The 56,086-nt window shown below is 50.5% G+C and carries 62 protein-coding genes and 1 riboswitch (2 of these 63 cut by a window edge); of the genes, 43 read left to right on the plus strand and 19 right to left on the minus strand.

Annotated elements, in window-relative coordinates; translation table 11 throughout:
• From BBI15_RS03165 to BBI15_RS03175, 3 genes are all read right to left on the minus strand, one after another.
• Positions 1–1,454: the 5' portion of a phytoene desaturase family protein gene (locus BBI15_RS03165; protein WP_068872154.1), read on the minus strand. Its footprint begins 28 nt before the window's first position; 1,454 of the gene's 1,482 nt are visible here — the first part of the coding sequence; its start codon is at positions 1,452–1,454; its stop codon lies beyond the left edge, outside the window.
• Positions 1,455–1,513: 59 nt separating this feature from the next.
• Positions 1,514–1,843, minus strand: coding sequence for a four-helix bundle copper-binding protein (locus BBI15_RS03170; protein ID WP_068872155.1), 330 nt, complete (start codon positions 1,841–1,843; stop codon positions 1,514–1,516).
• 88 nt (positions 1,844–1,931) lie between these two features.
• Positions 1,932–2,153, minus strand: coding sequence for an SHOCT domain-containing protein (locus BBI15_RS03175; RefSeq protein WP_068872156.1), 222 nt, complete (start codon positions 2,151–2,153; stop codon positions 1,932–1,934).
• Between the two features lie 143 nt (positions 2,154–2,296).
• Between BBI15_RS03175 and BBI15_RS03180 the strand changes: the two genes are divergently transcribed.
• The 5 genes from BBI15_RS03180 to BBI15_RS03200 all read left to right on the plus strand — a co-directional run bounded on the left by BBI15_RS03180 (position 2,297) and on the right by BBI15_RS03200 (position 5,880).
• Positions 2,297–2,851: a GNAT family N-acetyltransferase gene (locus BBI15_RS03180; protein ID WP_068872158.1), complete on the plus strand. Its 555-nt coding sequence runs from the start codon at positions 2,297–2,299 to the stop codon at positions 2,849–2,851.
• Between the two features lie 93 nt (positions 2,852–2,944).
• On the plus strand, positions 2,945–3,235 hold the full coding sequence (locus BBI15_RS03185; protein WP_068872159.1) for a DUF5316 family protein: 291 nt from the start codon (positions 2,945–2,947) through the stop codon (positions 3,233–3,235).
• Positions 3,236–3,254: 19 nt separating this feature from the next.
• A complete protein-coding gene (locus BBI15_RS03190) occupies positions 3,255–4,013 on the plus strand; it encodes a class I SAM-dependent methyltransferase (protein WP_068872161.1) in 759 nt (252 codons plus the stop codon).
• Between the two features lie 239 nt (positions 4,014–4,252).
• The gene (locus BBI15_RS03195) at positions 4,253–5,191 is read left to right on the plus strand and encodes a magnesium transporter CorA family protein (protein ID WP_068872162.1); all 939 of its coding nucleotides are present in this window, start codon (positions 4,253–4,255) and stop codon (positions 5,189–5,191) included.
• 194 nt (positions 5,192–5,385) lie between these two features.
• Complete coding sequence (locus BBI15_RS03200; protein WP_068872163.1) at positions 5,386–5,880, plus strand: spore germination protein GerW family protein; 495 nt, start codon at positions 5,386–5,388, stop codon at positions 5,878–5,880.
• 64 nt (positions 5,881–5,944) lie between these two features.
• Here the strand turns inward: BBI15_RS03200 and BBI15_RS03205 are convergent, their stop codons facing one another.
• Complete coding sequence (locus BBI15_RS03205) at positions 5,945–6,364, minus strand: hypothetical protein (RefSeq protein WP_068872164.1); 420 nt, start codon at positions 6,362–6,364, stop codon at positions 5,945–5,947.
• Between the two features lie 38 nt (positions 6,365–6,402).
• A complete protein-coding gene (locus tag BBI15_RS03210) occupies positions 6,403–6,918 on the minus strand; it encodes a helix-turn-helix domain-containing protein (protein WP_068872165.1) in 516 nt (171 codons plus the stop codon).
• A 184-nt stretch (positions 6,919–7,102) separates the two neighbouring features.
• Between BBI15_RS03210 and BBI15_RS03215 the strand changes: the two genes are divergently transcribed.
• The gene (locus tag BBI15_RS03215; RefSeq protein WP_068872167.1) at positions 7,103–8,413 is read left to right on the plus strand and encodes an MFS transporter; all 1,311 of its coding nucleotides are present in this window, start codon (positions 7,103–7,105) and stop codon (positions 8,411–8,413) included.
• A 27-nt stretch (positions 8,414–8,440) separates the two neighbouring features.
• A complete protein-coding gene (locus BBI15_RS03220) occupies positions 8,441–9,424 on the plus strand; it encodes an ornithine cyclodeaminase family protein (protein WP_068872169.1) in 984 nt (327 codons plus the stop codon).
• A 55-nt stretch (positions 9,425–9,479) separates the two neighbouring features.
• On the opposite strand, the gene BBI15_RS03225 is transcribed toward BBI15_RS03220, so the two are convergent.
• Positions 9,480–10,334 (minus strand): SDR family oxidoreductase, encoded by an 855-nt coding sequence (locus BBI15_RS03225; RefSeq protein WP_068872171.1) that lies wholly within the window; start codon positions 10,332–10,334, stop codon positions 9,480–9,482.
• A 148-nt stretch (positions 10,335–10,482) separates the two neighbouring features.
• The gene (locus BBI15_RS03230) at positions 10,483–11,061 is read right to left on the minus strand and encodes a biotin transporter BioY (protein ID WP_068872173.1); all 579 of its coding nucleotides are present in this window, start codon (positions 11,059–11,061) and stop codon (positions 10,483–10,485) included.
• Positions 11,062–11,265: 204 nt separating this feature from the next.
• On the opposite strand from BBI15_RS03230, the gene BBI15_RS03235 reads away from it, so the two are divergent.
• The 3 genes from BBI15_RS03235 to BBI15_RS03245 are packed head-to-tail and all read left to right on the plus strand — an operon-like array spanning position 11,266 to position 13,230.
• The gene (locus BBI15_RS03235) at positions 11,266–11,841 is read left to right on the plus strand and encodes a bifunctional transcriptional activator/DNA repair enzyme AdaA (RefSeq protein ID WP_068872174.1); all 576 of its coding nucleotides are present in this window, start codon (positions 11,266–11,268) and stop codon (positions 11,839–11,841) included.
• Entirely contained in the window at positions 11,834–12,736 is a 903-nt protein-coding gene (locus BBI15_RS03240; protein WP_237150903.1) for a DNA-3-methyladenine glycosylase family protein, read from the plus strand. The genes BBI15_RS03235 and BBI15_RS03240 overlap by 8 nt, the downstream gene beginning before the upstream one ends.
• A complete protein-coding gene (locus BBI15_RS03245; protein ID WP_068872176.1) occupies positions 12,733–13,230 on the plus strand; it encodes a methylated-DNA--[protein]-cysteine S-methyltransferase in 498 nt (165 codons plus the stop codon). The genes BBI15_RS03240 and BBI15_RS03245 overlap by 4 nt, the downstream gene beginning before the upstream one ends.
• A gap of 53 nt (positions 13,231–13,283) precedes the next feature.
• Here the strand turns inward: BBI15_RS03245 and BBI15_RS03250 are convergent, their stop codons facing one another.
• Positions 13,284–13,844, minus strand: coding sequence for a maltose acetyltransferase domain-containing protein (locus tag BBI15_RS03250; RefSeq protein WP_068872178.1), 561 nt, complete (start codon positions 13,842–13,844; stop codon positions 13,284–13,286).
• Positions 13,845–13,868: 24 nt separating this feature from the next.
• Positions 13,869–14,123 carry a hypothetical protein gene (locus tag BBI15_RS03255; RefSeq protein WP_068872180.1) on the minus strand — a complete coding sequence of 85 codons (255 nt, stop codon included), beginning with the start codon at positions 14,121–14,123 and terminating at the stop codon, positions 13,869–13,871.
• Between the two features lie 138 nt (positions 14,124–14,261).
• Between BBI15_RS03255 and BBI15_RS03260 the strand changes: the two genes are divergently transcribed.
• From BBI15_RS03260 to BBI15_RS03300, 9 genes are all read left to right on the plus strand, one after another.
• Positions 14,262–14,927: an alpha/beta family hydrolase gene (locus BBI15_RS03260; protein WP_068872182.1), complete on the plus strand. Its 666-nt coding sequence runs from the start codon at positions 14,262–14,264 to the stop codon at positions 14,925–14,927.
• Between the two features lie 85 nt (positions 14,928–15,012).
• Entirely contained in the window at positions 15,013–15,459 is a 447-nt protein-coding gene (locus tag BBI15_RS03265) for a DUF4385 domain-containing protein (protein ID WP_068872183.1), read from the plus strand.
• A 70-nt stretch (positions 15,460–15,529) separates the two neighbouring features.
• Positions 15,530–15,889 carry a hypothetical protein gene (locus BBI15_RS03270; protein WP_068872184.1) on the plus strand — a complete coding sequence of 120 codons (360 nt, stop codon included), beginning with the start codon at positions 15,530–15,532 and terminating at the stop codon, positions 15,887–15,889.
• A gap of 194 nt (positions 15,890–16,083) precedes the next feature.
• The gene (locus BBI15_RS03275) at positions 16,084–16,332 is read left to right on the plus strand and encodes a hypothetical protein (RefSeq protein WP_068872185.1); all 249 of its coding nucleotides are present in this window, start codon (positions 16,084–16,086) and stop codon (positions 16,330–16,332) included.
• A gap of 269 nt (positions 16,333–16,601) precedes the next feature.
• Complete coding sequence (locus BBI15_RS03280) at positions 16,602–17,591, plus strand: LacI family DNA-binding transcriptional regulator (protein WP_068872186.1); 990 nt, start codon at positions 16,602–16,604, stop codon at positions 17,589–17,591.
• A 129-nt stretch (positions 17,592–17,720) separates the two neighbouring features.
• Positions 17,721–19,001 (plus strand): histidinol dehydrogenase, encoded by a 1,281-nt coding sequence (gene hisD / locus BBI15_RS03285; protein WP_068872187.1) that lies wholly within the window; start codon positions 17,721–17,723, stop codon positions 18,999–19,001.
• Between the two features lie 31 nt (positions 19,002–19,032).
• The gene (locus tag BBI15_RS03290; RefSeq protein WP_068872189.1) at positions 19,033–20,349 is read left to right on the plus strand and encodes a GntP family permease; all 1,317 of its coding nucleotides are present in this window, start codon (positions 19,033–19,035) and stop codon (positions 20,347–20,349) included.
• Positions 20,350–20,431: 82 nt separating this feature from the next.
• On the plus strand, positions 20,432–21,370 hold the full coding sequence (locus BBI15_RS03295) for a 3-hydroxyacyl-CoA dehydrogenase family protein (RefSeq protein WP_068872191.1): 939 nt from the start codon (positions 20,432–20,434) through the stop codon (positions 21,368–21,370).
• A gap of 1 nt (position 21,371) precedes the next feature.
• Entirely contained in the window at positions 21,372–22,136 is a 765-nt protein-coding gene (locus tag BBI15_RS03300) for an SDR family NAD(P)-dependent oxidoreductase (protein ID WP_068872193.1), read from the plus strand.
• Positions 22,137–23,274: 1,138 nt separating this feature from the next.
• Here the strand turns inward: BBI15_RS03300 and BBI15_RS03310 are convergent.
• A complete protein-coding gene (locus BBI15_RS03310; RefSeq protein ID WP_237150904.1) occupies positions 23,275–24,543 on the minus strand; it encodes a dicarboxylate/amino acid:cation symporter in 1,269 nt (422 codons plus the stop codon).
• A 170-nt stretch (positions 24,544–24,713) separates the two neighbouring features.
• Between BBI15_RS03310 and BBI15_RS03315 the strand changes: the two genes are divergently transcribed.
• A complete protein-coding gene (locus tag BBI15_RS03315; protein ID WP_068872197.1) occupies positions 24,714–25,598 on the plus strand; it encodes a TIGR01777 family oxidoreductase in 885 nt (294 codons plus the stop codon).
• A 96-nt stretch (positions 25,599–25,694) separates the two neighbouring features.
• Positions 25,695–26,435 carry a nucleotidyltransferase domain-containing protein gene (locus BBI15_RS03320; RefSeq protein ID WP_068872198.1) on the plus strand — a complete coding sequence of 247 codons (741 nt, stop codon included), beginning with the start codon at positions 25,695–25,697 and terminating at the stop codon, positions 26,433–26,435.
• 527 nt (positions 26,436–26,962) lie between these two features.
• Here the strand turns inward: BBI15_RS03320 and BBI15_RS03325 are convergent.
• From BBI15_RS03325 to BBI15_RS03345, 5 genes are all read right to left on the minus strand, one after another.
• Positions 26,963–27,340, minus strand: a complete 378-nt coding sequence (locus BBI15_RS03325; protein WP_068872199.1) for a hypothetical protein — start codon at positions 27,338–27,340, stop codon at positions 26,963–26,965.
• A 215-nt stretch (positions 27,341–27,555) separates the two neighbouring features.
• Positions 27,556–28,110, minus strand: coding sequence for a DUF6609 family protein (locus BBI15_RS03330; RefSeq protein WP_157101613.1), 555 nt, complete (start codon positions 28,108–28,110; stop codon positions 27,556–27,558).
• A gap of 134 nt (positions 28,111–28,244) precedes the next feature.
• Entirely contained in the window at positions 28,245–28,805 is a 561-nt protein-coding gene (locus BBI15_RS03335; protein WP_068872201.1) for a hypothetical protein, read from the minus strand.
• 97 nt (positions 28,806–28,902) lie between these two features.
• On the minus strand, positions 28,903–29,325 hold the full coding sequence (locus BBI15_RS03340; RefSeq protein WP_068872203.1) for a hypothetical protein: 423 nt from the start codon (positions 29,323–29,325) through the stop codon (positions 28,903–28,905).
• Between the two features lie 139 nt (positions 29,326–29,464).
• Complete coding sequence (locus BBI15_RS03345; RefSeq protein ID WP_068872205.1) at positions 29,465–30,319, minus strand: CPBP family intramembrane glutamic endopeptidase; 855 nt, start codon at positions 30,317–30,319, stop codon at positions 29,465–29,467.
• A 165-nt stretch (positions 30,320–30,484) separates the two neighbouring features.
• Here BBI15_RS03345 and BBI15_RS03350 point away from each other — a divergent pair, with 165 nt between their 5' ends.
• Complete coding sequence (locus BBI15_RS03350) at positions 30,485–32,473, plus strand: penicillin-binding transpeptidase domain-containing protein (RefSeq protein WP_068872207.1); 1,989 nt, start codon at positions 30,485–30,487, stop codon at positions 32,471–32,473.
• A 16-nt stretch (positions 32,474–32,489) separates the two neighbouring features.
• Entirely contained in the window at positions 32,490–33,434 is a 945-nt protein-coding gene (locus BBI15_RS03355) for an Abi family protein (protein ID WP_068872209.1), read from the plus strand.
• 135 nt (positions 33,435–33,569) lie between these two features.
• Here BBI15_RS03355 and BBI15_RS03360 read toward each other — a convergent pair whose 3' ends face one another.
• Positions 33,570–34,754 (minus strand): MFS transporter, encoded by a 1,185-nt coding sequence (locus tag BBI15_RS03360; protein WP_068872211.1) that lies wholly within the window; start codon positions 34,752–34,754, stop codon positions 33,570–33,572.
• 289 nt (positions 34,755–35,043) lie between these two features.
• A riboswitch (purine riboswitch) is annotated at positions 35,044–35,143 on the minus strand.
• 148 nt (positions 35,144–35,291) lie between these two features.
• Between BBI15_RS03360 and BBI15_RS16365 the strand changes: the two genes are divergently transcribed.
• From BBI15_RS16365 to BBI15_RS03370, 3 genes are all read left to right on the plus strand, one after another.
• Positions 35,292–35,459: a hypothetical protein gene (locus BBI15_RS16365; protein ID WP_157101615.1), complete on the plus strand. Its 168-nt coding sequence runs from the start codon at positions 35,292–35,294 to the stop codon at positions 35,457–35,459.
• 117 nt (positions 35,460–35,576) lie between these two features.
• The gene (locus tag BBI15_RS03365) at positions 35,577–36,260 is read left to right on the plus strand and encodes a response regulator transcription factor (protein WP_068872213.1); all 684 of its coding nucleotides are present in this window, start codon (positions 35,577–35,579) and stop codon (positions 36,258–36,260) included.
• Positions 36,261–36,262: 2 nt separating this feature from the next.
• Positions 36,263–37,267 carry a sensor histidine kinase gene (locus BBI15_RS03370; protein WP_068872215.1) on the plus strand — a complete coding sequence of 335 codons (1,005 nt, stop codon included), beginning with the start codon at positions 36,263–36,265 and terminating at the stop codon, positions 37,265–37,267.
• A 109-nt stretch (positions 37,268–37,376) separates the two neighbouring features.
• Here the strand turns inward: BBI15_RS03370 and BBI15_RS03375 are convergent, their stop codons facing one another.
• Entirely contained in the window at positions 37,377–37,583 is a 207-nt protein-coding gene (locus tag BBI15_RS03375) for a hypothetical protein (protein WP_068872217.1), read from the minus strand.
• 480 nt (positions 37,584–38,063) lie between these two features.
• Here BBI15_RS03375 and BBI15_RS03380 point away from each other — a divergent pair, with 480 nt between their 5' ends.
• Positions 38,064–38,747 (plus strand): ABC transporter ATP-binding protein, encoded by a 684-nt coding sequence (locus tag BBI15_RS03380; protein WP_068872218.1) that lies wholly within the window; start codon positions 38,064–38,066, stop codon positions 38,745–38,747.
• Positions 38,744–41,329: an ABC transporter permease gene (locus BBI15_RS03385; RefSeq protein WP_068872220.1), complete on the plus strand. Its 2,586-nt coding sequence runs from the start codon at positions 38,744–38,746 to the stop codon at positions 41,327–41,329. Before BBI15_RS03380 ends, BBI15_RS03385 begins: the two co-directional genes overlap by 4 nt.
• Before the next feature lie 48 nt (positions 41,330–41,377).
• Here BBI15_RS03385 and BBI15_RS03390 read toward each other — a convergent pair whose 3' ends face one another.
• Positions 41,378–41,668: a hypothetical protein gene (locus BBI15_RS03390; protein ID WP_068872221.1), complete on the minus strand. Its 291-nt coding sequence runs from the start codon at positions 41,666–41,668 to the stop codon at positions 41,378–41,380.
• 179 nt (positions 41,669–41,847) lie between these two features.
• On the opposite strand from BBI15_RS03390, the gene BBI15_RS03395 reads away from it, so the two are divergent.
• The 4 genes from BBI15_RS03395 to BBI15_RS03410 all read left to right on the plus strand — a co-directional run bounded on the left by BBI15_RS03395 (position 41,848) and on the right by BBI15_RS03410 (position 43,983).
• Complete coding sequence (locus tag BBI15_RS03395) at positions 41,848–42,072, plus strand: hypothetical protein (RefSeq protein ID WP_068872222.1); 225 nt, start codon at positions 41,848–41,850, stop codon at positions 42,070–42,072.
• Positions 42,065–42,271: a hypothetical protein gene (locus BBI15_RS03400; protein ID WP_068872223.1), complete on the plus strand. Its 207-nt coding sequence runs from the start codon at positions 42,065–42,067 to the stop codon at positions 42,269–42,271. Before BBI15_RS03395 ends, BBI15_RS03400 begins: the two co-directional genes overlap by 8 nt.
• The gene (locus BBI15_RS03405; RefSeq protein WP_068872227.1) at positions 42,268–42,600 is read left to right on the plus strand and encodes a hypothetical protein; all 333 of its coding nucleotides are present in this window, start codon (positions 42,268–42,270) and stop codon (positions 42,598–42,600) included. The genes BBI15_RS03400 and BBI15_RS03405 overlap by 4 nt, the downstream gene beginning before the upstream one ends.
• A gap of 90 nt (positions 42,601–42,690) precedes the next feature.
• Positions 42,691–43,983 (plus strand): M48 family metallopeptidase, encoded by a 1,293-nt coding sequence (locus BBI15_RS03410; protein ID WP_335645698.1) that lies wholly within the window; start codon positions 42,691–42,693, stop codon positions 43,981–43,983.
• A gap of 27 nt (positions 43,984–44,010) precedes the next feature.
• On the opposite strand, the gene BBI15_RS03415 is transcribed toward BBI15_RS03410, so the two are convergent.
• Entirely contained in the window at positions 44,011–44,277 is a 267-nt protein-coding gene (locus BBI15_RS03415) for a hypothetical protein (RefSeq protein WP_068872232.1), read from the minus strand.
• A gap of 202 nt (positions 44,278–44,479) precedes the next feature.
• Between BBI15_RS03415 and BBI15_RS16370 the strand changes: the two genes are divergently transcribed.
• The 11 genes from BBI15_RS16370 to BBI15_RS03465 form a co-directional block, all read left to right on the plus strand.
• Entirely contained in the window at positions 44,480–44,635 is a 156-nt protein-coding gene (locus BBI15_RS16370) for a hypothetical protein (protein WP_157101616.1), read from the plus strand.
• A gap of 304 nt (positions 44,636–44,939) precedes the next feature.
• Positions 44,940–45,605: a hypothetical protein gene (locus tag BBI15_RS03420; RefSeq protein ID WP_068872233.1), complete on the plus strand. Its 666-nt coding sequence runs from the start codon at positions 44,940–44,942 to the stop codon at positions 45,603–45,605.
• 33 nt (positions 45,606–45,638) lie between these two features.
• Positions 45,639–46,301, plus strand: a complete 663-nt coding sequence (locus BBI15_RS03425; RefSeq protein ID WP_084632725.1) for a hypothetical protein — start codon at positions 45,639–45,641, stop codon at positions 46,299–46,301.
• A gap of 217 nt (positions 46,302–46,518) precedes the next feature.
• Positions 46,519–47,061 (plus strand): helix-turn-helix domain-containing protein, encoded by a 543-nt coding sequence (locus tag BBI15_RS03430; RefSeq protein WP_068872234.1) that lies wholly within the window; start codon positions 46,519–46,521, stop codon positions 47,059–47,061.
• A 27-nt stretch (positions 47,062–47,088) separates the two neighbouring features.
• Positions 47,089–49,152 carry a hydantoinase/oxoprolinase family protein gene (locus BBI15_RS03435; protein WP_068872235.1) on the plus strand — a complete coding sequence of 688 codons (2,064 nt, stop codon included), beginning with the start codon at positions 47,089–47,091 and terminating at the stop codon, positions 49,150–49,152.
• Positions 49,136–50,875, plus strand: coding sequence for a hydantoinase B/oxoprolinase family protein (locus BBI15_RS03440; protein WP_068872237.1), 1,740 nt, complete (start codon positions 49,136–49,138; stop codon positions 50,873–50,875). The genes BBI15_RS03435 and BBI15_RS03440 overlap by 17 nt, the downstream gene beginning before the upstream one ends.
• Positions 50,876–50,877: 2 nt before the next feature.
• Entirely contained in the window at positions 50,878–51,207 is a 330-nt protein-coding gene (locus tag BBI15_RS03445; protein ID WP_068872239.1) for a cupin domain-containing protein, read from the plus strand.
• 36 nt (positions 51,208–51,243) lie between these two features.
• Positions 51,244–52,599, plus strand: a complete 1,356-nt coding sequence (locus BBI15_RS03450) for a purine-cytosine permease family protein (protein WP_068872241.1) — start codon at positions 51,244–51,246, stop codon at positions 52,597–52,599.
• Between the two features lie 400 nt (positions 52,600–52,999).
• Positions 53,000–54,610: a DUF2075 domain-containing protein gene (locus BBI15_RS03455; protein WP_068872243.1), complete on the plus strand. Its 1,611-nt coding sequence runs from the start codon at positions 53,000–53,002 to the stop codon at positions 54,608–54,610.
• Positions 54,611–54,648: 38 nt separating this feature from the next.
• Positions 54,649–55,509 carry a hypothetical protein gene (locus BBI15_RS03460; protein ID WP_068872244.1) on the plus strand — a complete coding sequence of 287 codons (861 nt, stop codon included), beginning with the start codon at positions 54,649–54,651 and terminating at the stop codon, positions 55,507–55,509.
• A 192-nt stretch (positions 55,510–55,701) separates the two neighbouring features.
• On the plus strand, positions 55,702–56,086 hold the beginning of the coding sequence (locus BBI15_RS03465; protein ID WP_068872246.1) for an ATP-dependent nuclease. 1,385 nt of this gene lie beyond the right edge of the window; the window shows 385 of its 1,770 coding nt (coding positions 1–385); the start codon lies at positions 55,702–55,704; its stop codon lies off the right edge, out of view.

Genomic DNA, 56,086 nt, shown 5'->3' on the forward strand with positions numbered 1-56,086 from the left:
GAGCGTGCGCAATGGATGCCACTTGCGGCGACGCCGATCGTGCCGCCGCCAGGGAAGATATGGTCACCCGTCAGATACAGTTCCGGCAAACCGCTATGATGTGAAATGGACTTGAACAACGCCGCATCCAAAGTCTGCGCGAAGCCGCCCACATAGCCGTTCGGACGTCCGGTATAATGCTGCCAGGCGAGCGGGGCGCCGCTTTCGACATGGACGATCGCCGAACGGAATCCTGGGATATGCTGCTCGATCAACTCCAGCATGCGCTCTGAGAGTTCGGTGCGCATCGCTTCATAATCCTCCTGCGGCTGCCAATAGCCGGGCTTCGAATGCGTCGAAATGGTCACCGTCTGGAAGCCTTCAGGGGCGCGCAGCCGGTCATCGGGCCGTGATGCCGACATGAAGAAATGATGCCCTTCGTCCATGGCCGCACCGCTCGAGAGCTGGCGGAATTCGGGGAGAGGTTCTGACAGTTTCTCTGCATCGATCGCCAAGTATAAAGTCAAAGTCGTCCAGGTTTCGGTGCCGATGCCTTCTTGCAGCGGGCGTTTCAATCGGTGATGATGATCGACCGGCAACAGCTCGGTCAATTGCTGGATCGGCGCATTGAAGACGACGGCGTCCGCTTCGTAGGAATTGCCGCGCTGGTCGCGGGCATGCCAGACGCCTTCTTGATACTCAAGCGTCTGTACGGTGCGCGGCTTTTTTACTTTGCCGCCATTTTCTTTAATGCTGTCCGCCATCAATTCCGCGAAACGGTACAAGCCGCCCGGGACGTAATAAGCGCCTTCATGGTAAATATCGAGCGCCACTGCCGCAAGCAGATACGAGACATCTTCCGTTGTCGTCTGCATGCTGTCGATCAACAGCCCATCGAGCACATGGCGGAACGCATCGAGTTCGTGGAGGCCGTGCTTTTTCAACACGTCACCGAGTGTCAGCCGGAACTTCGGCAACAGGCGCAAGTGAACCGGGCGCAAAGCTTTCACGAGCGCCGCCCATTCCCGCACATTGGCAGGCGGCAGCGCAGGCAGCGGCCCCATCAAGGTACGGGTGATGCGCGCCGTGCGATACAATTCCGCATAGAACGACAAGATCGCGGTTCGGTGCTCCGGAAAATGGGCAGCGAGTTCACGGACATGCGTCCTGCGGTCCTTGTGGAAAACGAAAGTGCCTGACGGATGGACCATTTCCATCACCCGCCCGAGCGGCTCGAGATCCATTTGCTTTCCGAGATGGCGGAATACGCGTTCATGGATGCCGCCGGGTTCGAGTCCCATGCCGAGGGTGGCGCCGACCGGGAATAGGTACGGGTGGCGCTTATATTTTCCGGCGCAGCCGCCGAGTTCAACTGCGGCTTCGAGCACGGTCACTTCATAGCCTTCTTTTGCCAGCAAGGAGCCGGCCGTCAATCCGCCGATGCCGGCGCCGACGACCAATATGCGTTTCGTCATCATTTCCCCTCATTTCTCCCATGAAAAAACGCCCGGCAGATCAGCCGGACGCATCTTGCTTATGCCACTTGTCTGCAAGCTTCTGCGCATTTCATGCAAGCTTCCGCGCATTTTTGGCAATGGTCATGGTCATGTTTTTTGCATTCGTTTCCGCATGCTTCGCAAATCTCCGCACATACTTTCGCGAGTTGTGACACAAACGGCGAGTTGCGTTCGATCGCTTGGGCGAGATAGCTGCAGATGTCTGCACATTCGCGGTCGAGCCGGATGCACTCGGCCATCATTTTCACATCGTCTTCCTTCAGGCAAGCATCGAAACAATGGTTGCACGCCACCATGCATTCATGGAGCGTCTTGGACAGTTCTGCGTGTTGTGCATGTTCTACCATTCCGTAAAACCTCCTATAAGAATTATGGTCATTCGCTTATTCCTTGGATTTCCCGCCTGACAGGAAAATAAACAATGGCGAGTGGATTCTATCCGTTTTTGCGCAGTCCTGGCTTCTGCTCAAGTTCTTTCATGCGCTTGCGGAACTCGTCTTCCGACAGCTCGCCGCGCGAGAAGCGCTCTTTCAATAACTGCGCTTCGTGGTGGGGAGGTGGCAGTTTATGAGGTTTATGGCGAATGAAAAACAGCACAAGGCACAGGATGATGAGCACGACCATCAAAGCGACGAGGACAATAAAGAGCCTGAACATAAGCGTTCACTCCGTTCGCTTTCTTTTCTTCCAGTTTACGCCAAAAGACCGAAAATTGCGTCTTTTTAAGTTACAAAAATATATTCTTGTAAGATGCTAGATATGCTACGCTTATGGATAATTCAGGAAAAGGAGGAAGTGGCATGTTTGTACATAAGATTGATGAAGAGTTAGCGTTGAAATTGGTCGAGATGCAAGACGCAGAGCGGATTTTTGAATTGACGGACCGTTCGCGTGCTGCACTGAAGGAATGGCTGCCATGGCTCGATCACACGAAAACCGTCGAGGATACGAAAAATTTCATCCAGTCGTGCGCTGAAAGTTTCGCGCTCGGAAAAAGCTTGAATTGCGCGATTGTCTACCAAGGCGAACTGGCCGGAATCGCCGGCTTCAACGAAATCAATGAAGCGAAACAGACGGCCTATATCGGCTATTGGCTCGACACGGAATACCAGGGACAGGGCATCATGACAAGGGTGGCGGGAGCGCTGACAGATTATGCGCTAACGGAGCGTGGGCTCAACAAAGTCGAGATCCGCGCAGCGGTCGGCAACGGGAAAAGCCGCAACATCCCGATCCGTCTCGGCTTTACGGAAGAAGGCGTAATCCGCCAAGCGGAATGGCTCTACGATCATTTCGTCGACCACGTTGTCTACGGCATGCTGAAATCGGAATGGCCACCTGAAAAAGACGCGTGAAATTCATCCATCTTTTTTTACGCAATGTTTCCCACAGCCTTCCTCATTTAGTAAAATAAGAAGGAAACTAGAATTACAGGAGGAATATTATCTATGAAGCATTTTCTACTCGGCCTTCTTGTGTCAGGCCTTATCGCACTCATCGCTTTCCTGGCAGATGACTGGTCGCTATTGTTCCCGATTGCGGGGGCCGTCGCCGTCATCGCACTCGTCTGGGCGGTCATCTCGTCCGCCACGGCAGGCAAGCAAGTGAAATCTTCATTCAACACGAGCTCGGAACGCCGCCGGGCACAGCAGGCGCGCAACGCCAAAGTGAAAAACCTTGTGCTGTTCGCGTTGCCGAACCTGGTGTTGGCGCTCGTCGGGTTGTTCATACTTTCCTAAAACGGAAGAGGGGGATGTCATGCTCAGCTATTATAGTTCCTTGTCTGCTGAAGTTTATGACCTGGATAAGCCGATCGGCAAATCGTTCGGCGATGTCGAGTTCTACAGGGAGCGGCTCGCAGGAAACGAAGGGCGTATTTTAGAACCCGCCACAGGGACCGGGCGCTTGCTTGTGCCGCTATTAGAAGATGGCCTTCACATCGACGGCTTCGACAGTTCATCTGAAATGCTTGATATTTGCCGCGCCCATTGCAAAGAACGCGGTTTGCATCCGAAATTATTCGAAGCGGATATGGAAACCTTCCGGATCGACGTCGAATACGATGCGATCATTTTGCCGGCCGGGACGTTCCAATTGCTTGCAGGGCGCGAACAGGCAATCAAAGCCTTGAAGAATTTCCGCAAGCATCTGGCGCCAGGTGGCCGTCTGCTCGTCGACCTCTATGTTCCGCAAGGTTTCGAGATCGACCGGCCGAGAACACGGACGTGGCAGACAAAAGCAGGCGCAGTGATCACGCTCGAGAGCAAGACCGTCGAAGTCGATTGGATCAAGCAATGTTCCGTGTCGCATAACCGCTACGAGAAATGGCAGGGCGGCAAGCTAGTCCAGACCGAACTCGAACGCTTCCCGATGCGCTGGTACGGCGTCGAGGAATTCAAGCTTCTGCTCGGCAGCCAGGGGTTCGAGGATATCATCGTGTCGTCCAATTACGAATACGGCCAATACCCGAAAGACGCTCAGCATGCCATCACCTTTGAAGCCATCGCACATATCTAAAGATCAAAAGCTGTTTGGAGAAAACCTCCAAACAGCTTTTTGCATGCCCGAAATTCTCTTTATGGCAGGAGGTATTGGTTTCATTAGCAGTTGAACCGAAAGATTCTTTGCACGCGGTGGTTAGATTCGGCGTTATTTCGGGTAAACTCGGTAAGGTCTGGAAGTGAAATCGCTACAGCGACCACTTATGGAAATATACTACATATAGGCTTTCAGGCAGAACGAAAAGGGGGGCAAGCATGATTACCATACATAAATCCTCTGCGGACGGCACTTTACAAACAATTGAGGCAATCGAGAAGAATTGCTGGATCAATATGGTGGCGCCTTCCGAAGGGGAAACCAGGGAAATAGCGGAACGCTGCAATATCCCCATAGAATTTTTAGAGGATCCATTGGATTTGGAAGAAAGCGCACGGATTGAATACGATGAAGAGACGAATTGCACATTGATCATCAATGACTTGCCGATTGTCGATGACAATAGCCCACAGCTCGACTCGTATATCACGATCCCCATCGGCATCATTTTGGGGGGAGATTTTATCGTCACCATCTGCAGCCAGGCGACGAACTCTGTAGAAAACGTCATCAGGAAAAACGTGAACACGGCGATGAAGAATCGCTTTGCGCTCGAAGTGCTATTGGCGATTTCCACCCAATACATAGTGAACCTGAAGAAACTGAACAGGCAGCGCCTCAAGGTCGAAAGCAATTTGAAGGACTCCTTAACGAACAAGCAACTCTATAAGATCATGGAGATCGAAAAGAGCCTGGTCTACTTCCTGACCTCATTGAAAGCGAATGGGGACGTCATCACGAAGCTGTTCCGGACGCCTTCGGTCAAATTGTATGAAGACGACGAAGACTTATTGGAAGACGTGAAAATCGAGAACAACCAAGGAATCGAAACGACCGAGTTGTATACGAGGATCCTGGACAGCATCACGGGATCGTATTCTTCGCTCATATCGAATGAATTGAACAACACGATGAAAACCTTGACCCTTTTCACGGTTTTCCTGACCTTGCCGACCTTGATCTTCAGCTTTTTCGGGATGAACGTGGCCTTGCCGATTTCCGGCGAACAGCCGGGGTCGTGGATCACGACACTGGTCCTGTCAGCCATTTTGATGCTGGTCATCGCTGTTTCTCTATGGAAAAGAAGGATATTCTAGCGGAAAACGCCTGGAGAAAATTCCAGGCGTTTTTCATGTGCTTTTTAATTGGAATCCATCCGCAAAATAATTAGAGGGTTCGTGAGCGGCAAGGCGAATGTATATACTTACAATCGACAGTGCGGATCTATGCCGCTTGCCATTACCGCTGCCTTGGCCATGGGAATTCATCTTCCAAAAAAGGAGTGTAGAACATGGATGACAAAGAAAGGCTTCCGTTCCAATCGTCCCCGGTACGCCCGATTTTCGAAAAGTTTTCGACTGCGCGTGATGTATCGCTCGTCTACGGCGACCCGATCGAGATGCAAGGCCGGTCCATCATCCCGGTTGCGCGCATCCGCTACAGCGTCGGGGCAGGTGCTGGCGGCGGCTACGAACGGGAGGACAAAGATGCAGAATCGCCCGGTTTCGAAGAAGTTGAAGGCGGACACGGGGAAGGGGCAGGCGGGTCATTTTCGGTCAAACCTATCGGCATCTACGACGTGACAGCGGAAAAAACCGTCTATCGCCCGATCGTCCCGATCGAGCTTATCGTCATGCTGCCGCTCGTGATGACAGGCCTCGGATTCTTGATGGCCTCGAGCCAGAACAGCGGCAAAGGCGGTAAGCATAAGAAACGCATGCAAGCCGGAAAACGCTGCGAGAAGAAAGGCAGGGGCAAGAAAATGAAAGGCCTGCATAGCGGCTGAAGAGAAAGCGAAACCCACCTGGAGATTGATTGCCAGGTGGTTTTTTTGGGGGTAAAGCAGTCTTCTATTTAGTATTAAGTAATTGAATGAGTGGCTTTTCGGAAGAAATAATATCCACTTGATGTTCCATACAGGCAAAAGAGAAATGCAGGAAGTGGATGCCCCTTTGCTTTTCCTGTTCCTTCAAATTAGATTGATGCGCCAAAAAAGTGAGAAGATCGGATTGGTGATAAATGCGATAAGCAGGAGCCGTACCACAGCCAGACATACTGGTAAAATCTTCGGAAGTCGCCGAGTAGAAAGCATATGAACGAAAATCAATATGCCATCTATCCACTGTGCCAGGAAGGTTCAAGAGCAGGTCAGTTTCATTTTCGCTGCCACATACAAACACCCGCACTGCTGCCTCTGGAAGCCTGGTTTCTGCAAACCCTTCAAAAGCTATAAAATAATTTTCTCGTGATAACAAACTGGCATCTCGCATGGTATCCTATCCTCCAAGCTTGGTCATTCTGTGTGCGATTAAACCGTCTTTGACGACACCAACAGAAATTTCACTTCCTTGTCGGTCAGATTGAACCAATAATGCGTTTGGCTGGCGTCGAACATCGTCGAATCGCCAGGGCCGATCGTTGAGCGTTCGCCTGCGACTTCGACAGTCAATTCGCCTTCGACGACGAAGAGGAACTCGTAGCCGCTATGGGCAAAAGGATTGCCTTCGCTGTCGCCAGGATGCAAGGTGACGAGCACCGGGACGAAATTCGCTTCCTGGACGCCATGTGTCAGGTCTTTGTAGTAAAATCGCTCGAGCCGCGATGTCCAGTCGGCCGCGTCTTGTTCCGAAAAAAAGACGCTCGGGTCGACGTGAAGCGCATCGGCGATTTTCCTGAGCGATTCCAGGGTGACGCTCGATTTGCCGCGTTCCACTTGCGACAGGAAACTGATCGAGACGCCCGTGTTCTCCGCCAATTGTTTCAATGTCAGCTTGCGCTCTTTGCGCAGTATTTTTAAAGTCGTGCCAATGGATGGATCAGCCATAACGGATTCCTCACTTTTTCTACATGCTCCTTTTATCATACAGGAGGCCACAGAACAGGGGCAAATAACGCTAAAATTAATTTTGAAATGTTATTGACAGAAAATTGATAGTTATCTAAACTATTGCTCAAGGAGAAAATTAAAGTGTCACTTCAATTTTTGTGAATCAAAGGGGGAAATCAGTTTGGATAAGAAAACAACACGCCGAGTCCTGACGGCGAGTCTTGTGGGGAGCTCGATCGAATGGTTCGATTATTTCCTGTACGGGACGATGGCTGCACTGGTCTTTAACCAATTATTTTTCGTCAATGAAGATCCGACCGTCGGCTTGATGCTGGCGTATGCTTCATTTGCCTTGGCATTCTTCATCCGCCCGTTCGGCGGCATCATCTTCAGCCACATCGGCGACCGCATCGGACGCAAGAAAACCTTGGTCATCACGCTTAGCCTGATGGGTATCGCGACATTCGGCATGGGCTTATTGCCGACCTACCAGGCAATCGGCATCTGGGCGCCGATCCTGTTGATCACGCTGCGCCTCGTCCAGGGGCTTGGCATCGGCGGCGAATGGGGCGGGGCGCTATTGCTTGCGACCGAGTATGCACCGCCTGAAAAACGCGGCTTGTTCGGAAGCATCCCGCAAATGGGGGTCACCATTGGGCTTGTGCTCGGTACGCTCGCTTTATGGATCATGAATTTGCTACCGAACGACGCCTTCATGACATGGGGCTGGCGCGTGCCGTTCATCTTGAGCGCCTTGCTCGTCGTGTTCGGCTTGTGGATCCGCAAAGGCGTCAACGAAACACCGGAATTCAAGGCGGTCCAGGCATCTGGGGAGATCCCGAAAGTGCCGATCGTCGAAACTTTGAAATACCACTGGCGTGAAGTGTTGATCGCCATCGGGGCGAAAGTCGTCGAGACGGCGCCGTTTTATATTTTCGGCACGTTCATCGTATCCTACGCGACGACCAATCTCGGGTTCTCACGCACAGCGACACTCGGAGCGGTCATGGTCGCGACAGTCATCACCACGATCCTGATCCCGGTGATGGGCTCATTGTCTGACCGTGTCGGGCGCAAAAAATTGTATATCACGGGAGCGGCTGCGATGGCTCTATTCGCGTTCCCGTATTTCTGGATGATTCACCAAGGTTCCGTATTCATGCTCGTGCTGGCGACGATCATCGGCCTCGGCGTCATTTGGGCACCGATCACCGCTGTCCTTGGCACGATGTTCTCGGAAATCTTCGACGCCAAAGTGCGCTATACTGGTGTCACGCTCGGCTACCAGATCGGTGCTGCGCTCGCGGGTGGTACCGCACCGCTAGTCGCGACGGCGCTTCTCGCACGCTTCGACAATTCGTATGTGCCGGTGGCCATCTACATCATCTTCACCGCGTTGATTTCGCTTGTTTCCATCTGGGCAGTGAAAGACTTGAAACAAAAACAAGCGGCGCATCCAGCCGCCACCATAGCAAAAGAGAGCCGCGCATAAGCGGTTCTTTTTCTTTAGGAGGGCCCCATGAAAATCATCAACGAACAGCAAATCCAGCAAAACTACAAAATGAGTGACGCGATCGGAGACGTCACCGCCTTGCTACACGCCAAGCAGCAAGGAAAGATCGACAACCCGCACCGCACAGTCCTTGATTTCCCGGAGCGGCAAGCCTCTGCCTTGTACATGCCGAGCGCCGATACACAAGAGGAACTCGCAGGCGTCAAAGTGGTGACTATTTTTCCGGACAATCCGAAACAAGGCAAGCCGACGACGCAAGGGGTGATTTTATTATCCGACGCGAAAAACGGCGAGCATGTCGCGATGATGACCGCCTCGTATTTGACACGGCTGCGCACCGGCGCGCTCAGTGCCATCGCCACCGATCATCTCGCACGCAAGGACAGCCGCGTGCTCGCGGTCATCGGGACCGGCGCCATGGCGTTCGAGCAAGTGCTCGGCGTGCTCGAAGTCCGGGACATCGAGACGATTTTGCTGTTTAACCGCACAGAAGAAAAAGCCATGCGCTTTAAAGAACAATTGGAAGCGTTCGGTGTCCAAGCCAGAATCGAAATCGCAGCGAATGCGAAACAAGCTGTCGAAGCAGCGGACATCGTCGCTTGTGCCACGCGCTCGACTGAACCGGTATTTGACGGCAATGACTTGAAGCCAGGCACGCACATCAACGGCGTCGGCTCGTATTTGCCGCATATGCGCGAGATGGACGAAACGACCATTGCGCGGGCGGATAAAATTGTCGCAGACGATCTCGCAGGCGTCCAGGAAGAGGCGGGGGAGTTGATCCACGCCGCGGATTCCGGCAAGTGGTCGTTCGACCGGCTCCATGCGGAACTGGCCGAACTCGTAACGGGACAAAGTAAAGGGCGCGAGACAGAAGATGAGATCACGTTCTTCAAATGTGTCGGGGCGGCGTATTTCGATTTAGCTGTCGCGAAAGGCGTTTACCGGAAAGCGCAGGACGGCAAGATGGGAACGGATGTTGAACTGTAAATGAAAACACGAAACTGCCCAGAGGCCTGGCCTCTGGGCAGTTTTTGTATTCGGATTATGAGTCAGCCGGCGTGCCGGGTTCGATCTCATACGATTTCTGGACGGTTTCGTTGCGCTCGCCCAGTCCTTCAGTGGTCGTTTTGCTCCACATCGCTTCCATGTGTTCTTTCACTTGCGGAATCATTTTTTCCGGGATGACGTTGCGGTATTGATTCGTTTCGCCGAGAATCACTTTGACCGATGGCTCGGTGACTTCTTCCGGGTCGAATTGTTCGTAAGGGAAAGCGGCTTTCTCGTAGTCGAAGACCGTTTCTTCCGAATCGGACTGCCAGTTTTTCCACGTCTCGAACTCGCGGTCGTTAAAGCCAGTCAAATATGGCCCAGGGTTGATCGTCGCCACTTCCACCTTGAATTCCTGCAGCTCCTTGCTCAAGGAATCCGCGAAAGCTTCCGTCGCGTGTTTCGTGCCGCAATAAGGCCCCATCAACGGGTCTGCCATCAAGCCGGAAACAGAAGAGACGAAGACGATGCGGCCGGCGCGTTTTTCGATCATTTGGCGCGCAAAGCCTTTCGTCAACAGGATCGGCCCGAAGACATTGACCTCGAATTGGTGGCGCAGGTTTTCTTCCGGGATGTCGACAAGCGATCCGCCTTCGGACACTGCCGCGTTGTTTACCAAGACATCGATGTCCCAGCCCCACGCTTTTTCACGGTCTTTCGGGTTGGTGACGTCCAATTTCTCGATTTGCATCGACACGCCGCGCTCTTTCGCTTCCTGCTCCAACGCGGAAACCTGGGAAATGATTTCAACGCCTGCGATGACGGATTTTCCTTGTTCCGCCAAGCTGAACGCAATATTCTTGCCGAATCCGGTGCCGGCACCGGTAATCAATATTTTTTCAGTTGCCATGGTGAATTCCTCCTCGGGTTGTTTGCTTTCGTTGATTTACTTATACTTCCAATGCATACCCGGGATGCGCCCTAACTTAAACGGAAATTGGCCAAATCGAAAAGAGACGAACCGTCTTCGGTTCATCTCTTCGAAAGCTGTAAGTTAATTATAGAGAAGAATGATTTCGTGTTTCCAACCCGTGGAGAAGCTTCGCCGATGCCAAGCGGTTCCTCACCGAAATGCCGATCCATGCAGCGAGTACCGCTTTGATGACGCCGACGAGAATGAACGGTGCAAATCCGCCCATGAAGGCGCCCGCCCAGGAAAGTTCCGCGAAGATCTTCAGCCACACTGTCCCGAAACCGAGCGCGACGAACATGCCGAGAATATTGGCGACGACGGCGTTCCGGATGGTGAAGCCCATCTTCTCGAGGTAATAGCCGATGACGAAAGCGGTCGGGATGAACCCGAATAAATAGCCGCCCGTCGGCCCGAACAAACTGCCCAATCCGCCAGACATTTGCGCGAAAACCGGCATGCCGGCAGCGCCGATAGCGAGATAGACCAAGATCGATAATGTCCCATAGCGAGCGCCTAAAATCGTGGCGGCAAGGCCGATCGCCAAAGTCTGCCCGGTGATTGGCACGAGCGGCAAGGGGATGGTGACTTGAGCGAGGATGCCGATAATGGCGGCGAACAAAGCCGTCACGATCATCATCCGCAATTTGTTGTTTGATGCTGTCATGTGAAAACGTCCCTTCATTTTTAGTTAACTAAAATATAAAATAAGTTAACACAATGATATCCGAACGGCAAAGAGGAAGTCAATAAGCTTTTCGCCGAACAAGAGAGTGGACCCGACCATGAGCGCAAAAATGAGGACGAATGCTGCAGGGATGCAATGATAAAATGAGAAAGATAGAATAGAAAGTAAAGGAGGGCGGCGGCTATGGAGATTCAAGCGAAGTTCACGTTCGATGAGATGTGGGAGAAATTCCTGGCTTGCGACCGGGCACACGACGGCTTGTTTTTCACATGCGTCAAGACGACGAAGATCTATTGCCGTCCGTCCTGCCGGTCGCGCAAGCCGAAAAAGCGCAACGTGGAATTCTGTTTCTCCGTCGAAGAAGCGGAGAATCGCGGATTCCGGGCATGCAAAAGATGCCAGCCGGAAATCGGGCAGTCACCAGCGATTGAATTCACCCAGCGAGTCATCGCCTTCTTGAGGGGCCATTACGACCAAAAAATCGGCTTGGACGAAGTGGCTGCCCATATCGGCATGAGCCCCTCCTATGTGGACCGGCTGTTCAAACAGGAAACCGGTGAAACGCCGCGCTCTTATCTGGAAAAGATCCGCATCGACAAAGCGGCCGATTTACTTGCGAACACCGGTAAGACGAATTTGGAAATTTCCCTCGAGGCCGGCTTTCAAAGCACGTCTCATTTTTATAAAGTGTTCAGGCAGCTGAAACAGCAATCGCCGGGCGACTACAGAAAAGCGAAAGGAGCGCGGCACAATGGATAGCGAAATGGAACCATCAAGGCTGAAAATCCCTGCGCCGGCCGATTTTAATTTCACGGAATGCCTGGCCATTCTCGGCCGCTCCGACCAGGAACTGCTCCATACAATCAAAGACGGGCGAATCACCAAGCTGTTGGTTCTTGAAAATGAAGTGGCCTTATTCGATTTGAGTTATTCCGAAGGGGCGCTGCACATCGAATTTCCGCACCAGTCGCCGTCCCAACAAGGGAAGCAGGCAGTCGTCCGGTATGTGACAGACTGGTTCGACTTGGAGACAGATTTACAGCCGTTTTACGCGATGGCGGCACGCGACCCGCTTCTTCGGAAAGTCGTGGAGCATCACGCAGGGCTCCGGATAATGGGCATGCCGGATTTATTTGAAGCGTTCGTGTGGGCGATCACCGGCCAGCAGATCAATTTGACTTTCGCCTACACCTTGAAACGGCGCTTGATCGAGCAGTTCGGAACTTCGCATCTAGTGGGCGGAATCGAGTATTGGGCGTTTCCGTCCGCCGACACGATCGCTTCGCTGCAAGTGGAGCAACTGAAGAAGCTGCAATTTTCGGGGAGGAAAGCGGAATACATCATCGGCATCGCCCGTGAACTGGCTGAAGGCCGTCTCGCAAAAGACGAACTGCTCGAAAAAACAGAGCAGCAAGCCGAAAAACAATTGGTGGCGATCCGCGGCGTCGGGCCATGGTCCGCGCATTACGTCATGATGAAATGCCTGCGCTTCAACTCCGCGTTTCCGGTATCCGACGTCGGCTTGCACAATGCCTTGAAGCAGCAATTAGGGCTCGAGCAAAAACCGGCGATTGCCGAGATTGAGAAGTTAGCGGAACCCTGGGTAGGCTGGCAAGCGTACGCGACATTTTATTTATGGAGGGTGTTATTATGAGTGAACTGCATCAAGTGGATTACCCATCGCCGATTGGCGTCGTTGAAATCACCGGCACCGAACAAGGCATCGTATCGCTTTATTTCAGCGAACGGGAGCAGCCGCTCTATGCGGTGGACGTGGATACACCTCAAGTGCTGAAAGACGCGTTACAGCAACTGGATGAATATTTCAAAGGGCAGCGCATGGAATTCACCGTGCCGTGTCTTTCGTCCGGAACCGACTTCCAGCAAAAAGTATGGGCGGCGCTGCCCGCGATTCCTTACGGCGAAACGGCCTCGTACCGCGATATCGCAAGGGCTGTCGGCAACGAAAAATCCGTCCGGGCAGTGGGGAACGCCAATAGCAAAAACAAGATCAGCATCATCATCCCGTGCCACCGCATCATCGGGTCGAACGGCAAATTGACCGGCTATGCCGGCAGCCTGACACGCAAGGAATGGCTGTTGAAGCACGAACAAGCGGTCCGGAACGGCCAATCACTCGATACATGAAAAAAAGGGCAGCAAATCCGAGCGATTTGCTGCCTTTTCCTGTGGCCTGCCGATTAGTTTTCAAGCGTCTTGATGACGACTGCGGGATTGCCGCCGACGACGGTATTCGCCGGAACGTCTTTCACGACCACGGCGCCGGAAGCGATGACGGCGTTGTCTCCGATCGTGACGCCAGGGTTGATGACCGCCCGCCCGCCGATCCACACATTATCGCCGATGCGCACCCCTTTGCCGTATTCGTAGCCGGAAAGCCGCTGTTCGATATCGAGCGGATGGGTCGCCGTATAGATATGGACGCCAGGGCCGACGAGGCAATTATCGCCGATGCGGATGTCGCAGACGTCGAGGAAGACGCAGTCGAAATTGGCGAAGAAATTGTGGCCAACATGGATATTGTAGCCGTAGTCGCAGCGGAAATTCGGCTCGATGTACAAATGGTCGCCGCTCGAGCCGAGCAATTGGCTCATGAAGCGCTTGCGTTCCTGCCCATCGGTCTCCATCGATTTATTGAACAAACGCAATAGCCGCTTCGCGTTCACGCGCTCGCGCACGAGTACCGGATCGTCCGCCCGGTAAAGCGCCCCGGCCAGCATTTTGTCTTTTTCCGTATTCATCAAAATCCCTCTTTCCCGATCTAATTAAAATCCAAATAGCCGCCTCGCGATAAAGGCGAATGCCGCGACCGCGGTAATGAACGCCGCCACGAAAAACGCCACGGCATAGGATACCAGATTGCCCGGCAGCACCGCTTCGCCGATTTCAAAGAAATAGAAATGGATCGCGACCGGTTCCGTGGCATGGCGCATCAGCCATACTTGGACGCCTTTGACGGCAAAGAGGATGCTGATGGCCAGCAGAACCGAAAACGCCGTCCAGCGAATGCCTTTCCACACAAGAACCGCCTCCCTATTGGTGATATGGATATTATAACAGAGAAGAAAAACCGCCCGTAATGAAGTTTTCGAATTCTTAGGAAAATTTACATGCAATTAACAGGAAAAACTTTATACTAGAGGAAAGGGGTGGAAACAATGAAAACAATCAACCGGACAATCCAAGGGGACAAAGGCCAGGCGATCAATTACAGCCTTGTCCTGAACCAGGACCAGACGAGAAAACTCGCGATCTTCCTGCCGGGCATCGGCTATACGGCCAAAAGCCCGTTATTTCATTACACGGAGCGCCTGCTCGCAGAACAGGAATATGATATCCTGCGCATCAATTACGATTATACGAACCCGTTGTACGACCAGTACACGATGGCAGAGATCGACGAAGCGGTAAAACGTGACGTCAAACAAGTGGTCGACCAAGTGCTGAAAGGAAGCATTTACGAAAAATTCTTCCTCGTAGCCAAATCGCTCGGCACGATCGCGCTCGCAAGCGAACTCGAGCGCAAGAAATTCAAGGGCGCGAAAACCGTCTGGCTGACGCCGCTCATCAAGCACGAGGACGTCTTCAAGGCGATGAAAGAGTGCCCGAATCCTGCGCTGAGCTTCATCGGCGACAAAGACCATTATTACGACCGCAACCGGATGGAAGAACTCCAGGCCAATAGCCGCCTGGATTCGCACGTCTTGAACGAGGTCAACCACGGCATGGACTTTATCGGCGATCCATTGAAATCGATCGACATCCTGAAAGACGTCATCACGGACATCCGGGATTTCTCGAACAAGAGCATCGAACACGCCTGACCAGGAACCGCCCGCGAGGCGGTTTTTTCATGCCGTTTTTTTACTGGCGTGACGGGGTATAGTCTCAGCAAAAGGAGGGTGCACGATGGCATTCGATTACGATCTGGACTATAAAAACCTGGACTTGAGGAGAAACCCCGAACTATACCGCGTCGGAAAAGGTGAGCAGGGTGTACTCCTCGTCGAACCGTATAAAAGCGAAATCCTGCCCCATTGGCGCTTCAAGACGCCGGACATCGCCCAGGAATCGTGCGACAAGATTTCCGAGATGTTCGAGGAGTACCGCAAACAGGACGATTTCGTCGGCATGGACATGGCCCGCAAATTCATCCAGATGGGCTACACCCGTGCGCGGCGCTACACCAATTACAAAGGCGGCCGCAAATATAACGAAGACGGTTCGATCAAAGACCGCCAGATTGACGAGGAAAAAGCCGAATCCGCAGCCATCTTCAAAAAACGCTGGGACGAAATCCGCGAAGACGAGGATTATTTGCGCCGCAAAAAAGACCACCAGAAAAAATACGGCTGAACCCGCAAAAGCGTGAAACGCAGCCGCCAAAAAAACGTCGAATAGACGATAGGAAAGGGGGAGTGCGATAATGAATCCATTTTGGAAAACGCTGGCCCTGGCAGCCGTCTTGCTTTTGCTCGGGGCTTGCGGCGGACAGACGTTCACGAACGGCGAAGAGTCCGGATCATACGCCGGCATCCTGATGGTGGAAGGCGAAGAATATCTATGGGAAGGCGAACTGGATGGCAGCGAATACAGCGAATCCGCGCGGCTTGGTGCCATCACCCAATCGACCGAACCGGAAGTCATGCCGACTGCCGATTTTTCTTCCAACTTCCTCGCTGAAGGCGCCGAGATCTACACAAGCAACGAAGACCCCGACGTGCTCCTCGCCAAACGGCAAGACGGCAGCTGGGATGTGTTCAGGAAAAGTGAAGGACAGGAATAGCGAAACTGCATCCGATCGGGTGCGGTTTTTTTGTGGGATGGGGAGGGTTTTTTGCGGAAAGGAGAGGTTTATTTGTGGAATGAGGCGGATTATTTGTGGAATAAAAAGTTTATTTGTGGAATAGAGCGATTTATTTGTGGAATGAAGCAGGTTTTGTGAAATAGAGAGTTTGTTTGTGGAAAGGAGAAGTTTATTTGTGGAATGAAGCGGATTATTTGTGGAATAAAAAGTTTATTTGTGGAAAGGAGAAGTTTGTTTGCGGAATGAATCAGTTTATTTGTGGAATTAAGATATTGTCATATTTTATCGATTGGGTATTCGCTGCCCCTGCTTTTTATTGGTGGTGTGTAGATAAAGATAGGGAAAAATCGCTTGCCGGCACGCGGCGTCAGGAATGTTGGTGCTTGGACCAGAAATTTGATTGGTGGATCAGAACTAATTAACTTCCATTCATTTGCGTAGCAGAATGCCCGAACACAATGAAATTTGGGCACCTGTCCCGGGCAGCTGAAAGCGCGGTGTCCTGTCGCATCAGCTGCATGACCCGCCACTGCGAGCCCTAAGCAGCCTCCTGGAACGCAGCCGAAAAGCGCAATCTTCTCCTCTCGCTTCTTTTCAATCCCACACACATTCATTTCCAACAAACAGATGCAAAATAATGGGGGATGGTGTAATCTGAAAGCCAAGCAGATCAACGGAAAAGGATGAATGTATGATGAAACCGACAGTCAATGCCAAGGATGTCGCAAAGCTCGCAGGGGTCTCCCAGTCCTCAGTTTCACGCGTGTTTTTCGACGGAGCGAAAGTCACCGAAAAAACCCGCCAAAAAGTGTTGGCCGCAGCCGAAGAGCTTGGCTACCGGCCGAATGAATACGCCAGAAGCCTGATCACCAACAGTTCAAAAATCATCGGCCTGGTCATGAAAGGCGTCCAGAACCCCTTCTATCCGCAGGTCCTCAAGCAATTCACCACTTCGTTCAAAAAGCACGGCTATAGCGTCTTGTTCGTCCATACGAACAATGACGAAATCCAAAGCGACGACATCGACACCTTGCTCAATTACAACGTGGCGGGAGTGATCATCACGGATGCGTCGATGTCGATGAACGTCGCAGAAGCGTTTCAGGCCAACCGCATTCCGCTAGTCTTTTTCAATCGCAAACTGACAAGCAGCCAATTCCATTCGGTGTGCTGCAATAACTTGAACGCCAGCCGTAAAATCGCTGAATACCTGGTGGCGGGTGAAACGGGGGAGATGGTGTATATTTCCGGAAACGAAGACACCTCGACGAGCCGTGAGCGCGAACAGGGATTTGCGGAAGTATTGAAGCAGCGGGGCATCGCCTATAAAAAATACACCTCGGATTTCAGCTATAACGGAGGTTACGAAACCGCGCAGAAGATCCTGTCGGAAGGAGCGGCCCCATCTGCCGTTTTTGCGGCGAACGATATCATGGCGCTCGGTGTCCTGGATGCCTTCCGCAAGCAAGGCGTCAAGATTCCCGAAGACGTCAAAGTGATCGGCTTCGACAATATCGACATGGCTTCCTGGCCGGCGTACGAACTGACGACGTGGGAACAGCCGATCGAAAAAATGGTCGATGAAACGGTAAATTATTTGCTGTCGGAAATCGGCGAATACACGGGCCGGGCGCGGGCTGTCGAAGTGGAAGGAAGCTTCGTGGAAAGAAAAACCACATAATCTGTGGTTGACTTTCTGAAATAATTAAAATATTCTTGTTCTTAACAACAGTTTTGCATACGTATTCAAAAAGAGCTTGTAGCTTGATTTGAATACGTATGCAAGAAATCAGTAATGGAGGTTTTCATAATGGTCAAAGTATTGAAAGCAGGGAAATCACAGGAAGAAGTGAGCGCAAACGATTCGAAAGTATCGCAGATCGTTGCAGAGGCGTTGAAGGACGTGGAAACGCGCGGAGACGCAGCGGTCCGTGAACTGTCCGAAAAATTCGATAAATGGGCGCCTGAATCGTTCCGCTTGTCTGATGCGGAAATAAATGAAATCGTTTCCAAAGTTCCAGACAGCGTCATCGAAGACATCAAGTTCGCACAAAAGAACATCAAGGCGTTCGCCGAAGCGCAGCTCGATTCCTTGAATGATGTCGAAGTGGAACAGATCCCGGGTGTGGTTCTGGGGCATAAAAACATCCCCGTCAACAGCGTCGGCTGCTACATCCCAGGAGGCCGCTACCCGATGGTCGCTTCCGCCCATATGAGCGTTTTGACAGCGAAAGTCGCTGGCGTTAAACGCGTCATCGCATGCACACCGCCGATCAACGGCGAAATCCCGCACGCGACGATTGCGGCGATGTCCCTTGCCGGAGCGGATGAGATCTACTTGCTCGGCGGCATCCAGGCAATGGGAGCGATGGCGATCGGCACGGAAACGATCGAAGCGGTCGACATGATCGTCGGGCCGGGCAATGCGTTTGTCGCAGAAGCGAAGCGCCAGCTTTACGGCCGCGTCGGCATCGACTTGTTCGCCGGGCCGACCGAAACTTTGGTCGTTGCTGATCATACGGCTGATGCGGAAATGGTCGCCACCGATATTCTCGGGCAAGGCGAACATGGGCCGACTTCACCGGGAGCGTTGATCACCACTTCAGAGCAGCTCGCGAACGAAACCGTGAAAGAAATCGAACGCCAATTGGAGACCTTGCCGACAGCGGACGTCGCGCGTGTATCCTGGGATGATTACGGGCAGATCCTGCTTGTCGATTCAATCGAAGAAGCGCGCATCGAAGCGGACCGTTTGGCATTTGAACACGTCGAGATCCTGACGGAAGATCCGGATTACTTCCTGGAACACATGACCAATTATGGGTGCTTATTCCTTGGTCCGGAAACGAACGTCGCGTATGGCGACAAAGTCATCGGCACGAACCATACCTTGCCGACAAAAGGCGCCGCCCGCTACACTGGCGGACTATGGGTCGGGAAATTCATCAAGACCGTCACCTACCAGAAAGTGACGACACCCGAAGCAAGCGCCTATATCGGGGAATATGCAGCGCGCTTGTGCCAATTGGAGAATTTCGCAGGGCATGCCGAGCAGGCACTCCTCCGCGTCAGAAGATACGGCAAGAACTAATTCTATTTAGGTGGTATGGGAGGAATAACAGATGCTTGGTTTCATCGGCATGTTTGGTGGATTGATTTTACTCATTGTCCTGACGATGCGCGGCATGAACTTGCTCATCGCAGCGCCGCTTACGGCATTGTTCGTGGCGGTATTGAACGGTTTGCCTTTATTCCCGCAGCTTGCGGGAGATGGGGCAGCCAATTATTTGACGAATTATATGGACGGCTTCACCGGCTTTATCGCGTCCTGGTACTTAATGTTCCTGACCGGGGCGATTTTCGGGAAAGTGATGGAAGACACGGGCGCTGCCGACAGCGTTTCGCGCTGGATCGTCGGCAAGATGGGCATGAAACGCGCAGCGCTTGCGGTCGTCCTTGCCTGTGCCGTCCTTACATATGGCGGTGTCAGCTTGTTCGTCGTCGCGTTCTCGGTGTACCCGATGGCGCTCAGCCTCTTTAAACAAGCGAATTTGCCGCGCCGTTTCATTCCGGCGGCACTCGCTTTCGGTTCGACGACATTCACGATGACGTCTGCCGGCTCACCGGAAATCCAGAACTGGATCCCGATTGAATTTCTCGGCACTTCGCCGTATGCCGGCTGGGAAGTCAGCGCGATCGTCGCAGTGTTCATGATGGTCTTCGGTTATTGGTGGCTGACGAAAATGATCAACAAAGCGAAAGCGAAAGGCGAAGAGTTCGAATCACGCCCAACCGACCCGGACAATGAATCGCGCAAAGAATTGCCGAACCCGCTCCTCAGCATGGTTCCGCTTCTTGTCGTCCTTGGGTTCTCGTACATCTTCCATGATTCGCTCGGCACTTCCGCGTTGATTATCGCCTTGACTGGCGGGATCGTCTCGACTTGCCTGATCAACATCAAATTCATCCGCAATTTGAGCAAAGCGCTCGGCGACGGCGCAATGGGAGCGGTCATCGCGATCGCCAACACCGCCGCAGTCGTCGGCTTCGGCGGAGTCGTCAAAGCGACGCCATCTTTTGAAGCAGCCGTCGATGTCATGACCGGCATCCCGGGCAGCCCGTTGATCGGCGGGGCACTCGCTGTCGCGGTCATCGCCGGGCTCACCGGATCGTCTTCTGGCGGCCAGGCGATTGCGCTTCCGCTGCTCGCGCCCCATTATCTCGATATGGGCGTGGACCCGGAAGCCTTGCACCGGACCGTCGCCATTTCGTCCGGCTCGCTTGATTCCTTGCCGCAAGGCGGTTACGTCGTCACGACGATCCGCTCGATCGCGGGGGAAACCCACCGCGACGCCTATCCGGCATTCGGCGCATTGTCCGTTGTCGTGCCGCTTCTCGGTGCGGTACTCGCTGTGATTTTATTCTCAATCGGCCTATAAGATTCACATGCCCAACAGCTATCCGATTCGGAAGTTGTTGGGTTTCCTTGTATCATCCATCCTAAAAAAGAGGTGAACTCATATGGAGAAATTGACAATACTCGGAGCGGGAACGATGGGGCATTCGATCGCCCTGTCCGCGGCCTGGTCCGGCCACACGCCGACCGTCTACGGGATCAACGAACAGGACGTCACGAATGCGGACAAAGGCTTGGCGCAAAAACTGGCCGTCATGGCAGACAATGGCTTGTTCGATAACAATGAAGCGCAGGCAATCCGCGAGAGAATCCTATTTACGACATCGCTTGAAGAAGCGATAGGAGAGGCGACATTCATTCTCGAAGTCGTCCCGGAAAAGCTGCAATTGAAACGAGACTTGTATAAGCAATTGGAAAGCCTCGTCGATCCTTCGGTCATCATCGCAAGCAACACATCAGGTTTCAAGCCTTCGCTGCTCGCTGAAGGAATGAACCATCCGGAACGCTTCATCGTCGCCCATTTCTGGAACCCAGGACATTTGATCCCGCTTGTCGAAGTCGTTAACGGGGAACGGACCCAAGAAGAAGCGACCGCACGCACGATGGCCTTATTGAAGGCGATGAATAAAAAACCGATTCTGCTGAACAAGGAATTGCCGGGCTTCATCGGCAACCGCCTGCAATATGCATTGTTCCGGGAAGCGCAAGCGCTGTTGGATGCGGGCGCTGCGAGCAAGGAAGACATCGATGCCGCGGTCACTTACAGCATCGGGCGGCGCCTTCCGGTAACGGGGCCGTTGATGACGGCGGATATGGGCGGGCTCGATGTGTTCTCGGCCATCTCGAATTATTTATTCGAAGACTTAGCGGACGATCAGCGCTCCGGCAAAATCTTGTCAGAGTTGGTCGACCAGCACAAGCTCGGCGATAAAACAGGGCAAGGCTTCTACGAGTGGGCGCCCTACGTGTCCGAAGAAATCAACCGCAAACGCGAGCAGACCTTGATCCAGTTTTTGAAAAACGATTTGGAACAGGAGGGCTAAGATGACAAATTATTTCGCTGAACTCAAAGGGCAAACGGTCGTCGTCACCGGCGGCAGCAAAGGCATCGGCAAAGACATCGCGCTGACATTCGCCGAACTCGGCGCAAACGTCGCGATTTCCGGAAGAAACGAGGAAGCGCTCGCAGCCGCGCTTGAGGAACTGCGTGCCCATAACCCGAAGTGCATCGCGGTTGCAGGCGATTTGAGCGATATTGGTGAAGTGAGAAAATTGATCGATACCGCGGCCGAGGAGTTCGGCACAATCGACGTGCTCGTCAACAACGCCGGCGTCAATATCGCGAAGCCAGCGTTGGAGGTGACGGAAGAAGATTGGGATGCGGTGCTCGATTTGAACTTGAAATCCGCCTTTTTCGCTAGCCAGGCAGCAGCGAAATACATGCTCGCGCAAAACAGCGGCCGCATCATCAACATCGCGTCGCAAATGGCCTTTGTCGGTTATATCAAGCGCGCCGCGTATTGCTCGAGCAAAGGCGGCATGGTGCAGATGACGAAAGCGCTCGCGGTCGAATGGGCGAAGCAAGGCATCCGCGTCAACGCCGTTGCGCCGACATTCGTTGAGACGGAGTTTACGGAGAAGATGTTCGAGGACCAGGCGTTCAAAGACGACGTCAACAGCCGCATCCTGCTTGACGGCCTGTCGCAGCCGAAAGACACATCCGGCGCGGTATTGTATTTAGCGTCTAATCTATCGAATTTCGTCACCGGCGAAACGATCAAAGTCGACGGCGGCTGGACCGCGATATAAGAAGAGTGATGTGTGGCATTCAGATGAAGATAGCGAGGGTTTGGGTGTGGAAGTGTTTTTGGATTCTATTAATGCTTCAGCAATATAGCCGCTGCCTTGCTTTGGGTTGAGCTCCCGCCGTAAGTCAAGAAGAACACTTGTCTTACGGCTTCGCTTCACCCTGGAGGCTTGGCAGCTGAGAGATTTCATTGCATCTAGATTGTTTAAATGGATTTGCTTCTGTAATCAGTTGCCGTCTAGCGGGGGAATCGCTTCCCCGGGTGATAGTTAAAGTAAGATAGCGAGGGTTTGCTTGTGGAAACGTTTCGGTTTTCTGGTTGAGCATCGTCTTGGCAGTCGCCGCCATGCTTTGGGATGGCCTCTTGCAATAAGCCAAGAAAAGCACTTGTCTTATTGCGTCGGCTCACCCTTGACGCTTGGCGGCTTGGAGATTTCGTTACATGTTGCTTGTTTAAAGTGATCTGCTTCTATACCTAGTTGCCGGCTAGTGGGGGAATCGCTTCCCAGAGTAAGCTTGAAGCAGATAGTGAGAGTTTGTCTGTCAAACTGCTTTGGTATTCGATTCGAGTATCATGTGGGTAGCCGCTGCCGTGCTTTGGGTTGAGCTCCCGCCGTAAGCCAAGAAGAACACTTGTCTTACGGCTTCGCTTCACCCTGGACGCTCGGCAGCTGAGAGATTTCATTGCATCTAGATTGTTTAAATGGATTTGTTTCTGTAATCAGTTGCCGGCTAGCGGGGGAATCGCTTCCTGAAATGAGGCATCCATCTAACGGGAATTGAATCAGAAACTTTGTTGATCATAGGGATGAGCGAGAGTTCATTTTCTGTTCTATATGAAACGATGTACAAAGTATAGTGCATTTCCAGATGTAGCTTAGATAGAATGAAGAAATATTTTTCCGCTCTAAAGGCGGAGGCGAAGCGAAAGGTGGGGACGCCTGAAGGATCAGCGGGTTTGAGAGACCCCGCAGGAGTGCGTACTTTGCACGACGAGGAGGCTCGATTCCCGCCCTTAGGCAAGCATCCACCTGCAGCGCAGCCTCAAACACTAAACGATTTCCATATGTAAAGTGGCGATCCATAATCATATCTCCACAGAGAAAGCCTCCCGGTATCGCCGGGAGGCTTTCTTCTATTTTATGCTTCTTGCGTGTCGATCGTTGTTTCTTCTGTCAAGCCGTGCTTTTTCTCGGTTTCTGCGACCATCAATGCACAAGCCGCATCGCCGGAAATATTGATTGCGGTGCGGGACATGTCAAGCAGGCGGTCGATCCCGAGCACAAGCCCGATGCCTTCAACCGGAAGGCCGACACTCGACAGGACCATCGCGAGCATGATCAGCCCGACACCAGGAACGCCGGCTGTCCCGATACTCGCAAGCACAGCCGTCAAGACGACCGTCAGCAATTGGCCGAAAGTCAGGTCGACCATGAAGGCCTGGGCGATGAACATCGTCGCAGCCCCTTGCATGATCGCCGTGCCGTCCATATTGATCGTTGCGCCGAGCGGTTGGACGAAGGAACTGACCGACTTCGGAATCTTCAAGTCACGTTGCGCCACTTCCATCGATACCGGAAGCGTGCCCGTGCTGCTCGATGTACTGAAAGCGACCGTCATGGCCGGCATAAAGGTCTTGAAGAACCAGACCGGGCTCTTTTTCGCCATCAGCCACACGGTGCCGCCATAGGTCAAGATGGCGTGGATCAAAAGCGCGCCGATGACGACGAGCATATAGGAACCCATCGCCTGGATCGCCGCGAGGCCTTGCGAACCGATCGCCGTGGCAATCAAGCCGAATGTGCCGTACGGGGCAAAACGCATGACGATGCCGACAAGGTACATCATGATTTCATTGCCCTGTTCGACGAGATTCAAGATGCCTTTCGTCTTGTCGCCAAGCGCGGTAAGCGCCAGGCCGACAAAGACCGCGAAGACGATGATCTGGAGCATATTGCCTTCGGTCATCGCTTCAAGCGGGTTTTTCGGGATGATGTTGAGCAAGGTGTCGGCGATCGACGGGGCATCGTCCGGGCTGTAAGTCGCCGCGTCGATATCGAAATCACCTGCAGCACCTGGCTGGACGAGTGCAGATAAGCCGAGCCCGATGGTGATGGCGATGGTCGTCGTCACGAGGAAATACGAAATCGTCTTGATGCCGATGCGGCCCAGTTTCGCCGGATCGCCAAGCCCTGCAGTTCCGAGGACAATCGACAAGAACACGAGCGGCACGACGAGCATGCTGATAAGGGCAAGGAAAATCTGCCCGACCGGCACGAAAACGTAAGGATTGAGTATTTCGAAAACTTCAGGCGCAAAAAGATTTAACAGCAAACCTGTGATCGCACCTAAGATCAAGGCACTGATGACTTTAAACGTTAAGCCTTTCTTTTTCTTCAATTCATCCACCAACTTTCTTCATTTAAGGAAACGCATAAAAACAAGTGTAACCGAAGCGGAACAAAAGCAACAGTTTCAACAGACCTCTCTGCTTGGAAAGGGATTCCCTAAAAAAATGCAACTATTCTTATAGATCTGTCGTCTATCATGATAGAATTACGGCGAAAAGAGGTAAAAATATGGTTAAGAAAGCAGTCATCGCAGGCGGCACGGGGTTCATCGGAACGTACTTGAAAGAAAAATACGAGCGTCTCGGCTACCGCGTTCACATCATTTCCAGACAGTCAGGGCATATCCAATGGGACGACGCACGCGCCATGAAAGATGCGCTTGACGGGGCCAAACTGGTGATCAACCTCGCCGGGAAATCCGTCAATTGCCGCTACACCGAAGCGAATAAACGCGAGATTTTTAATTCCCGCACCGAAACGACCGAGACGCTTGGCCGAGTGATCAAAGCATGCAGCACCGCTCCCGAATTATGGGTCAATGCCAGCACAGCCACGATTTACCGCCATGCCGAAGACCGCCCCATGACGGAGCGGGATGGGGAAATCGGGCGCGGATTTTCCGTAGCCGTCGCGAAAGCCTGGGAAGACAGCTTCTTTTCATGCCACTTGCCGGACACGCGCCAAGTGGCATTGCGCATCGCCATTGTCCTCGGTGACGGCGGCGTCATGGAGCCGTACCGCAAGCTCGTGAAATACGGGCTCGGCGGCAAACAAGGAAGTGGCCGGCAGATGTTCAGCTGGATCCATATCGAAGACTTGTACCGCACCGTGCGTTTCATGCAGCACCGCGATGAACTGTCGGGCGTCTTCAACGCATCCGCGCCGAATCCGGTCACGAACCAGGAATGGATGAAAATGCTGCGACAATCGATGAACCGCCGTGCCGGGCTCCCTGCATCGAAATGGATGCTCGAAACAGGCGCAGCCGCACTCCGGACCGAAACGGAATTGATCCTGAAAAGCCGCTGGGCCGTGCCGGAGCGGCTCGTGCGGGAAGGTTTCCGCTTCCGCTATCCGGGCCTCAGGAGCGCGCTGGCTGACTTGAATAATTAAGAAACGCAGGCATTCAACAGAATGTCTGTATTTTTATGCGCAATTCTGCACCAGGTAGGGTATGCTAAAGACAAACAGACTTTGGGGGAAATAGCCATGAAAGAACGTTTGGATCCGATCCATGCAGCAAAAGTATTTGTCGAAACGAATTTCCGCCATTGCCGTGGTGCGCTGCTTGCGGGAAGCGTCGTGCGCGGGCAGGAGACGGCGACTTCGGACCTCGATATCGTCGTGTTCGATGAAACCTTGATGAACTCGTACCGTGAGTCCTTGTTCGCGTTCGGCTGGCCGATCGAAGTATTCGTCTACAATCTTACGTCGTATAAAATATTTTTCGAAAACGACCGGAAAGCCGCCAAGCCAAGCATGCCGCGCATGGTCAGCGAAGGCATCGTCCTGAAAGACACCGGCATCATGGAAAGCATCCAGCAGGAAGCGAAAGCCTTGCTCGAAGAAGGGCCGGAACCGTGGAGCACGGACACGATCCGCACGAAACGCTATTTCATCACCGATGTGCTCGACGACTTGCGGGGCAGCGAAGACCGGAAAGAACGGCTGTTTTGCGTCAACACGCTGTCGGATTTGGTGAGCGAATTCATCTTGCGCACCGAGCGCAAATGGATCGGCTCGTCCAAGTGGGTGATCCGTTCACTCGAAGCGCACGACCATGAACTGGCAGTCCGCTTTGTCGAAGCCTTCGAGCATTTTTACTGGACCGACGAAACGGCGCATATCATCGAATTCGTCGAAAGCGTGCTCGAGCCATACGGCGGCCGCTTGTTCGACGGGTTCTCGATCGGGAAAGCGGAAGCGGAGAGGAAGCCGGAGAAGCTTTGAGGTTATGATTCAAGAGGATTTAGTTTTTATGAATGAATGACACAACTAATAAAACAGGACATATTATGAAAAGAAGTGATAGGAAAAGCTTTCGTTTTTCGACTGCGTTCCAGGGGGCTGCTTGGGGCTCGCAGGATGCGAGTCATGCAGCTGATGCGACAGGACGTCGCGTTTTCAGCTGCCCGGGGATGGGGCGGGTGCCCGGCCAACGTGCCAAAGAGCGCGGCACGTTTGTCTCGCCAGCCCGCGCGGTCCCACAGGCGTCAGCCCCCTTCCACTTCGTCTCTAGTTTTAGAGTATAGGATCTCTGCTTCAGCATACTCAATATGAGATGTAGAAGAGCATCATGCTTTGCAGCTCAAGGTGCCTTAATCACAGGGCTTACAATTATTCGATCAAGTACGTCTATAATGAAATAAAATTCGCCGTCAAGTGAACATTAGGACGGCGAATTTTAATATAAAAATAAATAAAACCTCTCTATATTAACCGAGAGCTTTCATAAAAAAACACCGCTAAAAGCGATGTTAGTTGTCAGTAGTTAATAGTAAATTTTCAGTTTGGCCATTCCATGTAATTTCTACTTCAATTTCCTCGTCCTCTTGAATAACAGCGCATCCTTCACAACTACTTCTCCCGGTATCCGCGGTTCCTTCATTTAGTGTAATTCCTGTTCCTTCTGAACCGCTTCCACTGGCTTCTATTTCATAATCTATCATTTCAGGTGCATTGCCTTCTCCTACGTATTTAATTGTTCCGCTTTTTTCTTGATTTGTCCCATCAGAAACGTCCACAACATAAAACACATCCCAGTTTTCACTGCTGCCCGAGAAGTTGTATCTATCACCATCTACACATCCACTTAAATCGAACGCAAGAACCAGAAGTCCAATTATCTTTTTCATAAAGCTCCCTCCAATCTTTGATATAAGTTCTACTTAATGGGAGCTGTTCCCTGTTCTTCATTATTCTACCTTATTATTCAGAAAATATTCACAATATCTTTCATAAAACAATGGTTTTACTTGATTATTGTGGGGCAATGGAAAGTTGAATAGGTTGTTTACATTTTTAGCGTTGAAAACACTGATTTTGTGCCTAGGTGGCTAAACTCTGGAGATCACACGGAAATATGTTTCGCCGATTCCAATGCAGATTGTTTTTGCAGAAGAAATTTCAATCCGACACCCATTTTCAATCCGCCATCTATCAGAGCAAACACAAGAAAAGGGACATCCACAAGCAGTAAGCCAAGTGCACCGTTGCCAATTGTCAAAATGGCGAGCACTACCATCCAACTGCCTTGAGAGAAATAAAAAAGGACGAAATGGATTCCGACGGCAATGAACAGGCTCAGCCAAAATACTCTAAGGTCCGAAAAGCCGATGACGAGTCCGCATGCTGTACATAAAGCAACATTTAGAAAAATTGCCCAGTTATCCAGCTGATCTTGAAACTTAGAGTTTTTGCCGTATGCCAGTTTCTGGTTCACAAAAGGCAATACCAAAATCAACATGAATCCGATCGCATAACCGAACCCAAGCAATATAGGGTGAACGAGCAGTGGCCCTCCGGCAAATGCGGCGGCGATAATAATCATTCCGATGTAGAGAAGCCAAACCCCACTTGTTCGTTGAGTGGGGTATTTAATTGGATAATCCGATTTAATCGTCAAATGCTATTCCTCCCGCTTTATAATAAGTTCTAATGTCAGATACGAATCAAGGCCATAAAAGTTTCCTGGAAATCTTCGGCATAAAAAAACCTTCACCGTGCATGAGAAATCTGCACGATGAAGGCTTTTTTTTATTAATACATTTCCAAACGCTGCAATTCCTGCCCGTCTGCATCGAGCAATTGAAGCGGGATCGGGCGTTCTTCGGGTGCGTTCTCGGTAAACCAGACCGCTTTTCCGGCAAGCCCGGTTTCTTCCATTAACTCGCCCGGGAAGCGTTCGCCGAGCAAAAGTTGATCAGCCGGCATTTCGCCGATCTGCACGTGGCGCCCGTCTGCCGGGTCGAACAGGCCGTAGACAAAACCGTCTTCATGGCTCATATAATTATCGATCCGGTCGGGGTCATCGAACGAAGGGATGGTGCCTTCACTTCTCGTCTCGAGCCGCCAGCCGAACCACGATTCCGTCGCCGTCGCCGCGCCGAAATGGCCATCCCCGCGGATGAAGAAAAACAGCGCGCGGCCGTTCAGTTCATACACAGGCGTCAGCACCAAATCATCGTCACCGTCGCGCACGGCCTGTTCCGCCGTCTCGACGGTATCCGAGCTCCACACGAGCGCAATGATCAAGGCTGCAGCGAGCACGAGGCCGATCAATACGAGCATGCGTTTTTGGATTAAATTTTGTAGGGTCATCCATAATTTCCCCTTCCGTATCTCGTTGCTTCCATTATACGGTATTTCATTCGATAGGGGGAAATGAAAAAACGCCCGGATGCACCGGGCGTTTTCGTCAGTCTTTTTCCGTCAAGAACGTGATGACCATAAACAAGGCGAAGGCGAACAGCAACAGCGTGCCGCCGACGATGAAGAAGATCAAGACGAACGTATCGTTCATATTGAACGGATTTAAATTATAGAACCACATGCCGGCGGTCAGACCGACTGCCCCGATCATCGCAAGGAATCCGTGGATGGTCACGAGTTTTTTGTACTTCACCGTATACAGGCGGTAGAAAACGCCCCAGGCAAAGACCGATAGCCAGCCGACGAGCAGGATGTGGGCGTGAATCGGGCGCAGCGCGTAATCCATCTGGCCGGCCATATGCGAGCCGAGATACGTCCCAAGCAAACCAAAAATCGCCGAGAACTGGATCAGGCGCAGGCTCCATTTTTTCTCTACTGAATTATTGCGCGGTGTAGCTGTATTGTTCATGTAAATCCTCCTATAGCTTTTGGGCACAGCGCCGAACAATGACGGCCGCTGCAAATCCCCTGAATTCGTATGACTGTATCATACCGCACGAATATAAACGCTATATGAACGCGGCGTGACAGATCATCGACAATTTTCCTTACGGTGCATCGCTTTCGGCCAGCGGTTCAACGATTCCATGCGCCTTTGTTTCCTGTTTCAGGCCTTTGGCGAGGCGGTAGATGATCCAGGCCGTGAGCAATGCACTGATGATCATGATGATGATGTTCGCGAACGCTTTCGTTTCGATGTCAGCCATCGTCGTGACGACAAACCAGTCGATCGCGAAAACCTCATCGACCGGCACATACATCGACAAAGCCGCCAGCGCATTGTTGAGCATGTGGAACAAAATCGGCAGCAATAAATTACCGGTGCGCAAATACAGGAGCGACGCGATAATGCCGAACAGGAACGCGCCGACGAAATCAAGATGCAGCACGCCGAACAGCAAACTCGAGATCAAGATGCCGCCCCACATCGAGGTTTTCGCCGCGAAACGAGTTAAGAACACACCGCGGAAGACGAATTCCTCGACAATGGGCGCGAGGATCACGAGCGTCAGCAACATGAAATATTCATATCCGCTACCGCCCTGCATGTCGACCGGCTCGAGCAATAATTCCGCAAGCCACGGAAAAGCCGGGGAGAGGATGGTGAGCTGCAGCCAGAAAATCGCCAGCGAAAACGCAATCGACACGAATACCATGCCGACAATGGCAGGGAGCCATGGCTTGATGCCTTTCGTGGTAGCCACTTCACTCAGCGACCAATCGGGATTCTTGCCCCAATAATAATGAAAGAAAAAATACGGGACGACAATATAAAAGGCAATCTGCACCGCGATTTCGGTCGTGACGGCATCCGCGCCAATCAGCATGAAAATGATCAAAGTCGCAAGGACGCCGAGGATGGTGAAGAGAATCAAATAACGCGATTTCATTTCAGCGAACATAAATGGCCTCCTTTTCTGCCTTAATTATACGGAAGATCGGGCGGTTTGTTTCATATTGAATGAGATTCTTCCCGAATTCCACTCCCTTATCCAAAAATTACCGTATTGAAGAGAGCGTTTTCAGGGTAAGATGGTAGAAAAGGCAATGGAGACGGAGGGATGGCAATGGGGAAAGGGAAGCTATGGATGGCCGGGCTTGGGGCGACGCTTGTGCTTGCGGCGTGTTCTGACGAGGAAGCGGAAACGCCGGTGCCGGAAGAAGCGGAGCCGGAGACGGTCGCATCGCCGGAACCGCGCGCAGAGGAATTCATGGAGTTGTGGCAAGCGGGCGAATACGAAACGCTATATGAGGAATTCTTGACGGAGCGCGCCAAGTCGGCGTTCAGCGAAGAGACCTTCATTGAGTGGCAAGTGGAACTCGAAGAGCAATTGTCGCTGTCGGAGCGTGAGATCGATTGGCAAGTGGGCGAAGAGCCGTGGCTGAAAAACGAGCCGGCGGATATCCCGCTGACGATTTCGATGGACAGCGTCATCGGCGAGATCGAATTCGGCAAGACCTTGAGCTTTGTCTACGAGGAGACAGAAGAAAACGAAGCGGGCGAATGGTTCGCGGAATGGGATCCTTCCTTCATCTTGCCGAACCTGTCGGAAGGCGATAATGTATCCGTGCAAATCAGCGATACCGAACGCGGCGAGATCGTCGACCGCAACGGCAAGGTCATCGCCGGCAATACGGATGCATATGAAATCGGCGTCGTGCCGGGGAATTTCGACCGCGACGATTACACGGAGCGGCTTGCGGGGCTTTTGGATTTGTCCGTCGAAGACATTGACGCAGAACTCGAAAAGCCGTGGGTCGAGCCGCATCATTACGTGCCGCTCGGGACTGTCCGGCCGGACCGCGAGAAATTGAACCGGCTGTTTGCGATTCCCGGCACGAAGCGCACGAAAGTGACGATGCGCCATTATCCGTACGGCGAGTCGATGGCGCATCTGACCGGGTACATCGCGCCGATCACCGCTGAACAGCTGGAAGAACGCAAGGGGCAAGGCTACGGCCAAGGCGATATTGTCGGCCGCGAAGGCTTGGAGGAAATTTTCGAAACCGAGTTGCGCGGGAAACGCGGGGGCAAGATCTTGATTGAAAAGACCGCACAGAACGAAACGATCACCGCCGTCGACAACTCCTCGGCAGCCGGCGAGACGATCGAACTGACGATCGATGCGGAGCTCCAACAGGAAATCTATCAAGAGATGGGCGATAAGCCGGGCACTGCCGCTGCGGTCGACCCGTACACCGGCGAGACGCATGTGCTGGTCAGTTCGCCGGCTTACGACCCGAACGATTTCATTCCCGGCATCAAGGAAAGCCGCTTCCGAGAGCTCGCCGATGATCCGGACCAGCCCTTCTTCAACCGGGCAGCTGCGGCCTATCCGCCGTCCTATGTGATGCAGCCGATCACGGCGGCCGTCGCCATGAAGGAAGGGACGCTCGACCCGGCAGAAGGCATCGAGATCGACGGGGAAACGTGGCAGAAGTTCCCGTCCTGGAACGATTTCCGCATCACCCGCCCGAATCCGGGTGTCAAAAATCCGGTCGACTTGGAAAAAGCGCTCGTCCACTCCGACAGCATCTATTTCGCGATCCAGGCGACCAATATGCCGGACGATAGTTTCACGGAAGGCTTGAATGAATTCGGCTTCGGCACGGCCTTCGACTATCCGCTGCAGCTTGCGGCGTCTGAAATCTCGGAAAGCGGAACGTTCGGCTCGGAAGGCCAGCTCGCGAGTTCCGCATCCGGACAGAGCCAAGTGCGCCTCAATATCCTCCATACGGCGCTCATGTACGGCACCTTTTTGGCGGACGGCGACCTGAAAAAGCCGGTCCTAATCAAAGACGCCGAAGAAGAAAACCTGAAGCAGGGCCTCTTCAGTGCAGAACAAGCGGAATCGGTCCGCGCAGCGTTTGAACAAGCAGGCGACGAAGAGGGACATGAGCTTGCCGGCAAGACGGCTGTCATCAAAACCGACGGCGGCGACATGGCCTGGTTCGCCGGTTACGACCCGAAAGTCGGCAATCTGTCCGCTGCGGTCATGATGGAAGATGAGAAAGACGCAGCGGGCATTGCGGGCGCATTGTTCAGGGATGAATAAACAGGGAGAGGTGGACATGAAAAGCTTTTCGACGCATGACGAACAGCTCGCGATCCTGAAAAGCCGCGGACTCGCAATCGAAGACGAAGCGGCGGCAAGACGCGTGCTGTCGCGCGACAATTACTACGCGCTGATCGATGGTTACAAGGAGCCGTTCCTTGAGCGCAATGAAACGAAAAATCCGTACGGCGAGGAACTGTACGAAACCGGCACGACGTTCAATCATATCCTCGCGCTGTACCAATTCGACCGCAAGCTGCGATTGCTTGTGCTCGGGGAATTATTGAAGTTCGAGCGCAGCATCAAGTCCAAGCTTGCCTACCGGTTTTCCGAACGCTTCCCGGAAGTCGACAGCTTTCTCGACAGTGCGAATTACAGTCCGGACGAAATTCATTTTCACGAACGCGACCGCATTACGGTGACGCTCAATAATCTGATCGAAAGCCACCGAAAGCGCCACCGCGTGCGCTACCCCGAGCTCCGTGAGTTCTACGAAAAGCACAAGAACTTGCCGCTCTGGGTGCTCGTCAATTTCCTGTCGCTCGGCCAGATCACGAACTTCTACACGGTCATCGACCAAGACTTGCGCATGCGCATCGCACAGGATTTTGCAGACGATGCAGGAGAGCATGGCACCGGACTGAACGCAGCGGAACTCGACGAGATCCTGTCGATTGCGTTCCCGTTCCGGAACAAAGCGGCGCATGAAGAAGTGCTGTATTCGTTCCGGCTCAGGTCCCCGCTCGAACTTACGCGCTTGGAGGCGCAGCTGCATCAGGAAAAAGGCCAGATCACCCGCGGCACGACGGCTTCCCTCATTAAAGTTCTGAAAGCTGTGTCGCCAGCAGATGAGTATGAAGTTTTCACTCGGGAGCTGTTGGAATTGATCCGGAGCTTGGAGGAAGCGTTGCCGGAGCGGCCGTATGTGTGGATTATGAAAAGTGCGGGATTCCGCGAATAAAAAAGACTTTGAGACAGTCTTTTGGTATTTATAGAGCTTGGTTGCTGTACATTCCAGCAACTGAGTGGATTATAAAAGAAGCAGGATTCCGCGAATAGAAAAAAGGCCTGGTCCGCGGACCAGGCCTTTTTTCTATTAAAGACTCTGTGATTTTTGATAGTTACGTATACTGCGTTCAATCGCCGGGCGCGTTATCGAGAACACCGCACAGCCGAGCGCAATTAGTACGATTACGGCGCCGACCCAGGCGGTGCTCGTGACGGAGCCGGTTTGCGTCAAGGTGAGGCCGCCGACTGCGGAGCCGAGCGCGATGCCGACTTGCAGCGCGGAGTTATTGAAGCTCTGCTGGATGTCGGATGTGGCCGGATCGGTTTCGATCAAATAGCTTTGCTGCGGCGGGGCAAGTGCCCAGCTGAGCGCGGCCCAAATGACCATCACCGGCAAGAACACGATAAGCGAGAATGTCGTGAACGGAAGCACGAATAAGCTGACGGCAAACGCCGAGATGACGATAAGGATGCTCTTTTTCGAGCCGATTGAATCGGACATGGTGCCGCCGATTGCGCCGCCGCTCACTGCCGCGATGCCGAAGATCAAGTAACAGGCGCTGACCCAGAACGGGCTGAGCTGCATGGTCGTTTCCAGAAACGGCGTGAAGTAGGCATATACGGTGTAATGGCCGGCGAGCATGAACAGCGTCGCGAGGTGGGCGGTGCCGATCTTGGCACTCGCCACCGCTTTTAATTGCTGCTTAAGCGGAATCGCCGTGCCTCCTGGGATCGGCTGGATGTAAAGCGCGATCAAGGCCATCGAACCGAGCGACAAGGCTGCGATCGCAAGGAAAATGACGCGCCAGCCGAACGCATCGGCGATCAGGATGCCGAGCGGGACGCCGAGCACGAGCGACGAGCTGATTCCCATGAAGATCAAGCCGATCGCTTTCGCGCGGTAAGGCGGCTCGACGATTTTTGCGGCGATGGTCAAGGCCAATACGACGATGAGCGCCGTACTCGCCGCGGTAATGACGCGCGCGATCATCATCCATGTGAAGTCGGGGCTGAAGAAGGTCATGATGTTCCCGAGGAAAAAGATGAACATGGAAACCAAATACACTTTCTTGCGCTCAAAGCGGCTCGTCGCAATGAGCAGCACCGGGCCGGCCACGGCATAAATCAAGGCGAACAAGGTGATCAACTGGCCGGCAGCGCTCACGGACACATCGAACTCTTCGGCGATGGTCGGCAAGATGCCGCCGATGATCAATTCCACAAGCCCGACCGCCACTGTGGCGAGGGCTAAAATATAAACTTTCAAATTCATTACATACGCTTCCTTTCATATATACAAGTTTTACGGATTTGCGCCTTTTAATGGCTGGAGTGTTTCACCAGATATTCCGCAAAACAGCTGGCTTTCCGGGGGGCTCGAGCTGAACTAATTCGGGCTATACGCCCGAATGGATTTCAGCACTTCGCTGAACCCCCAGGAGTCTGCGCTGTTTTGCTCCATATCTTTTGCGTATCAGCTGAGTGGTCTCATCTTTTCAAGGCTTCGTAAGTCCAACTTGCAGAAGTATCTTCAGAAAATAAAAAAAATCCTGATTACAGAAAACGAAAAGATCGCTTTCTGTAATCAGGATTTTTCGGTTCCTGGTAGAGACCCTTAAGCCGTATCCTTAAGGTTATACAGATAGATTATGGGGGTTATTCACTTTGAACAGCTTACTACATAGACAGGTTTTATGCAAGAGAATATACAATAGACGTCCGACCTCTTGGGAAACCGAAACTTTTTCAAGGACTGGCCGTATACTTCATTACAATGGAAAACACAGCAAAATAAGAAAGGGTGGAGACGATGAAATCGACAGGGCACGTCTTTCTCATGCTCGGGTTCATCTTTTTGATTTTGAGTTTCACGGGCGATATGTCGCCGGCGCTCGGCATCGCGTTCCTGGCGCTCGGCATTATCTACAGCTCTGAAAACGCCGATAAAAAAGCGAAAAAGCCAAAAGGCAATTCTTAAGATTTTCTGGGGATTGGCGGATCCCGCTAGTCACTCGGAGCGAAAGCCTGTATCGTAGATGATAACAAATCTACCGGTACAGGCTTTTTTCATTTTAACAGGAATAGGGGAATATCAATGAACATACTCGTAGTCGAAGACGACCGGACGATCGCTTCCGGCCTGACATATTCGCTCGAACAGGAAGGCTTCACCACGGTGTTATGCCACACGGCAAAAGATGCCACCGCAGCAATCGAAGGGCAGCTCTCGGCAATCGATTTATGCCTCTTCGACCTGTCCTTGCCCGATGGCAGCGGCTATGATTTATGCGCGCTTGTGAAAAAGAAAAGCGACATCCCGGTCATTTTCCTGACGGCTTTCGATGATGAAGTGAATGTCGTCATGGGGCTCGATATGGGCGCGGACGATTACATTACCAAACCGTTCCGCGTGCGTGAATTATTGTCGCGCATCAATTCCGTATTGCGCCGCTATCAGCGTCATGCACAGCCGAAGACCGTCGTCGAACTGGGCGACGTTCAGATCAACACTTCGGATGGCAAAGTCCATAAAGCGGGCAATGAAGTTCTCCTCACTGCGCTCGAATATCGCTTGCTGCTCATTTTCGCGAACCACCTCGGCCAAGTGCTGACGCGGGCGCAATTGCTCGACCGCATCTGGGACGTCGGCGGCGATTTCGTCAACGATAATACGCTGACGGTCTACATTAAACGGCTGCGCGAAAAGCTGGAAGATGATCCCGCACGCCCCGAACTCATCAAAACGGTCCGCGGCATGGGCTATAAGGCGGGTGAGTAAGGATGCTGCGCAATATTGAAATCCGCTGGCTGCTGCTTGCACTTATCACGATCAGTGCGCTCGGCACGATCTTCTCAGCCATCTTCGTTTCCTATATAGCCGCGTGGTTCGTGCTCGGCGTTGCGTTATTGCTGAGTGCAACGGCGATCATCTTCACCTGGTGGCGCTACCGGGAAATCGAGCGCTTGTCCGGTTTCCTCCAGCAAATCAGCAGCGGCGATTTTCAGCTCGACGTGCGCGACAACCGCGAAGGCGAGCTGAGCTTACTCAAGACGCAAATCTACAAAGTGACGAAAATGCTGTCGGAACACGGCGCGCTGCTCACTGAAGACAAAGGCAAGCTGACGAACGCCATCTCGGACATTTCCCATCAATTAAAAACGCCGCTCACCTCGATGATGGTCATGGCGGACCTGTTGCGCGACAGCGACTTGGATGACGCGAAGCGCAGGGAATTCATCCGCAACCTCCACACACAGCTCGAGCGCATGGACTGGCTTGTGGCGTCATTACTCAAACTGTCGAAGATTGACGCCGGCACGATTTCATTCAAACAAGACCGCATCCCGGTGTCCAAGCTCATCGAAAAAGCGGTCGAACCCTTGCTCATCCCGATGGACATCAAAATGCAGGATTTGCAGATCGAAGGCGACCCGAATGCCGTGTTCAGTGGCGACCTCAACTGGACGGCCGAAGCACTCATCAACATCCTGAAGAACTGCGTCGAACATACCGGGGAAGGCGGCAAGCTCACCATCCGCTACGGTGAAAACGCGCTCTACACCGATATCACAATCGAAGACAACGGCAGCGGCATCTCGAGAAAAGACTTACCGTACATCTTCAAGCGCTTCTATAAAGGCGAAAACGCGGCCGACGATTCGGTCGGCATCGGCCTCGCCATGGCCTACAGCATCATCACCAGCCAGAGCGGCGGCATCGAAGTCGCAAGCACACCCGGTGAGGGCACCCGCTTCCATATCAAATTCTACAAGCAGGTGATCTAGCGCCTGCTTTTTTTGGTGGAACGAAAAAACAGAAACGCCGCGCCGTCGGAATTCCTGTTCAGTATTTATTAGTTAACCTTAAGGTTTATCACGAGGTGCTATTAAACCATCAGACGACCAGCGCAATGCTGGCAACACCCCAAGCGGTAACGCCCCATACCCACCATATCAAATGCTTGGTATCTTCGGCAGTTTCCCCACTGTCCGGCTTCGCCTTGACCCGCGCAAGCTTCGCATCCATCCGTTTCTTCATCGAAAGGAACACAAGCAAGCCGATAAGGATGAACCCGCCCATAAACCACAATAAGAAATCCACGTTTTCCCTCCTCTATATGGGTGAGTCGTTTCACGCTAAATCCGTGCAACCAACTGAACTCAATAGGAGTTTTGATAATGAAATTGTAACATGGAATCAATACCCGGAAATTCCCTTCCACTTTCAAACGGACTAAAACAGATCTCCAGCCAATATTCCTTAAGTGACCAGATTGTCACTTAAAAGTCACCGGACAGTCATGAACCCTCTCTATACTGAAGTTATCAGGTAAATCAAGAGTTCATAATCTGGTGAATGTATTCCGTTAATTTTTGATTAACCCGCATCTCTATCTATTTGATGATAGAAAAATGAAGTAAACTGCGAAGACGCCTGCGGGAAAGCGAGACAGCTAAGACCCTGCAGGAGTGCAGCGACGAAGCGGCTTAGCGCTCGCCCGCGGCAAGCGTAGCAGCTTTACGGAATGCTTCGAAAATACTCGATTTCAATATAAACAGTAACCAAACGGAGGGTACACTCATGACAATCATGGAAGTAAAAAACTTATCAAAAGTATACGGCAAGGATGAAATGGCAGTCATCGCACTCGACGATGTGTCGTTTAGCGTCAACAAAGGCGAATTCATCTGCATCATCGGGCCATCGGGTTCCGGCAAATCGACTTTGCTTCACCTGCTCGGCGGCGTCGACCGACCGTCTAGCGGCAAGGTCTCAATCGACGGCACGGACATCTATCAACTCGACGAAACGCAGCTCGCGATTTTCCGCCGCCGCCAAATCGGCTTGATCTATCAATTCTACAACTTAATCCCAATCTTGACGGTCGAAGAAAACATCACCTTGCCGATGCTGCTCGATGAACAACGCGTCGACAAACATCAATTCCGAAAAATCTCCGAGGCGCTAGGGCTCGACCAACGCCTCAACCATTTGCCGAACCAATTATCCGGCGGCCAGCAGCAGCGCGTGTCGATCGGACGTGCGCTCGTCAGCAACCCGGCAATCATGCTCGCGGACGAGCCGACCGGAAACTTGGATAGCAAAAACAGCGAGGAAATCATGGAGCTCCTGAAGATGTTCAACAAAACCTTCAAGCAGACTTTGATCGTCATCACACACGATGAGCGCATCGCCTTGCAAGCCGACCGCGTCATTTCGATCGAAGACGGCAAGATCGCCAAAGACGAGGTCATCCGCTCATGAACATCGTCAATAAAGTCACCGTCCGCCACTTGAAGGAAAACAAACGGCGCTCGCTTGTCACCATCATCGGCGCCATCATTTCCGTCGCCATGATCACCGCCGTCGCAACGCTCGGCGTGTCGTTTCTCGATCTGTTGATTCGCGGGGACATCGAAGAAAACGGCGAATGGCATGTGCAGTATCAAGACGCAAATGTCGAACAGCTCGAAGCGGTTGCTAAAGACGACAACACCGAACAGCTTATTGTCACGAGCGATGGCTTTGCCGCATTCGACAGCGCCAAAACGGAAAACAAACGTTATCTTTATTTTCGCAACTTCGAAGCACAAGGCATGGATCATTTCCCGCTTGCGCTCACAGAAGGGCGCTTGCCTGAAAACGCCAATGAAGTCGTTATCTCGGAAACTTTAAACACTAATTCCGACGAAACGTACCAAGTCGGCGACACTTTGACCGCTGGCATAGGCGAACGCATGCACAGCTTGGAAAATCGCAAGCTGTCAGAGTTCGATGCCATGCAATTCGGTGAAGGCGATACGTTTAATGAAGAACTGGTTAATGTAGAAGAGCAAACCTTCGACATCGTCGGCATCATCGAGCAGCCGGGCTGGGAAGTGTCTTGGCTGCCGGTCGTGAGCGTCGTCGGATTTACTGACACCAACACGGCCGCAGTGGATGACACGTTTGACGGTTACGTTGTCGCTTCAAAAATCAACAATGATTTATTCGATGATGCCAAAGCGTTTGCCGAAGCACAAGGCATTCCGTCGGTTGACTTCAACTCGGATCTTCTGCGCTTATACGGCGCGACGCAAAACGATAATTTGCGGTCGACCTTGTTCTCGCTCGCCGGCATCATGATGGGCATCGTTGTCATCGGCTCCGTGGCCCTTATCTACAACGCGTTCGCCATCAGCGTCTCCGAACGCGCACGCCATCTCGGCATGCTCGCAAGCGTCGGGGCGACGAAACGCCAGAAACGCAACTCGGTATTTTTCGAAGGGGCCATCATCGGCGCCATCAGCATTCCGTTTGGCATACTTGCGGGGCTTGGCGGCATTTGGGTGACCTTCCAGTTCGTAAACACCTTCTTGCAAGGCGCGCTCAATGTCGAGCAAGAGCTCGAAGTCGTTGTCACGCCGATGATGCTTGTCGTCGCAATCGGCGTCTCGGCACTGACGATTTTGATTTCAACGTACATTCCGGCGCAAAAAGCGTCGAAGATCTCGGCGATCGACGCCATCCGCCAAACGCAAGACATCAAACTGACGGGGAAAGCCGTGAAGACCTCGAAATGGGTGCGCAAGCTGTTTGGCTTGGAAGCGGAAATCGGCTTGAAAAACTTGAAGCGCAACCGCAAACGTTATTTGGCTACGGTGTTCTCACTGGTCATTTCGATTGTCTTGTTCTTGTCGGTGACGTATTTCACCAATAACTTGAAAACATCGCTTGAAATGACGCAAAGCGAGCTGCGATACGATATCCAATTGTATGGCGGTGAACTGAACGAAGATAGCCTCGAACAATACGCAAACCTTCCGGATGTCACGGAGGCCGGCTTGATGCGTCAGGCAGGAGGCGAAGCGCATATCTCGCAAGACCGATTGCCGGAAGCCTTGCTTGAAGAAATTGAACGGGGCGAAACGGAGCTCGTCGACGACCGCTACCGATATTACGTGTCGGTCTATGCCATGGACAGTGAAAACTTCGAGCAATACGCAGAACAAATCGGCGTCGATCCAGCCGATTTCGGACAGGAAACGCCGCGTGCCATCCTTATCGACAAAGTAGTCTACCAAGACGGCATGTCCGGCACGTTGAAAGAAACGGAGACTGTCAAAGTGGAGCAAGGCGAGAGTTTAGAACTTCTTGGCAGTTCCATCGATGAAATGGGTGAGGAAATCGAACCGGAAGTGCTCGCCAATGTCGAAATCGCCGCGCTGACAGACGAAACGCCTGCGGGTGTGTCCGCTTCCTATCTCGGCAATTTGGATTTGATCGTGCCGATGGATGCGCTCGATGAACTCGGCTTTATCGCGGACGACACGTACCCGTCCATCACGCTTGCATCGAGCGACCCAATGAAAACGGAAGCCGAGATTCTGGAAATCAACGAAGCGGGTATTGACATCTCGAATGTCTTCCAGCGGCGCCAGCAAGAAGAACAATTGGTCTTGCTCATGCAAGTGTTCACGTATGGCTTCATCACCTTGATCTCGCTCATTTCCATCGCGAACATCTTCAACACCATCTCGACCAGCGTTCAGCTCAGAAAACGGGAATTCGCCATGCTGCGCTCGGTCGGCATGACCCCGAAAGGCTTCAATAAAATGATTCGTTACGAAAGCCTGTTCTACGGCGTCAAAGCACTCGCTTACGGTTTGCCGATAAGTTTCGCGGCGATGGTTGCCATGCATTTTGCACTCGGCCAGACCTTCGATTACGGATTCATCGTCCCGTGGGGCAGCGTCGCCTTTGTCATCGTCGTCATCTTCTTGATCGTCGGAGCGGCGATGCTGTACTCGATCGCGAAAATTAAAAACGATAACATCATTGAGAGTTTGAAACAGGAAAATGCATAAGAAAAACGCGCTCTGCCTTTTGGCGGAGCGCGTTTTTTGCATAGAACATTAGATTCTACGAACAGTGTCTTTCTTGCGGAAAATCCCGATCAATAACAACACCAAGCCGATAATGAACGTGCTAGGGTACAGGATGGCAAGCATCGCCACTGCGGCCCAGCCGCTTCGCTCATAATGGGCATAGCCCATACTGACAAGCCAGGAAAACAAGGGGCAAATGATAAACATCGTCGTGACGCCCCAGATGATGTATTTGCCTTTACGCGAATAGTCCTTACCGAGCTGAAAGGCGAGAAGCAGCGAGACGAGCAAAATGCCACTGGCTGCGGCGTATTCCATATTGAACAGCCTCCTTTTGGTGGATGCCAATCTGAGGTGAGTGTCTGTATAGTTGAGTACAGTTTAACACAAATTTCCAAGTGCTGAAGTTCTGCTTGAAAACCAACCAGCGATCTTACCGAAAAGGTTTCCAATTATTCCCTGAGGGTAACAGGGTAGGAGAGTTGGGAGGAGAAAAAATGAATAACCGATGGAAAAATGCGTTATGGGTGATCCCCACTTATGGCGCAGTCGCTTTGATTATAGGGTACATCATAGAAGGAAAGCCGGTTTGGAATCTGGTCATCAGTTCCGTCATTGCTGGATTTCTTCTTTCTGTATTTATTTGGCCGCGCATGGAGAAGAAGCGGCTAGCAAAAGAGAAGAAGACACAAACCAACTGGGAGGATAATCGGAATGATTAACCTTACAGTAAAAGCTATTTTATGGGCAGTAGCATACGCTGTCGTCGCGTTTTGGGTGAGTTACATATTTGGAGGCGAGCCGGATTGGTTGTTTGTTGTCGGCTCATTGATTGCCGGATTCATTCTATTCGGTGTGCTGCGGCCCATCGTCCAGAACAAGCGCCGCAAGAAACAAGAGCGGGCAGGTGAACGTGTATGAACTGGCCGGAAATCAAGGAATACCTGACAGAGCCGATCATTTCGAAACAAAAGGACCCTTTGCTTATTTTTCCGTTAGGGGTTCTCGCTGCCTGGGCCGGGACAATGGTCTACCGAAGCAGTGGCATCACGTATTTTGAGTATCTGCAGTGGATGATTCCAGTCGCCATCCTTGCTTTCGCTTTATACTTTTTGCTGATTGCCTGGCTGAAAAAGCAGAGGGCAAAAAATAATCTATTCTACAAACGTCGATCACCAATAGATCGGCGTTTTTATTATGCGCTTAGGAGCCACCAACAAGCCTGCAAAACCGATTTCTCCACACCATAAAAATAATTTATCCCACACCCCAAAAACCTATTCTCCAAATGAGCAGTAAGTGCTATTATATGTAAGATATTCCAAATCGAGAGGGAGAAAATGATGAGCAGGACGAACATTCAATCAGATAGAGAGAGCATTTATTTTATTCTTAGCGTCATTATCAGTGTGTTGATTTATGTGTTGGCCGCCGTATCCATTATCGGAATCGCCATCGCCTTGGCGATTTTTGCCTTTTTGCTATTCACGAATGCAGTCATGCTCGGGACAATCCGTGGCAACGGGGTGCGCATCCACGAGCGCCAATTCCCGGATGTCTACGAACGCGTAAAGATATTGTCTGCGCAAATGGAAATCGGCCGAGTCCCAGACGTATTCGTCGTTCAATCGGAAGGAGCACTCAACGCTTTTGCAACACGCTTCTTCGGGCGCGACATGGTCGTGTTGTATTCGGAAGTGTTTGAACTGGCGCGCGAGCAAGGCCAAGATGAACTGGATTTTATCATCGCCCACGAACTGGCTCACGTAAAACGCTGCCACGTCTGGAAAAACCTGTTGATCCTGCCGGCCGGGTTCATCCCGTTCCTCAGTACGGCGTATAGTCGCTCGTGTGAATACACATGCGATCGCCACGCCGCCTACGAAATTCAAGATGCTGCTGCTGCGAAACGCGCATTGACACTGCTTGGCATCGGCAAGAAAGCATATGCGGAAGTGAACGAAGATGCGTACCGTGAACAGATCCACACCGAATCGAATGCATTCGTTTGGCTGGCCGAAGTATTGTCGACGCATCCGCGTTTGCCAAAACGCATCCAATCGATCGACTGGTTCAGCAAGGCCGACGTCAAATTCTACCAGCCGAAACACGGCCGGATTGCTCTTGGGGCAGTCGCCATCGCTCTTGCCTTGAGCTTGGCGTACGCTGGAGTTCTTGGCGTGTTCGCCACCACCTCAGCTATTGCCGATTCGTTCTTACCCGAATTTGACGATGCGTTCTACGATGAAATGTATAGCATCGAAGGTGAGACTCCGCTCATGGCAGCCGCAGCAGCAGGTGATGTCGCTGGTGTCGAACAAGCACTCGCTGACGGTGAGGACATTCATGCGAAAGACTCGGAAGGCTCTGACGCCTTGATGTACGCCGTCCACTGGGGCGACCCTGAGGTGATCCAAACATTGGTAGACGCAGGGGCCAAGGTGAACACATCCGACTATTACACAACGGCCTTAGCAGTTGCCGTCATGTACGAAGATTACGAGAGCGCCAAACTGCTTATCGAAAATGGCGCCGACCCAACATTTGAAGGACCCGACGGCTTAAGCGCTATTGATGAAATGGGCGCAGATTCCGAAGAAGAGTTCATGGAAATGCTCGAACAAGGCTATTAATAGATATCAACAAACAAGCGTCGATCGCTAACAGATCGACGCTTGTTTCATTTTTACGCTGCCGTCATCGCCATCGACATGATCGATGCCCCATTCACAATTTCCTGCGTTCTCCCACTCCACTTCATAGCGCCCCCAACTGTACTCGATGGACAGGACCTCCGCATCTCCGAACGGATTCGTATGAAGCTCTTCAATGATTGCGAGGACTTCGGATTCAGTGATCTGCGGTTGTTGCATGCAGCCTATAAGAAAAATACTTAAGAATATAATGAGCAAACTCAAGCGCTTCATGGCTTCACCTCTTTCCCAGATAGACGCGACTGCATCGACAAAAGTTACATAGATTTTGGCTGAATAGGTTATGTGTTGGCGCTCGGCGGGTAGGCAGGGAGTAACCCCCAATCAGTCAGCAATCGGAATGACCTTGATGAATAACAGACACGGCCCTACTTACATGAACCCTCAAAACCTTAAGTAGAGAGGACTGTTTGAAATGAAGAAATTTGCAGGACTTATCTTGGCAAGCGGTTTGGCATTGTCGGCATGTTCAGGAGACAGCGAACCGGAAACGGAACCGCTTGAAGAAAACGACGGCGCGGATGATACATTGACCGATACGGAGGATGGCGAAGAGGAAGAAGAGGATTGACCCGGTGCCGGTATCGGTAATAGGGTTTTGAAAACACCGACATAAAAATAAGAGCTGGGAAAAGAGCCTGTGCAACCGCAGGCTCTTTTTTGTGTGTAAATCAATTTTCCAGCAGGACTGTTATCTCCTTGTGATGAATAGGTAATATCAGTGAAATAACCCATTTAATTGGTAATTATATATTTCATCTAGTATAATTTGTCATTAACAACATAACATTTATTCGTCATTCCGATGAAGAAAAGATGACACGAGAGGCCGTCTTGATTCACTGGACACCAAAGAAATGAGGAGGACGAGGAGAATGATTAAAAAATGGTTTGCGGCAGGAACGATCGGTGCAGCATTGACGCTCAGCGCCTGCGGTTCGGATACGACCGAGGTCAATGAGGAACAAGATACGACAGCTTCCGAAAGCGTGGAAGAGACGGAAGAAGAAGTCGGCGAAGCAGAAGAAGAGCCTGCTGAGGAACAAGCAGCGGAAGAAGAAACGGAAGAGTCGGAAGCGGGCAAACGCTCGAATCCGGTAGCGGTCGGTGAGACGAAAGTAGTCGACATCACCATCTTCGACAATGAGTCCAATTCCTACGAAGGCAAAGCGGAAATCACTGTCAATTCCGTGACGCGCGGCGAGGAAGCATGGGAAGAAATCCAAAGCACAAACGAATTCAACGAAGAGCCTGCAGAAGGCCATGAATACCTGATGGCTGACGTGACGGCGACACTCGTGGAAGCGGAAACGGAAGACTACGCCTGGTATGTGGATGCCATGAACTTCAGCTTCATCGGCAGCGACGGCTCGCCGTATGACTGGACATCGGTCGTCGTGGAGCCCGAATTGAACGGGGAAGTCTATGAAGGCGGCACGTTGGATGGCAAAGTGGTCAATATGGTGAAACAAGATGATCCGATCCTCTTGGTCTTTGAAGACGGAAATTGGGACAATGTGTTCTTCAGCACAGAGGAATAAAACGGAGAAACCACAAAGGGAGAAGGATATTTTATGAAGAAATTTGCAGCAATCATCGCAGCGAGCGGTTTGGCACTCGCCGCTTGCTCGAGCGACAGCGAACCTGAAACGGAACCGGTTGAAGAAACTGACGGAGCGGCAGACACGATGACCGAGACGCAGGATGCAGATGCAGAAGAAGCGGAATCAGATGAAGAAGGCGGAAGCGTCAGCGTCGATGAAGGGCTGTTTGACGTCGAAGTAACCATTCCGTCCTCGTTCTTCGAAGGGGAAGACCCGGAACAAGTCGCAGCGAACGTCGACAACGCAGAAGAAGCGATCGTCAATGACGACGGTTCCATCACTTACAAAATGTCGAAAGCCCAGCACGAAGAAATGATGGAAGAAGTCGCAACAAGTGTCAAAGAAGCGACCACTACCATCACCGAGTCCGGTGACTATCCGTCTATCCAGGCAATCGAAACATCCGACAACTACGACCAATTCATCGTCCAAGTCGACCGTGAAGCGTACGAAAACAGCTTCGACGGCATTGCGACGATGACCCTTGGAGTAGTCGGTTCCTTGTATCAGCTATTCAACGGGGAAGACCCTGACAGCTACAAAGTCATCGTCGAGATGGAAGACGCGGAGAGCGGGGAAGTGTTCAATACGACTACTTATCCTGAGGCGTTGGAAGAGATGGGTGAAGAGTAGAATAAATTTCAAGAAGCCCGAATCCTTTATTGGATTCGGGCTTCTTATTATGAAAAAATTTTTAAAAAAAATTTGCTTTGAAAATAAATTAGAATTTTATCAATAAAAATAAAAAAATTCTGTTTATTATAAATTTTTTATGCTATTATGAGAAAAAGTTTTCTTAAAACATATTTTTTACTGTGTCACTGTAATTTTAGAAAGTAGGGAATCTATCATGGATGAAATTCACCAAAAGATTAAGCATTTAAGAATCGAACAAGGTTTAACTTTGAAAGACCTGAGCGAGAAGACAAATCTATCTGTCAGTTTTTTATCACAAATTGAGCGAGGATCTTCCTCTTTGGCGATTACTTCTTTAAAAAAAATAGCGGATGCATTCGAAGTTCCGATCACATTTTTCTTCGACACTGAAGTGAACCACAATTACATGCTCCCGGCGAAAGAAAGAAAACCTTTCAAGTTGGAAGGGGCGCCGACAACATACAGTCGATTGAACGGTGAATTCGGCGGCAGGAGTTTGGAGCCGCTGCTCGTTACGTTAGCTCCAAATCAGGAGCAAAATCAGACTTCGAATCACCCGGGTGAAGAATTCTATTATGTTTTGAAAGGAGCTGCCTTATTCAAGGTGGATGGCAAAGAATATATCGTGAGAGAAGGTGATTCCATTCACTATCCTTCAGAAGTGCCTCATTCCTGGGAAAATATTTTGAACGAAGAAACGGTCATCCTATGCGTCCTGACTCCGGTGATTTTTTAATTTAAATGAAGGAGAGTTGATTATTCAATGAGAGTAGCTACTGATATTGGAGGAACATTTACAGATTTGGTTTATGTCGATGATCAAGGTGTTGTGGGAGTTGCAAAGTCCCACACGACTCCCCCCAATTTTGAACAGGGAATCATTGACGTCATTAAAAAAAGTGAAATTGACCAGCAAACGATTGAAACCTTTATCCATGGAACGACTGTCATTATCAACGCTCTAACTGAACGAAAAGGTGTGAAAACCGGGCTCATCACGACGCAAGGTTTCCGAGATGTATTGGAAATCGGAAGAGGAAATCGGCCGGATCTGTTCAACGTGCGCTACAAGAAACCGGCTCCTTTTGTGGAACGCTACCTGCGGCAAGAGGTGGAAGAACGATTGAACCAAAAAGGCGAAATCGTTGTTCCGCTCGACCAAGATCGCATTAAAGAATTGGTGGCTTATTTTAAAAAGGAACAAGTAGAAGCACTCGCCGTTTCTTATTTGCATGCCTATAAAAATCCGGAACACGAGCAGCAGACGGTCCAATTGATCAAAGAGCTTTGGCCGGAAATCTCAGTCACTGCTTCCCATGAAGTCACCAAAGAATGGAGAGAATATGAACGTACTAATACAGCAGTTTTGAATTCGTACGTTAAACCGATTGCATCAAAATATATTAATAAACTGGATGCGAAATTGCTTGAAAATAAGGCCAATAGCTTTAACTATATTATGCAATCCAACGGAGGGACGACGACATTTGAACAGGCCAAAAAGACGCCAATCAATATGGTCGAATCCGGGCCGGTTGCCGGTATATATGGTGCAGCCTACCTGGGAGAAATCATTGGAGAGAAAAATGTCATTGCCTTCGATATCGGTGGGACGACGGCAAAGTGCTCGCTCATCAGCAACGGCGAGGTAAAGGTCTCTACGGATTATTACATCGAAAAGGATAACCTGAATGCAGGATATCCGATCAAATCCCCCGTCGTTGATATTGTGGAAATCGGAAACGGCGGTGGCTCAATTGCCTGGATAGATGAAGCAGGATCGTTGAAAGTCGGTCCCCATTCAGCAGGAGCTGTGCCAGGCCCTGTGGCGTACGGACAAGGCGGGACTGAACCTACTACGACAGATGCCAATTTACTTACGGGCCGGTTGTCCCCGGAGAACTTCGATTACCAAGTGGATATGAAACGTGTCGAACAGACCATTGATGAAAAAGTGGCCCGAAAATTCGATATGACAGCAGAAGAAGGAGCTCTAGGAATCATCCGGATAGCCAACGCCAATATGTTGAATGCACTGAAATTGATTTCGGTGAGAAAGGGATATGATCCAAGAGATTTCACTTTAGTAGCGTTCGGCGGCGGCGGATCGATGCATGCGCCCGCTTTGGCCCAGGAGTTGGGCGTAAAAAAAGTCGTCGTTCCTGTAGCTTCCTCAGTGTTTTCTGCCTGGGGGATGCTGATGACCGACTTGCGGCATGACTATATCCAGACCTATATCAACCAATTGGAAAAAGTGGCACTCACCGAACTAAATGCAGAATGGGAAAAACTAGAGAGCCAATCGATCGAACAATACAAAGAAGAGAACATCAATGAAGAAAACATCCTCTTCCACCGTTTCCTCGATATGCGCTATGCCGGCCAGGAGCATACAGTGAAAGTCCCGTTGAAAAACGGGGAGATCACGGAGCAGACAGTTCAGGAAACGATCGAACTCTTCCATGTCATGCATGAACAAAGCTATACCTTCAAACTAGTGGAAGCACAAACCGAGATCGTCAACCTGCACTTGACCGCGTTCGGCCATGTACAAAAACCGCAATTGCAGAAACTGAAGACAAAAGGGACAGACACGGCCCAGGCTTTGAAAGAAACCCGCAATGTCTATTATGAAACAGGTGGCTGGGTAGAGACGAAAGTTTATCACCGCTATCTCCTTTCACCGGATATGGTAATCCAAGGGCCAGCCGTCGTAGAAGAACCAACAGCGACCACCGTCATTTACAAAGGCCAAACCTTGACTGTCGATGCCTATGGGAATTTAGTGATTGAGATGGAGGTTAAACAAGATGCCGATTACCAATAATGAAGTGAAAGTCAATCCGTTTACAGTTGAAATCGTCAAAGATTCATTAATCGCCATTGGCGAAGAGATGTTCCAGGCGCTGGCCAGAACCTCCATGAGCCCGATCATCTATGAAGTGCTGGATTATGCCAGCGGGTTGACTGATTCTAAAGGACAGCTATTGACGCAAGGAAACGGGGTTACAGGCTTTATCGGGATGCTGACTTTCATGGTCAAGGAAACCTTGAACAAGTTCGGCGAAGACGGCTTGAAAGAAGGTGACATTTTTATCATCAACGATTCCTATGTAGGCGGCGGATCCCATTTGTCGGATGTAGGACTTGTCATGCCGATTTTTCATGAAGGAAAAGTCATCGCATTTTCCGCCAATAAAGCCCACTGGACAGATGTAGGCGGGAAAGATCCTGGGTCGTTCAGCAACGATGCAACTGAAATTTACCAAGAAGGTCTGCAATTCCCTTGTGTCCGTTTATTCGAAGAAGGTAAGTTGAATGAATCTGTCTTGGATATTATCAAAGCTAATATCCGCTTCCCAGATTTGTCGATTGGCGATCTCTGGGCACAGGTAGCTGCCTTGCGTACGGGAGAAAAACGAGTCAAAGAGCTGTGCGTGAAAAACGGGGCGGAAGTCGTGCAAGCATCCATAGACCATCATTTGGACCACGGCGAGCAGATGGCACGTAAAGAACTGGCAAAACTGCCAAAAGGCGAATTTACGGCAGAAGATTTTGTGGATGATGACGGCTTCGGAAACGGACCTTTTCCGATCAAAGTAAAAGTGACGATTACCGAGGACAAATTCATCTGCGATTTCCGCGGCAGCCACCCTCAAGTACCTGGTCCGGTCAATTGCACGTACACAGGATTGGTATCTGCAGTACGCACCGTGTTCCTGGCTGCGACTAACCCTTCACAAGATGTAAATGATGGGGTCTTCCGGCCGCTTGAGATCATCACGGACCGGAAATCCATTCTCGCCGCAGAACGGCCAGCGCCGGTCTCGATTTACTGGGAAAGCATGCAGGGAGGCGCTGACCTCGTATGGCAGGCCCTGGCTCCATCCTTACCTGACCGTTTATCGGCTGGTCAATTGCTATCGGTTTGTGCCGTGACCTTATCCGGAGAACATCATGTATCGAACGAGCCGTTTCTCATTGTTGAACCTTCTGCCGGTGGCTGGGGAGCTGCCAAAGGACAGGATGGCGCGCGCGGTCAGTTCTGTATAGGGGACGGCGAAACATACAATGTTCCGGTTGAAGTGGCTGAAACGCGGTATGGCGTTATGATTGATGAATATAGCTTGCGAACAGACGGAGCAGGAGCGGGCGAATTTATCGGCGGTGCCGGTGTAATACGGACGTACCGGGCAATGACGGATAAGCAGCATGTTTCTGCCACCTTTGGCCGAAACAAATACTTCCCATGGGGCTTGAACGGCGGCAGCGAAGGATCTCCAAATGAATTCGTAATCGAAAAAAACAACGGGGAAACAGATGGTCCGTTCGGCATTTACCCACGCTACCCGCTCAACAAAGGGGATTCAGTGAAGCTGATGACGGCGACTGGCGGCGGATACGGTGATCCTTTAACGCGTCCAGCCAAGCAAGTGGCACAAGATGTGAAAAACGAATACATGACAATCGAACAAGCAAAAGAAGTTTATGGAGTGGTTGTGAATCCTGAGACATTCACCGTAGACGGACTAATCGGGAGGAAAGAATAACCATGGACATTATCAATATCAATGAACTTATTCAAGAAGGCAACCAAGCTTATTCAATGCATACAATTTTCAAGGAACAAAAGATGGATGCTCAGGTCAAAGTAGGCCATGTCGTCATCTATCCGGGGCAAACAGTGCCACTCACAGGCTTTTCGAAGCATGCAGAAAACGAATACTCCGTCATCGTTAAGGGATCAATCGTTACAGAAATAGACGGCAAGAAACACCGGATCTCTGCTGGACAAGCGAGCTTTATCCCGAAAGGGGAAGAGCATATCGCTGTAAATGATTCCGAGGAGAATTGCGAATTGGTTTTCGTCATGGTCGGTTAATCGAGAACAAATGGGACTATCAAAGGGGGAATAACGATGGAGAATAAAGGAATAACTAATGCAGTGGGAAAAGATGAAGCATTAGCGGCCATTCCTGCAGGCAAACGCCAGCATTGGCTGACGCCCGCCATGATTTTCGGGGGACTAGAGTTTACGATTCCAGTTTTGATGGTAGGAGCCACACTGGCAGGAGCTTTTGGCATGTCCCAGATTTTCTGGATTCTGCTCGTTTCGTTGTTTGTCGTTCAATGGATCGGGAACGCCATCGCCGGTTACATCGGAGCAAAAACCGGCCGGTCTTCTTCCGTTATTGCCCGGACCAGCTTCGGGGCGGCTCAGGCAAGGTTCATCGTCGGAATGACCATTTTCATCGTGTCTCTTGGTTGGTGGGCGCTTCAGACCGCCGTCGCTGGAAATGCCATATCTGCGATGCTCGGAATTGACTACCAAAACGAAATCCTTCCATGGGCCATCGTGACGATCGTCGTCGGACTACTTTTTGCGATCCCTTCCATTATCGGATATGGATCCATGAAGTGGACAGATTATATCGCTGTACCCGCAGGGCTTCTTTTGATCATTGGCGGGATCTTCTATGCATTGCAAAATACAGGCTGGTCTACAATCATGGCCTGGAGACCTGAACCTTCGATGACGTTTCTCGCTGCATTGAGCCTCGTCATCGGAATCAATGTATCCCAATGGGTCATTGCTTCGGATTACACCCGTTATGCGAAACCGAAAGTAAAAGATAATGTCCTGATTCCACTTGGCATCATTGCTGTTGGGTTTCCTTTGTTCTACGTCGGAGCCATCATGTCAGTGGGTGTCGGCGATGCTGATATCGTAAACGTCATGATGAACCTCGGCTTCCCAGTATGGGGCTTCCTAATTTTATGGTTTGCCACTTGGACTAGCCAACTCGTCAACAACTACAGCATGGGACTTGCGATGGCCAATATCTTTAACGTCAACTCAAATAAAGGAAGAGCGATTTTGACATTAATCGGGACGCTACTCGCCATCGTTGTCGCTTTGGCTGGAATTCTCGATTACTTCATGGATTTCCTTTATATGACCGCATTAGTCTATCCTGCGATCGCAGGAGTCATGATGGCAGACTTCTTCTTTATCCGCAAACAGCAATGGGCAGATAATAAGGGGTGGAACTGGATGGCAACTATAGCCCTAGTCGCTGGGGTACTCGTGGGATACTTTACGCAATACGTCAACAGCTTTGGTCTCCCGGCAGTCCAGTCATTATTCGCAGCAGGAATCGTCTATTTTGTCGCTATGAAAGTAAAAGCAGCAGTCAAACCGGATCATTTCACTGTGCCGATTGAAAGTTCGAAAGCAGTGGATGAGCTCCATGAAGAAGGAAAGCCCGTCTAAGCACGCTATACACAAATAATAAATTGAGAAAAGCCTTTAAGCGTTAGCAGCTTAAAGGCTTTTTCTGTTTACTTCATAATTTATCGATTTATGACCTTTGATTAATAATCTATCAAAAATTGTAGTAATATTGCGAAAAGTATCCTCACATTAGTTAAATAATGCTAAACTAAAAATAAGTTAGATACAGGATTTTACAACTAAAGTAGATAGCGGTCAGCTGCACGATTAGCTATAACTAAAGTTTTTTAGAATTCATCAGTCATTAACTGGAGTTTCTTTCTTCTAGACCGTATGAAAGTGCAGAAGAATCACTCTATTCTTTATTATATTCGCCATCTAATCGCTATCCAGAATAAGTTAAAGCACATTAATTGCAGCAAAGAGAGGCTACATAATCATGGGAATAACAAAATTGAAAACCTGGGACTTTAATAAATCCACATTGGAAAGTATCAAGAACGATACTTACTTTGACTATCCAGTTGTTTATTTTCTCAACAACAATACAACGGTCTATATCGGAGAAACGGTAGCTTTTAAAAATCGCATGAAGGCTCATTTGAATAATATCGAGAGAAAGAAATTAGAGAAAATGACGCTCATCATCCACGAACAATTTCACCGGTCGGCTACATACAATATCGAAACCAAGCTCATCAATTATTTCTTAGGCGACGATCGCTACAAGCTTCAGAACAAGAGTCAGACGGCACAAAGCGTCACGCACAACTACCATAACAAGGAATTCTACGACAAAGAGATATTCAATGATATATGGAAAGAACTATTGAAAAGGAAGATGGTAAATAACCCTGCTCATGTAATTGAAAACAGGGACATATTCAAACTTTCTCCTTTCAAAGAGCTGACGATGACACAACTCGAGCTTAAATCAAAAATCTTAGAAGAATGCGAAAAGCATATTAATGATAAGGAAACGTTTGTCTTCATGGTCAAGGGCGAAGCAGGTGTAGGGAAGAGCGTGGTCCTAAGTTCCGTGTTCAACAGTATCCAGGAGCTGGCGGCTGATAAAAACTCTACCCTCCATAACACGAAGAATTATCTGCTCGTTAATCATTCAGAGATGCTGAAGACGTATAAAAACATCGCTGCCAATGTGAAGTTTCTGAAAAAGAATAACTTCGATAAGCCGACAAGTTTCATTAATAAACAGAAGAAAGCGGCTGAAAAAGCAGACATTGTCTTAGTCGACGAAGCGCATTTATTGCTGAGCAGAGCGGATGCCTTCAATGGATTCAATGAAAACAATCAATTGGAAGAAATCATCAGGCACAGCAAAGTCGTCATCGTTGTCTACGACGAAAAGCAGGTCTTAAAACTGAAAAGCTATTGGGACAAGAATCGGCTCAAGAAAATAGTATCAGGCTATCAAAGAGAAGAGCCCTACGTTTTAAGAGAACAGTTCCGTATGAATGCGGGAGACGATGTAATCGAATGGATTGATAATTTCGTAGATAAGCGGATTGGTAAGCTTCCAAAAGATGAGTTGTATGACTTTCAAATATTCGACTCTGCTAAGGAAATGCATGATGCCATAGTGGAAAAGAATAAACAACACGGCCTCTCAAGAGTAGTTTCGACATTCGACTATGAACACAAGAAAGACGGCGAGCAGTACTACATTAGAGAAGACAGTCTTGAAATCCCATGGAACTCAACCGATACCAAAAACACCTGGGCAGAGGAGCGGGAGACAATCAAAGAAGCGGGATCCATCTATACGATTCAAGGCTTCGATTTGAATTATGTAGGCGTGATATTAGGGCCGTCAGTTACTTATGATGAGCAAAATGATTGCTTGAAGATCATTACTGAAAAGTATAGCGACACCGAAGCTTTCAGAGGAAAAGATGGCATTGAGGATGTTGAAAGAGCGAAAGAGCAGATCATATTGAATTCGATTAATGTGTTGATGAAGAGGGGGATCAAAGGGCTTTATGTTTATGCTAGTGATGAGGGGTTGAGGGAGCGGCTTTTAAGGTTATGAGGTGAAACATTTATATAAGATATATAAGGAGGAATCCAATGGCGAAAATTTATGATGCTTTATATAAAACTGCTATCAATGAAACTATTGTTAATTTAACAAGCCTCACACCAAAAGATTATCGTGAAAAGTATAGAGGGAATTTATATTGCTCAACACCCAATTGTTCTGCAATGATTACATATGTAATGCGTGCAGGAAATAAAAATCACTTTCGAACATGGCGTGGAACACTACATAGTAAAGATTGCGAATATTATTCAGAGAAAATCGCAGGAAGAATTGGTATTAGAGCAAGTTTTGTAGATTACATATACCTTAGTGGTGATCAAATGTCTCGTTCAATGAAAGAGGCTTACCTTCAAGAATTAATGACACCGGAAGAAAAAGTATTAGCAAAACAAAAAGTAAAGAATCCACGAAAAAGAACCGGTACCTTAGAAGGAAACGAACAAATTTCTTTCGAGTTAACTACAGATCCCGAACATAAAGATAAATCGCAATCAGGACAGAAAGCCCGACTTTACCGTAGAGACGTTAATGCTTTGACTACTCGAGACATAGGCTTGACTCGCACAGTTATAGGAGAATATGTTGAAGCCGATTTTTCAAACGAGCGTCCAGTTGTACGTATAAAAAAGCAGGATGTTTACGCAAATATCTTGTTTGAAGAAGCTTTTTTTGCTGAAAATATCGCTGGCCGTGATCGATTATCAACTATTTCAAAATATTTCGATATATACACCTCTCTCATAATTGTCGCTGTTGGTGAAATACGACAAAGTTCGGTTTTAGAAGAATTCGAGATAGTGCTGTTTGATTATAAGGCGTTTAGAGTTAATGGAAGATCTTTAGATTCTTTAGCTGTAGGAGAGACCATTCAGCAATGGATCTTTTAAGTCTAAAACTGCTAAAGCAGTGAGGGTTACGAGTGTTTCTGATCTACGTCTTTTTAGGTATGTCTATTCTGACAAACGAATTGGTCCTCAAGAAGATGCACAAAACGAATAAAAATGAGATTTTTATCGATATAGAGTGAGGTATTTATCAAGCTCAAATGAATAAATGAGAATATTAATGAGGTGCTATTTATGGAGATATTATTAAAAGAAGTAAGAATTAAAAATTTCCGTTCATTAGAAAACGTAAGCGTAAAACTTGATCCTATAACATTACTGGTTGGTCAAAATAATGCAGGGAAAACGAGCTTTTTGAAAGCTTTGCAACTAGCTTTTGGCACTAGTCGAAAGCAAGTGACAAAAGAAGATATTTATGTGTCTCCGGATGAAATTTTACCTCTTGATCGCACCTCGACAATAGACACATTAATTGTGCCAACTGATTCAGAAAATAATAGAATTAACGAGTTTTCAGACTTTTGGGGTGAAAGATTTGGAGAAGCAATCCAGTTGACAGATACGGATGAAGAATACATAGCTATTAGAACCTTAATTGAATTCAATGATTTAAAAGGTG

Source organism: Planococcus plakortidis, assembly GCF_001687605.2.
Lineage (GTDB): Bacteria > Bacillota > Bacilli > Bacillales_A > Planococcaceae > Planococcus > Planococcus plakortidis.

What these genes read in the sequence shown, in the direction of transcription:
- BBI15_RS03170 (WP_068872155.1), bottom strand. Translation starts at nt 1,843, where the DNA reads ATGGTAGAACATGCACAACACGCAGAACTGTCCAAGACGCTCCATGAA.
- BBI15_RS03175 (WP_068872156.1), bottom strand. Translation starts at nt 2,153, where the DNA reads ATGTTCAGGCTCTTTATTGTCCTCGTCGCTTTGATGGTCGTGCTCATC.
- BBI15_RS03180 (WP_068872158.1), top strand. Translation starts at nt 2,297, where the DNA reads ATGTTTGTACATAAGATTGATGAAGAGTTAGCGTTGAAATTGGTCGAG.
- BBI15_RS03185 (WP_068872159.1), top strand. Translation starts at nt 2,945, where the DNA reads ATGAAGCATTTTCTACTCGGCCTTCTTGTGTCAGGCCTTATCGCACTC.
- BBI15_RS03190 (WP_068872161.1), top strand. Translation starts at nt 3,255, where the DNA reads ATGCTCAGCTATTATAGTTCCTTGTCTGCTGAAGTTTATGACCTGGAT.
- BBI15_RS03195 (WP_068872162.1), top strand. Translation starts at nt 4,253, where the DNA reads ATGATTACCATACATAAATCCTCTGCGGACGGCACTTTACAAACAATT.
- BBI15_RS03200 (WP_068872163.1), top strand. Translation starts at nt 5,386, where the DNA reads ATGGATGACAAAGAAAGGCTTCCGTTCCAATCGTCCCCGGTACGCCCG.
- BBI15_RS03205 (WP_068872164.1), bottom strand. Translation starts at nt 6,364, where the DNA reads ATGCGAGATGCCAGTTTGTTATCACGAGAAAATTATTTTATAGCTTTT.
- BBI15_RS03210 (WP_068872165.1), bottom strand. Translation starts at nt 6,918, where the DNA reads ATGGCTGATCCATCCATTGGCACGACTTTAAAAATACTGCGCAAAGAG.
- BBI15_RS03220 (WP_068872169.1), top strand. Translation starts at nt 8,441, where the DNA reads ATGAAAATCATCAACGAACAGCAAATCCAGCAAAACTACAAAATGAGT.
- BBI15_RS03225 (WP_068872171.1), bottom strand. Translation starts at nt 10,334, where the DNA reads ATGGCAACTGAAAAAATATTGATTACCGGTGCCGGCACCGGATTCGGC.
- BBI15_RS03230 (WP_068872173.1), bottom strand. Translation starts at nt 11,061, where the DNA reads ATGACAGCATCAAACAACAAATTGCGGATGATGATCGTGACGGCTTTG.
- BBI15_RS03235 (WP_068872174.1), top strand. Translation starts at nt 11,266, where the DNA reads ATGGAGATTCAAGCGAAGTTCACGTTCGATGAGATGTGGGAGAAATTC.
- BBI15_RS03240 (WP_237150903.1), top strand. Translation starts at nt 11,834, where the DNA reads ATGGATAGCGAAATGGAACCATCAAGGCTGAAAATCCCTGCGCCGGCC.
- BBI15_RS03245 (WP_068872176.1), top strand. Translation starts at nt 12,733, where the DNA reads ATGAGTGAACTGCATCAAGTGGATTACCCATCGCCGATTGGCGTCGTT.
- BBI15_RS03250 (WP_068872178.1), bottom strand. Translation starts at nt 13,844, where the DNA reads ATGAATACGGAAAAAGACAAAATGCTGGCCGGGGCGCTTTACCGGGCG.
- BBI15_RS03260 (WP_068872182.1), top strand. Translation starts at nt 14,262, where the DNA reads ATGAAAACAATCAACCGGACAATCCAAGGGGACAAAGGCCAGGCGATC.
- BBI15_RS03265 (WP_068872183.1), top strand. Translation starts at nt 15,013, where the DNA reads ATGGCATTCGATTACGATCTGGACTATAAAAACCTGGACTTGAGGAGA.
- BBI15_RS03270 (WP_068872184.1), top strand. Translation starts at nt 15,530, where the DNA reads ATGAATCCATTTTGGAAAACGCTGGCCCTGGCAGCCGTCTTGCTTTTG.
- BBI15_RS03280 (WP_068872186.1), top strand. Translation starts at nt 16,602, where the DNA reads ATGATGAAACCGACAGTCAATGCCAAGGATGTCGCAAAGCTCGCAGGG.
- hisD (WP_068872187.1), top strand. Translation starts at nt 17,721, where the DNA reads ATGGTCAAAGTATTGAAAGCAGGGAAATCACAGGAAGAAGTGAGCGCA.
- BBI15_RS03290 (WP_068872189.1), top strand. Translation starts at nt 19,033, where the DNA reads ATGCTTGGTTTCATCGGCATGTTTGGTGGATTGATTTTACTCATTGTC.
- BBI15_RS03295 (WP_068872191.1), top strand. Translation starts at nt 20,432, where the DNA reads ATGGAGAAATTGACAATACTCGGAGCGGGAACGATGGGGCATTCGATC.
- BBI15_RS03300 (WP_068872193.1), top strand. Translation starts at nt 21,372, where the DNA reads ATGACAAATTATTTCGCTGAACTCAAAGGGCAAACGGTCGTCGTCACC.
- BBI15_RS03315 (WP_068872197.1), top strand. Translation starts at nt 24,714, where the DNA reads ATGGTTAAGAAAGCAGTCATCGCAGGCGGCACGGGGTTCATCGGAACG.
- BBI15_RS03320 (WP_068872198.1), top strand. Translation starts at nt 25,695, where the DNA reads ATGAAAGAACGTTTGGATCCGATCCATGCAGCAAAAGTATTTGTCGAA.
- BBI15_RS03325 (WP_068872199.1), bottom strand. Translation starts at nt 27,340, where the DNA reads ATGAAAAAGATAATTGGACTTCTGGTTCTTGCGTTCGATTTAAGTGGA.
- BBI15_RS03335 (WP_068872201.1), bottom strand. Translation starts at nt 28,805, where the DNA reads ATGACCCTACAAAATTTAATCCAAAAACGCATGCTCGTATTGATCGGC.
- BBI15_RS03340 (WP_068872203.1), bottom strand. Translation starts at nt 29,325, where the DNA reads ATGAACAATACAGCTACACCGCGCAATAATTCAGTAGAGAAAAAATGG.
- BBI15_RS03345 (WP_068872205.1), bottom strand. Translation starts at nt 30,319, where the DNA reads ATGTTCGCTGAAATGAAATCGCGTTATTTGATTCTCTTCACCATCCTC.
- BBI15_RS03350 (WP_068872207.1), top strand. Translation starts at nt 30,485, where the DNA reads ATGGGGAAAGGGAAGCTATGGATGGCCGGGCTTGGGGCGACGCTTGTG.
- BBI15_RS03355 (WP_068872209.1), top strand. Translation starts at nt 32,490, where the DNA reads ATGAAAAGCTTTTCGACGCATGACGAACAGCTCGCGATCCTGAAAAGC.
- BBI15_RS03360 (WP_068872211.1), bottom strand. Translation starts at nt 34,754, where the DNA reads ATGAATTTGAAAGTTTATATTTTAGCCCTCGCCACAGTGGCGGTCGGG.
- BBI15_RS16365 (WP_157101615.1), top strand. Translation starts at nt 35,292, where the DNA reads ATGAAATCGACAGGGCACGTCTTTCTCATGCTCGGGTTCATCTTTTTG.
- BBI15_RS03365 (WP_068872213.1), top strand. Translation starts at nt 35,577, where the DNA reads ATGAACATACTCGTAGTCGAAGACGACCGGACGATCGCTTCCGGCCTG.
- BBI15_RS03370 (WP_068872215.1), top strand. Translation starts at nt 36,263, where the DNA reads ATGCTGCGCAATATTGAAATCCGCTGGCTGCTGCTTGCACTTATCACG.
- BBI15_RS03380 (WP_068872218.1), top strand. Translation starts at nt 38,064, where the DNA reads ATGACAATCATGGAAGTAAAAAACTTATCAAAAGTATACGGCAAGGAT.
- BBI15_RS03385 (WP_068872220.1), top strand. Translation starts at nt 38,744, where the DNA reads ATGAACATCGTCAATAAAGTCACCGTCCGCCACTTGAAGGAAAACAAA.
- BBI15_RS03390 (WP_068872221.1), bottom strand. Translation starts at nt 41,668, where the DNA reads ATGGAATACGCCGCAGCCAGTGGCATTTTGCTCGTCTCGCTGCTTCTC.
- BBI15_RS03395 (WP_068872222.1), top strand. Translation starts at nt 41,848, where the DNA reads ATGAATAACCGATGGAAAAATGCGTTATGGGTGATCCCCACTTATGGC.
- BBI15_RS03400 (WP_068872223.1), top strand. Translation starts at nt 42,065, where the DNA reads ATGATTAACCTTACAGTAAAAGCTATTTTATGGGCAGTAGCATACGCT.
- BBI15_RS03405 (WP_068872227.1), top strand. Translation starts at nt 42,268, where the DNA reads ATGAACTGGCCGGAAATCAAGGAATACCTGACAGAGCCGATCATTTCG.
- BBI15_RS03410 (WP_335645698.1), top strand. Translation starts at nt 42,691, where the DNA reads ATGATGAGCAGGACGAACATTCAATCAGATAGAGAGAGCATTTATTTT.
- BBI15_RS03415 (WP_068872232.1), bottom strand. Translation starts at nt 44,277, where the DNA reads ATGAAGCGCTTGAGTTTGCTCATTATATTCTTAAGTATTTTTCTTATA.
- BBI15_RS16370 (WP_157101616.1), top strand. Translation starts at nt 44,480, where the DNA reads ATGAAGAAATTTGCAGGACTTATCTTGGCAAGCGGTTTGGCATTGTCG.
- BBI15_RS03420 (WP_068872233.1), top strand. Translation starts at nt 44,940, where the DNA reads ATGATTAAAAAATGGTTTGCGGCAGGAACGATCGGTGCAGCATTGACG.
- BBI15_RS03425 (WP_084632725.1), top strand. Translation starts at nt 45,639, where the DNA reads ATGAAGAAATTTGCAGCAATCATCGCAGCGAGCGGTTTGGCACTCGCC.
- BBI15_RS03430 (WP_068872234.1), top strand. Translation starts at nt 46,519, where the DNA reads ATGGATGAAATTCACCAAAAGATTAAGCATTTAAGAATCGAACAAGGT.
- BBI15_RS03435 (WP_068872235.1), top strand. Translation starts at nt 47,089, where the DNA reads ATGAGAGTAGCTACTGATATTGGAGGAACATTTACAGATTTGGTTTAT.
- BBI15_RS03440 (WP_068872237.1), top strand. Translation starts at nt 49,136, where the DNA reads ATGCCGATTACCAATAATGAAGTGAAAGTCAATCCGTTTACAGTTGAA.
- BBI15_RS03445 (WP_068872239.1), top strand. Translation starts at nt 50,878, where the DNA reads ATGGACATTATCAATATCAATGAACTTATTCAAGAAGGCAACCAAGCT.
- BBI15_RS03450 (WP_068872241.1), top strand. Translation starts at nt 51,244, where the DNA reads ATGGAGAATAAAGGAATAACTAATGCAGTGGGAAAAGATGAAGCATTA.
- BBI15_RS03455 (WP_068872243.1), top strand. Translation starts at nt 53,000, where the DNA reads ATGGGAATAACAAAATTGAAAACCTGGGACTTTAATAAATCCACATTG.
- BBI15_RS03460 (WP_068872244.1), top strand. Translation starts at nt 54,649, where the DNA reads ATGGCGAAAATTTATGATGCTTTATATAAAACTGCTATCAATGAAACT.